Source organism: Oleiphilus sp. HI0043, assembly GCF_001634935.1.
Window position 1 is genome coordinate 1 of record NZ_LWEY01001800.1, and the last position, 41875, is coordinate 41875.

The 41875-nt window shown below is 45.5% G+C and carries 31 protein-coding genes; 13 read left to right on the forward strand and 18 right to left on the reverse strand.

Annotated elements, in window-relative coordinates; all coding sequences use genetic code 11:
- Positions 1 to 159: 159 nt before the first annotated feature.
- Positions 160 to 1551: a DNA recombination protein RmuC gene (locus A3729_RS27600; RefSeq protein WP_068553624.1), complete on the reverse strand. Its 1392-nt coding sequence runs from the start codon at positions 1549 to 1551 to the stop codon at positions 160 to 162.
- Positions 1552 to 1783: 232 nt separating this feature from the next.
- Here A3729_RS27600 and A3729_RS27605 point away from each other — a divergent pair, with 232 nt between their 5' ends.
- Together A3729_RS27605 and A3729_RS27610 are read left to right on the forward strand one after the other, a co-directional pair.
- Positions 1784 to 4516: a DUF1566 domain-containing protein gene (locus A3729_RS27605; RefSeq protein WP_082880475.1), complete on the forward strand. Its 2733-nt coding sequence runs from the start codon at positions 1784 to 1786 to the stop codon at positions 4514 to 4516.
- Positions 4509 to 5033, forward strand: a complete 525-nt coding sequence (locus tag A3729_RS27610) for a DUF1566 domain-containing protein (RefSeq protein WP_068511867.1) — start codon at positions 4509 to 4511, stop codon at positions 5031 to 5033. Before A3729_RS27605 ends, A3729_RS27610 begins: the two co-directional genes overlap by 8 nt.
- A 65-nt stretch (positions 5034 to 5098) precedes the next feature.
- Here A3729_RS27610 and A3729_RS27615 read toward each other — a convergent pair whose 3' ends face one another.
- The 5 genes from A3729_RS27615 to A3729_RS27630 form a co-directional block, all read right to left on the reverse strand.
- Positions 5099 to 7477 carry an ATP-binding protein gene (locus tag A3729_RS27615; RefSeq protein ID WP_068634501.1) on the reverse strand — a complete coding sequence of 793 codons (2379 nt, stop codon included), beginning with the start codon at positions 7475 to 7477 and terminating at the stop codon, positions 5099 to 5101.
- A gap of 45 nt (positions 7478 to 7522) precedes the next feature.
- Positions 7523 to 7663 carry a hypothetical protein gene (locus tag A3729_RS31940; RefSeq protein ID WP_156490449.1) on the reverse strand — a complete coding sequence of 47 codons (141 nt, stop codon included), beginning with the start codon at positions 7661 to 7663 and terminating at the stop codon, positions 7523 to 7525.
- Between the two features lie 12 nt (positions 7664 to 7675).
- A complete protein-coding gene (locus A3729_RS27620) occupies positions 7676 to 7909 on the reverse strand; it encodes a hypothetical protein (RefSeq protein WP_068511862.1) in 234 nt (77 codons plus the stop codon).
- A 76-nt stretch (positions 7910 to 7985) separates the two neighbouring features.
- Complete coding sequence (gene sthA, locus A3729_RS27625) at positions 7986 to 9389, reverse strand: Si-specific NAD(P)(+) transhydrogenase (protein ID WP_068511859.1); 1404 nt, start codon at positions 9387 to 9389, stop codon at positions 7986 to 7988.
- Positions 9386 to 10246 (reverse strand): HDOD domain-containing protein, encoded by an 861-nt coding sequence (locus A3729_RS27630; RefSeq protein ID WP_068553621.1) that lies wholly within the window; start codon positions 10244 to 10246, stop codon positions 9386 to 9388. Before A3729_RS27630 ends, sthA begins: the two co-directional genes overlap by 4 nt.
- A 203-nt stretch (positions 10247 to 10449) precedes the next feature.
- Here A3729_RS27630 and A3729_RS27635 point away from each other — a divergent pair, with 203 nt between their 5' ends.
- Both A3729_RS27635 and A3729_RS27640 read left to right on the forward strand, forming a co-directional pair.
- Positions 10450 to 11553 (forward strand): lipase family protein, encoded by a 1104-nt coding sequence (locus tag A3729_RS27635; RefSeq protein ID WP_068511852.1) that lies wholly within the window; start codon positions 10450 to 10452, stop codon positions 11551 to 11553.
- Positions 11554 to 11647: 94 nt separating this feature from the next.
- Positions 11648 to 13366 (forward strand): GspE/PulE family protein, encoded by a 1719-nt coding sequence (locus A3729_RS27640; protein ID WP_082865379.1) that lies wholly within the window; start codon positions 11648 to 11650, stop codon positions 13364 to 13366.
- A 9-nt stretch (positions 13367 to 13375) separates the two neighbouring features.
- Here the strand turns inward: A3729_RS27640 and A3729_RS27645 are convergent, their stop codons facing one another.
- The 3 genes from A3729_RS27645 to A3729_RS27655 form a co-directional block, all read right to left on the reverse strand.
- Positions 13376 to 14023 (reverse strand): response regulator transcription factor, encoded by a 648-nt coding sequence (locus A3729_RS27645; protein ID WP_068511850.1) that lies wholly within the window; start codon positions 14021 to 14023, stop codon positions 13376 to 13378.
- Positions 14024 to 14160: 137 nt separating this feature from the next.
- Positions 14161 to 16125, reverse strand: a complete 1965-nt coding sequence (acs, locus tag A3729_RS27650) for an acetate--CoA ligase (RefSeq protein ID WP_068554348.1) — start codon at positions 16123 to 16125, stop codon at positions 14161 to 14163.
- Between the two features lie 278 nt (positions 16126 to 16403).
- Positions 16404 to 17309 carry a patatin-like phospholipase family protein gene (locus A3729_RS27655; protein ID WP_068511847.1) on the reverse strand — a complete coding sequence of 302 codons (906 nt, stop codon included), beginning with the start codon at positions 17307 to 17309 and terminating at the stop codon, positions 16404 to 16406.
- Between the two features lie 96 nt (positions 17310 to 17405).
- Between A3729_RS27655 and hypB the strand changes: the two genes are divergently transcribed.
- From hypB to hypE, 5 genes are read left to right on the forward strand one after another with little or no spacing between them, the layout of a single operon-like run.
- The gene (gene hypB, locus A3729_RS27660) at positions 17406 to 18128 is read left to right on the forward strand and encodes a hydrogenase nickel incorporation protein HypB (RefSeq protein ID WP_068554351.1); all 723 of its coding nucleotides are present in this window, start codon (positions 17406 to 17408) and stop codon (positions 18126 to 18128) included.
- Positions 18112 to 20469: a carbamoyltransferase HypF gene (gene hypF / locus A3729_RS27665; RefSeq protein WP_068634502.1), complete on the forward strand. Its 2358-nt coding sequence runs from the start codon at positions 18112 to 18114 to the stop codon at positions 20467 to 20469. Before hypB ends, hypF begins: the two co-directional genes overlap by 17 nt.
- Before the next feature lie 14 nt (positions 20470 to 20483).
- Entirely contained in the window at positions 20484 to 20708 is a 225-nt protein-coding gene (locus A3729_RS27670) for a HypC/HybG/HupF family hydrogenase formation chaperone (RefSeq protein ID WP_068511835.1), read from the forward strand.
- Positions 20698 to 21858 (forward strand): hydrogenase formation protein HypD, encoded by a 1161-nt coding sequence (hypD, locus tag A3729_RS27675; protein WP_068634503.1) that lies wholly within the window; start codon positions 20698 to 20700, stop codon positions 21856 to 21858. The genes A3729_RS27670 and hypD overlap by 11 nt, the downstream gene beginning before the upstream one ends.
- Before the next feature lie 14 nt (positions 21859 to 21872).
- Positions 21873 to 22913, forward strand: a complete 1041-nt coding sequence (hypE, locus tag A3729_RS27680; RefSeq protein ID WP_068511830.1) for a hydrogenase expression/formation protein HypE — start codon at positions 21873 to 21875, stop codon at positions 22911 to 22913.
- 567 nt (positions 22914 to 23480) lie between these two features.
- Here the strand turns inward: hypE and A3729_RS27685 are convergent.
- The 8 genes from A3729_RS27685 to guaB form a co-directional block, all read right to left on the reverse strand.
- Positions 23481 to 23771 carry a TfoX/Sxy family protein gene (locus A3729_RS27685; protein ID WP_082865380.1) on the reverse strand — a complete coding sequence of 97 codons (291 nt, stop codon included), beginning with the start codon at positions 23769 to 23771 and terminating at the stop codon, positions 23481 to 23483.
- 4 nt (positions 23772 to 23775) lie between these two features.
- Positions 23776 to 24699, reverse strand: a complete 924-nt coding sequence (locus A3729_RS27690) for an alpha/beta fold hydrolase (protein WP_068511827.1) — start codon at positions 24697 to 24699, stop codon at positions 23776 to 23778.
- Positions 24700 to 24709: 10 nt separating this feature from the next.
- Positions 24710 to 25966, reverse strand: a complete 1257-nt coding sequence (locus tag A3729_RS27695) for a hypothetical protein (RefSeq protein WP_068511824.1) — start codon at positions 25964 to 25966, stop codon at positions 24710 to 24712.
- 9 nt (positions 25967 to 25975) lie between these two features.
- Positions 25976 to 26398 (reverse strand): HIT domain-containing protein, encoded by a 423-nt coding sequence (locus A3729_RS27700; RefSeq protein WP_068511823.1) that lies wholly within the window; start codon positions 26396 to 26398, stop codon positions 25976 to 25978.
- The gene (gene galE, locus A3729_RS27705) at positions 26398 to 27396 is read right to left on the reverse strand and encodes a UDP-glucose 4-epimerase GalE (RefSeq protein ID WP_068511821.1); all 999 of its coding nucleotides are present in this window, start codon (positions 27394 to 27396) and stop codon (positions 26398 to 26400) included. The genes A3729_RS27700 and galE overlap by 1 nt, the downstream gene beginning before the upstream one ends.
- Positions 27397 to 27478: 82 nt before the next feature.
- Positions 27479 to 28009 (reverse strand): tRNA adenosine(34) deaminase TadA, encoded by a 531-nt coding sequence (tadA, locus tag A3729_RS27710; protein WP_068511818.1) that lies wholly within the window; start codon positions 28007 to 28009, stop codon positions 27479 to 27481.
- 10 nt (positions 28010 to 28019) lie between these two features.
- Positions 28020 to 29600: a glutamine-hydrolyzing GMP synthase gene (guaA, locus tag A3729_RS27715; protein ID WP_068511815.1), complete on the reverse strand. Its 1581-nt coding sequence runs from the start codon at positions 29598 to 29600 to the stop codon at positions 28020 to 28022.
- Between the two features lie 91 nt (positions 29601 to 29691).
- Positions 29692 to 31161, reverse strand: a complete 1470-nt coding sequence (gene guaB, locus A3729_RS27720; RefSeq protein ID WP_068511812.1) for an IMP dehydrogenase — start codon at positions 31159 to 31161, stop codon at positions 29692 to 29694.
- Between the two features lie 132 nt (positions 31162 to 31293).
- On the opposite strand from guaB, the gene xseA reads away from it, so the two are divergent.
- Positions 31294 to 32682: an exodeoxyribonuclease VII large subunit gene (gene xseA, locus A3729_RS27725; protein WP_068511810.1), complete on the forward strand. Its 1389-nt coding sequence runs from the start codon at positions 31294 to 31296 to the stop codon at positions 32680 to 32682.
- An 11-nt stretch (positions 32683 to 32693) separates the two neighbouring features.
- On the opposite strand, the gene A3729_RS27730 is transcribed toward xseA, so the two are convergent.
- Entirely contained in the window at positions 32694 to 33701 is a 1008-nt protein-coding gene (locus tag A3729_RS27730; protein WP_068508834.1) for a metal ABC transporter solute-binding protein, Zn/Mn family, read from the reverse strand.
- 156 nt (positions 33702 to 33857) lie between these two features.
- On the opposite strand from A3729_RS27730, the gene A3729_RS27735 reads away from it, so the two are divergent.
- The 3 genes from A3729_RS27735 to A3729_RS27745 form a co-directional block, all read left to right on the forward strand.
- Entirely contained in the window at positions 33858 to 37268 is a 3411-nt protein-coding gene (locus A3729_RS27735) for an Ig-like domain-containing protein (RefSeq protein WP_068511807.1), read from the forward strand.
- 237 nt (positions 37269 to 37505) lie between these two features.
- A complete protein-coding gene (locus A3729_RS27740) occupies positions 37506 to 41183 on the forward strand; it encodes a methyl-accepting chemotaxis protein (RefSeq protein WP_068511804.1) in 3678 nt (1225 codons plus the stop codon).
- 101 nt (positions 41184 to 41284) lie between these two features.
- A partial coding sequence (locus A3729_RS27745) for a class I SAM-dependent methyltransferase (protein WP_197476186.1) occupies positions 41285 to 41875 on the forward strand: 591 nt, incomplete at its 3' end.

Below are 41875 nucleotides of genomic sequence, written 5' to 3' on the forward strand. Positions count from 1 at the left end.
AGCTAATAGTTACTACCGATGACTAAAATATATCCAAATGCACTTTATCAAAAACTAGACAATAGGTCATGGGTGAAAACCGAACTTTTTTCACTTACATGTAAAAAAATTGATCTAAAGCAGATTACTTATTAAACAAACTTCATCTATTTCAGGTTTTTATTTGCTACCTTCAGGCAAACCATCTAACAGAACACGATCCAGGCGCTCTAGTTCGACATCCTTATTTAAAGGTTCCAATTGAGGCATACGCTTATTCGCTTCAATTGACATTTCTTGAAATCGTTCCACTTTCCCATGAAGGCCTTGTTGTCCGACAAGCGATATAAGTACGTTATTATAGTGATTATTCGAGCTAAGCAAGCTGCCACCCAGTTTCTGCAGCCTCTCTGCCACAACACACACATGGTTGTATATCTCACCCGCTTTTTCACTTAAGGCCAATGCATCATTTTGGCTGTTCTGAAGACGCCAGATATTTGAAACGGTTTTTAGTATCGGTAAAAGCGTTGTATGGGAAACTAGAATAATATTTTCGCGATAAGCTTCTTCATAAAGCTCAGGACTATGCTTAAGCCCTTCTATATATGCGGCCTCCAATGGCAAGAACATCAAGACAAAACTTGGGCAGTTAATTCCTTTAAGACGACTGTAGTTTTTCTCTGATAGCTCTTTAACATGCACTCTCAATGCTTGAATATAATTATTCATCGCTAATTCGCGTTGAGCTTCTGTTTCAGCCGAAATAGCAGATTCATACGCCACCAATGAGGCCTTACTATCGATAATCAAATGCTGATTGTCTGGCAGGTCTATTAAAAAATCTAAAAAATACGCTCGCCCTTTGTCATCTTTAAGGTGAACCTGCGTCCGATAATGCTGATCTTTTACTAATCCGGCGACCTGTAAACTTCTTTCTAGTTGCACCTCGCCCCAATTACCCAAGGTTTTCTTATCGCCTTTGAGTGCAGTCGTCAGGTTCTGGGCATCCTGAGACATCTGCGCATTAAGGTTTCGCAGAATCTCCAACTCCTTCTTTAGACTACCAGCCGATTCATGATTTTCCTTCTGGATACCGTCTACCCGATGACGGAACTCGGTAATTTGTTCTCTAAAAGGTTTTAGCACGCCTTCGATAGACAACTGGTTATCCTTGGTAATGCGTTTTCCCTTTTCGTCAAAGATGCGGTTCGCCAAATTCTCAAACTCTGACTGAAGTGATTTTTTCTGAGACTCAAATTGCTCTCTCTGTTGAATCATTGCGCGATCACGCTCTTCAATAACCGCCTCTAGACGGGCATTATTTCGATTCAAGTCAACCACCTGAAGCCTGGACGACTGAAGCTCGTCATGTAAGTTTAAACACTGTTCACCTTGAGCCTCTAAACGTTCCAGCAAAAGAGCCTTATCACTTTCTAGAGCTGAGTATCTGCTCTGTTCATCACTTAGCTTTCCAAGGTATAGCTTTCGAAAATAAGCCAGACCACCTATAACAATAAAGGATAAACAAGCGATAAATAACTCTAGGTTCGCCAGTAAGTGCTGTTCCATTTAGTTAGCCTTAGATAAGTGAAAACATTTGCCGCTACGTCGGCAAAAAGAAGTCTGTACGGTATCCCAAAAACCATACTATCAGAGTCTGAGAGACCAATAATCATTGCTATTCAATAGATTATAGAAGACACCATAAATTTTGGCCCATTTAATGCTTCCCTAGCTGGTAATCGCGCTAAAACCTTAGACAGCGCTTTGAATATACCTTTGACACTTTAGTATAGCTGCCATGAAAATTTTTCTACAACGATGCTGGATAGTGCCGCTAGTTCTATTACTCAGTGCCTGTAATGGAGGCTCGTCTGGCAAATCTTCGCCCCAAAATCATCAACCTGTAGCCAATGCAGGTGAAGACATGACGGTCACCGAAAAACAATTAGTGACCTTAGACGGTTCTGCCAGCCATGACCCAGACGAAGACGATATAAACTACAAGTGGATTCAGGTTGACGGTCCCTTCGTGGAACTCAGCTCAGACGAAGATGACTCACCGAGCTTTATTGCCCCTGACGGAAGTACAACCCTGCGCTACCAGCTACACATTAGCGACGGGATCAACTCATCTGTCCCTGATACCGTCACGGTAACTGTACTAGAACAAGCTGACAACAACACCCACTCTAATCCTGATAGCAGTTCTGACCCTGACACCGGCTCTGACCCTGACAGCGGCTCTGACCCTGACAGCGGCTCTGACCCTGACAGCGGTTCTGATCCTGACAGCGGCTCTGACCCTGACAACGGTTCTGATCCTGACAGCGACTCTGACCCTGACAACGGTTCTGACCCTGACAACGGTTCTGACCCTGACAACGGTTCTGACCCACAGACCTCAAATACACAGCCTATCGCCCATGCAGGTGATGACCAAAACGCTAACGGGAACAGCTTGGTCACGCTGGACAGTTCTCAAAGTCTTGATTCTGATGGCGACACGCTAAGTTATTTATGGACTCAAGTTAGCGGCCCAAGCATAACACTCAATGATACAAGCATCGCTTTTCCCAGCTTTGTTGCACCCAATATTGACGCTAACTACGTCTTTTCCTTGCATGTTAACGATGGTCTTGAAAGCTCCGAAACTGATGAGGTGAGTATTACAGTCACTGCAATCAATACTAATCAACCCCCTATGGCCGATGCGGGCCCTGACCAACAAGCAAACGGGAATGACATTGTCGTCGTTAGCGGCGCAAATAGCACCGACCCGGAAGGAAGCAGCCTGAGCTATACCTGGCAACAGGTTTCCGGCCCTGTGGTTACAGTTCTAGATTCAGAGCAAGCTCAAGCTTCATTCATAGCACCGGAAAATGGTGGCGAAATTGAGCTTAGCCTAACCGTCAATGACGGCGAGTTAAACTCTGTAAGCGATAGCATTATTATTTCTGTTCAAGCTATCAGCACTGCATTGGTCGCTCACGCAGGCGCTGACCAAACAGTCAGAAGCAATACATTGGTTTCACTAGATGCCAGTGAAAGTACTCATAGTGAGCACCTGAGTTTAAGTTACGCCTGGCGTCAGACAGGTGGCCCAAGCGTCATTCTAAGCTCGGTGTCAGAACTACAACCACAATTCCAGGCACCTGAAACTGATTCGACTAGCACCCTTATCCTGACTTTCTCATTGGTAGTCAGTGATGGCGAAGCAAATTCTGCGGCTGACGAAGTGGTAATCAGTGTCAGCAATGCCAATTCGGCACCTTTCGCCAATGCGGGCCTATCTCAAAGCACTGAAGGCGGAGATTCTGTAACACTGGATGGAAGCCAAAGCAACGACCCCGAAAATGACACGCTCACTTACGAGTGGTCACAAACTGCAGGGCCAGACGTTGAACTGAATGATAACACCTTGGTCTCACCCAGCTTCGTGGCGCCAACGGAGGGTGGAGAATTGCAGTTTTCACTTATTGTCAATGACGGTGAACTATCTTCGGAAATCTCATTCACGAATATTTCAGTGATGCCTGCAAACAATCCTCCTATCGCCAACGCCGGTGTCGACCGATATGTTGGCAGTCTCTCTATTGTGGCACTAAAGGGCAGCCGAAGCCTCGACCCTGAAGACGACCCCTTAAGTTATAGCTGGCTTCAAATAAGCGGCCCTGAAGTAAGTTTAAGTGATGAGACAGATGCTAACCCGGTATTTGAAGCTCACACTGATGGAAGATTGGTATTTTCATTAGTGGTTAACGATGGCCAACTCGATTCAGAACCGGACCTGGTTAATGTCGTGGTCGGCCCAATACCGGCGACTAATATTCGCGTAAATGGAACCGGTATTACCTGGGGAGCAAGCTACCCTAGCGGCAATAACCTAGACTGTTCCGGCGAAGCCATCGACCAACAGGATTGTTCCTTAGGTCGGGAGCTAACACATAACGATGATAGTGATGGTCGTGCTGGCTTCAGCTTTATAAAGTTCGATGAGGATGGCGTTGAAACGGATAGTTCAGATGCTGAATGGAGCTGCGTTCAAGACTCTGTCACAGGCTTAATGTGGGAAGTAAAAAGTGAAGGCAACGAAACACCAGGAGACGAAGGTTTAAATGACGCCGATGATCGTTACAGTTGGTACAATACTGACGCAAGCTCAAACGGTGGTTCGGAAGGTTTTGCAGATAGCAGAGGAGAGCAATGTTTTGCCTATAACGAAGACGAACCGGCTAGCTACTGCAACACCGAAGCCTTTGTTAACCGTATGAATGAAGCCGGCTGGTGTGGCTATGCCGACTGGCGACTACCTAATCGCAAAGAGCTGCTCAGTATCGTTGATTACGGTAATGCTAAACCCATGCTCGATACTGATTACTTCCCTTCCAATGCAGCCTTAACCTGGACATCTAGCCCTTTTGCACTCGGTACAAGCAGTGCCTGGGGAGTAAATTTTTCTCATGGTAACTCTTATAGCCTCGATAAACGCAATGTAAACCAGGTACGACTAGTAAGAGGTGGTTATGAATAAATATATTTGCTTAGGGCTTCTAACACACTCTTTGCTTTCACTTCCTGTCCTGGCACAGGAATGTAGTAGCGATACCATTGCCGAAACGACGCCTGCAACACAATTTGTTATTCACGGAGACGGCACCATTACCGATACCAGCACGGCACTAATGTGGAAACAATGCTTGGAAGGTTTAAGTGGCACTCAGTGTAATACCGGCATTCTCAACGAGCAGAACTGGTCAGGAGCTCTTCAGATCCCTCGTAATATAAACGCGACAGGAGGTTTTGCAGGCTACGCCGATTGGCGCCTTCCCAACCAGGCAGAGTTAGCCTCTCTGCTAGAAGACCAATGCGTTGAGCCAAGTATTAATGCGACGGTTTTCCCCAATACTGCCAACAAGTTTCTCTGGAGTGCGTCACCTGACTACAACAATGATACGGCCACATGGTTCGTGGACTTCAAACATGGCGCAACAGGTACCATCACCAGAGAGCAGGCTTGGCCAATTCGTTTAGTTCGAAGCGTTCAATAGTTTAATCTAATGGAATGAGGAACGATCACGCGATCAAAGCTAAGGGCAGCTGCCAACAGCCTTGCTTAAACCGTGTATTTAGATATTGTCTCAAGCAAGACCGCATTATCAAAAGGTTTACCAACAAAGGAAGTAAAACCTTGATTCAAATACTGTTCGGTTTGTTCAGGAAGAACATTTGCTGTAAGAGCAATAATGGGTAAATCTTGCCTTCGTAATTGTTCCCGAATAATCTGACAGGCTTGCTCGCCATCCATAATAGGCATTTGAATATCCATTAAGATCAAGTCGATATCTTTCGCCTCAACACTGGCAACAGCGTCTTCACCATTATCCGCTATCTCAACCTGATAACCCGCTTTCTTAAGAATTTCTTCAGCGATCATTTGGTTAATTTTATTATCTTCAACCAAAAGCACGCATACATCAGCAGGCGCCTTAACTTTTCTCAACAATCTTTCTGTCTCTTTGCCGAGTACTGTTTTCACCTCAAGCTTTGCTTCCTTAACAACAGGAAGATCCAAGGTAAATTCAAAAGTAGAGCCACTGCCCACTTGGCTTTCGACCTTTAACTCTCCTCCCAGCAAATCCACCAATCTCTTGCTGATAGATAACCCCAGACCTGTCCCGCCATATTTCCGGGTCGTAGAGGCATCTTCCTGCTTGAAAGGCATAAACAAGTCTTTCGTATCGTGAATACCAATGCCGGTATCACTCACCGAAAACCGAACACCGCACCGACCTTCACTTTCATCCAATTTAGCATCACAGCTAAGCGCTAAAGTCACCTCACCCTCTTCGGTAAACTTGACTGCGTTGCCGCATAGATTCAATAAGACTTGCGATAAACGAAGCTCATCCGTTCTAACATAAACGGGTAAAGCCTCATCCAAGACTACCTTAAAGGCGATTCCTTGCTGATCAGCAGCAGGTAACATTAGAGACTCAATATTTCTAGCCAGCTCACTCAATTCAAGCTCTACTTCCTCCAACTCAATCATATTCGATTCGATCCTATTGAAGTCGAGAATTTCATTGAGAATCTTCAGTAGCATTTCTGAAGATTGCATGACTTTTTCCAAGTAGTCTCTCTGCTTGTCATCTAAATCAGTTTCGAGGCACAGTGAAGTCAGGCCAATAATTCCATTCATAGGCGTCCGTACTTCATGAGACATATTGGAAAGGAATGTAGTCTTCGCCATGTTTGCCTGTTCAGCTTCTTTAAGCGCACTTTCCAAATCTTCAGTTCTCTGTAAAACCTTACCCTCCAGGCCTTTATTAAGTTCAATCACCTCTTGTTCTCTCGCGACCACATCAGAAATATCTGTATTCGATCCAATAATTCTCAGGGTTCTTTTCTTGTCATCGCGAACAGCCATACTGCGTGACAAAATTGTGACCAACGAGCCATCTTTTTTCAGCATTCGGAAACGGCACTGACTGGTGTCAGCCTTTCCCTTGATAAGGTCAGAAAAGAGCGTATTTATTTGATGACGATCTTCAGGGTGAACGTGTTTCTGAAAGGCCTTCGTATCATTTTCAAGCTCATCATCCTGATAGCCAATAATCGCCTTCCAACGAGGCGATAGATACAGAGAATTAGCCAATATATCCCAATCCCAAATACCGTCATTCGAGCCCTGCACAATAAGTGAAAATAGCTCTTTGCTATCGCGTATTTTCTTCCGCTGCGTATCGACGGTATCGTAAAGAGAAAAAATTGCTTTCGATAAAACCTGGAGCTCTTCTGTATTAGTAACAATGCTTCTATCGACTGACTCACCAGCAGCCAAACGGGAGATCTTGTCGAGAAGCTGAGCAACAGGCTGGGAAAAATACTTTACCAAGAAAAATCCGGCGGCAATAATTAGAATAAATGCCGAAAACAAAATAACGAAAGTGTTCTCTAAGGTTTTTCTAACAGGCGCTAACATCAAGTGGTCTTCAAGCGCGACACCGATGCTATATCGACTACCAGGAATAGGCTGGTGAGCCTCCCCTCCTAGATCAAGCGCCCTCATTCCGGCATTCCCCGTGATCATCTCGTTACCAAGAGCGTTTAATTTAGGGTTATGTTCATTTAGGATAGAGTACTTACTGACGGCCTTTTCACCCTGCTCATTTAAGACAAAGTCGCCTTGATCATCACGTAATAGTTGAATGATCTTATTTTCGTCCCAGTGATACCAGTAAGTTCCGTCATTCGCAACCAGCATCACCTTGGCACTTCCCTGGACACCAGAAAAACTTTCTTTAACCAAGGTTTGAACCCGATCATGGATATATTCCCAGGGAATACTCAGCCCCAACATCCCCCTTACTATCTTACCTTTATCCTGAATAGGAGCCGCAATAACAATCTGCTTAACCCCCGTCGTAAAGGAGATCATCGGGTTAGAAATATAGGCTTCAGGCGAATCAGGATCTTCAGGGTGAATACTCACCTGCCAATAGTCGCGAGAGCGAATATTTTTAGGCTTCGAGTCTGGTTATTTATCATCAAAGGTTCGAATCCCTCCTTGTAGCAGATTCGCACCAGAAGTGTTATAGAAATGTCCGTTGGGTAAACCAATAATGAACTTCTCAAACTTAGGTTTCAGGAAGGTCAATTCACGCTTTAGATAAGGCATGAAGGTTTCGAACTAAAGGCCAGAAAGCTCTGCAGAACGAGCGTATTCCTGCACCAATGACTCACCATGGTCAAACTCAAACTGAAGACCATTAGCAACGAGCATTAAGCTCTTCTGCGCAATTTCTACGGTAGACTCAGTAACTTGTGCCTTGCTGTGAAGGTAGGTTTGAAAGGATATCACCAGCGAAGGCAATAAGCCGACAACTAATAGAGTAAGTAGAAGCTGATCTCGAAACTTGTACATGTGACACTTTCCTTACCTGCTCTAAAACAACTCAATTGAAGACGGGTAACTTCCTTTCAAACATTGTGCTCACGTCCTAATACTTATCACTGTGCTGTGAGCGCTTGCCTATCACTGCTAAGGCTGCAACTCGGTATGCTTCGGCTAGTGTCGGGAAGTTAAATATGCTCTCGACAAAGATATCGACATCAGCATTTGAAAGCATTGCCATCTGACCAATGTGAATAAGCTCGGTTGCACCTTCGCCAACGATCTGAACACCGAGAATCTTTTCGCCCTGAGGGTCACATATGATCTTCAGCATACCATCACGTATTCCATTAATCTGACCACGAGAGATCTCTTCAAAATTGGCTTTACCAATCACAATACCGTCACCATGCTCTTTCTTAGCTTGCTGCTCAGTCATCCCAACAGCCGAGAGTTCAGGAATTCCATAGATACCCGAGGGGATCATCTTACTCATTGGACCCACTTCAATTCCTAAAGCATTACAACTCGCTCGTCGTCCCTGCTCCATTGACGCCGAGGCCAATGATGGCGGGCCAATGACATCGCCTGCCGCATAAATATGCGGGACTTGGGTTTGCAACATATCATCAACCGATATATTGCCAAACTCATTTAACTCCAAACCAGCATTGGCAATCTGCAGGTCCTTCACATTTGCTACGCGGCCAGCGGCACAAAGAAGCTTCGCAGATCTAACAATAGTCCCGTCATCGCATCGCGTGATGACTTCAGATAAGCCATCCCACTCAACAGTTTCAACGTTCTTCTCACCTAACCATGTGCCACCCATTTCCTGAAATGAGTCGACAAACTTGGAGGTTAAGTCACCATCCATAAAGCCCAAAGGCAAAGGATACCGGTCAATCATTGTTACCTTAACGCCAAGCGCCTGGAAGATAGAGGCATATTCACTAGCGATAACACCACCACCGAGAACAGTGAGGCTCTTTGGCAAATACAACATTGTTAGGATTGAGTCAGAATCAAAAATATTTTCATGATCGACAGGGATATTATCTGGCTTACGAGGGATCGAGCCGGAAGCAATAACAAAGCTACTGGCTTCAATTTGTTCAGCTTCGCCGCGCACTTTTGTTACCTCGATAACATTCGGCGATACAAACTTGGCCCGGCCGTGAATACGTTCGATATTATTGCGTTCAATCTGATTTACCATAAAACCGTCGTGCGCTTTCAATACCCGATTCAAGCGGTCGATCAGTGTCGACATCTCGGTATCTTCAGCTAATTCAAACTGACATAAGGCCGCATTCTCTCGCATCTTTTTAACACGTAAGGCGTTCTCACGAAGCGTCTTGCTGGGGATCGTTCCTCTGTGTACACATGCACCACCCAACCATTGATCCCGCTCTATAAGAGCGACACTCTTACCACCTTTGGCTGCCTGTACCGCTGCTTTTTGCCCTGCAGGACCACTACCAATAATCACTACATCAACTTGTCTCATGAACGAATTGCCTCCAGACCACTCTTCACGATGTCGTGTCTTTCCTTCAAAAGCTCCAATTCATCTTCATATAAATTCAGATCTGCAAATACGGTATCTTGCAAAGCTGTATCTATCGCAGCTTCTTCACCCGATAACATTGCTTGAGCTAACTTAGCAGCACCATTAGTCACCATCGCTTGGTCACGATTGCTTTGGGCATTTTGATAGTCAGCATAGTAATGAACAGATTCCTGAACGATTGCGGGCATTTTCCATTTTCTGACCACGACTTCGCCATATTTCACATGATAAGCAGATTCGATTACCCCTACTTCATCTAATGAAATAGATACGTCATGCCATTCCGAGTAGTCAAAGATGGTCTGAAGGATAACCGGTTTGCCAATGCTATGAAGCAAACCGCATAGAAAGGCGGCTTCGACATTTTTCTTGGCAACTCGCGCAACCTCTTTTCCCCAAAAGGCTGTACATAAAGCATGGTCCCATATTTCATTAATACGGTTTTCGTATGTGGGCGCTTTAAATATTTTCGTATTAAGAGAAGCTGCCAAAGCAATTTCTGTAATCAGAGACAGACCGAGCCTTGCCACAGCTTGTTGCAGAGAAACCATTGAGGCGTTGGGTGTATATGCGGCTGAATTAGCAATGCGCATCACATGGCCAGCCAAGGCCTGGTCACTTTGTATGAGTTTGGCCAACTGTGCGGCATCAGAATCTGGATCATTCGATAAAGCTAAAACCTGGTTTGCCACATCCGGCAGCATCGGCACTTCGATTTTGTTATCGCTTAGATTATCAATATATTTCGCAATAGCTTGCGCTTTTGGGCTTAAATCTGAAATCGGGCTGCTCACACAACTACTCCACTGATTATTGTTTTTATTTAGTGTAGACCAGCGTTGGTGGGATAGCAGGGATATTGGGAAATAACGAAGGATGTAACAGCTTTGTGTAATTAGTGAACAATTGCAATAGCTGAGCCTAATTCCTTGAGATTATAACTAGCTCGCCTATTATACGCGCTCATTCAAACAACCGTTTCAATTCCAGGAGCTCTATGAAGAAGTTTAGTATCTTGTCGTTGCTACTTTCTTTGCCCATTATTCTACCCTTCAGCTTGGCTTTATCTTTTTCAGCCTATGCGGATATTTCCCGTTCAGCCTTTATTGAACAACTCGACTCCGCCAATTGCACACAAGTCCCTCCCGAAATATACCTGGATACCCAAAAAGCTCATTTCGATTTCGCCAACGCTCTAAGTCTCTCCTGGATTTCACTTACGACGCTAGGAGAGAATTCTATTTCCGCTGAAGAGTTTGAACAACAATGGCAGCTACGCAACTTAGAGATCATCGACAACCCAGAGACCAACCTGCGTATATTGCTTGCTGATTATAAAGATACAATGCTCATTACCTATAGATACACGGATAGTAACAAGGAGTGGCTTTACAATTCCGATGGGACTTCAGACGATTTTGAACATAGCTTTACACTAGGTGAAAAAACGCATCACGGCTTCTCTCAAGTATTAAGCTCAGAGTGGGCATCGCTATTGGCAAGCGTTAGAGCACGAAAGGGTCAAAGCAACAAACTATGGGTATTTGGCCATAGCTTAGCCGGCGCACTGGCGCAACTAAGTGCAGCAGGCTTCGAGCAAGAAGGTATTCACGTTGATCAGGTCTACCTGTCAGGCTCGCCCAAAGTTGGTAGCCCTAAGTGGGTTGAAAAAGCTCAAGTTCTTCTCGCTAACCGAGTGCATAGAGTGGTGTATGAACAAGACCTTATTGCCCGCTTACCGGTAAATCAACAGGCACTGAACGAGTTTAAGTCGATATCCAGCATTGCTCCAGACTTTATCGCGAATTCGATGAACGAAGCAAACAGCCTGATGAACTTCGATACCCTAGGTAGGCAGATCTCACTCGACCACTATGCTAACTATGTTGAGTGGAACGAAAGTGACTCTGTTTCATTGGAACAAATATACTGGTTGAACCTAGCAGATGATCTTTCAATTGCTAAACATGCTTCCTTAAGCCCACTTGATCAGATAAATAATATGACAAGTGTCATTTCAGCTAATACAGAAGACCATTCACAACTAAAAGATGATGGCTACTTCTGTGCAATGATAGCCGCGCTGGAAAATGAACACTAAAGTGACTCGGCTCAAGCCAAAGTGCTTTGAATACACATTTGCGGCGATCTTCTACTAAACTAATAAGGATATAATTAGTTTTGGAGCCTATTTCTTGATTGCAAATCGTGAACAGCTTGTAGAGTCACTTGAAAAAAGTAAAAGCTATCAACACCAGCATCTTGGGCAGATATTACTGCAAACCGGCATTATCACGTCAAAACAGTTAAGCACCGCCCTGCATAAACAAATTGCTGAGGGCAAGAAAGAAATGCTAGGGCATATATTGCAGCGCTTGGGCTACGCTAGCGACCACCAGGTTCGCAATGCACTTTCCTGCTGTCTGGAGATACCTTTTATTCAGCTCGCCGGGTTTGACGTTGATGAACATGCGTTGCAACTAGTTCCTGCCGAGTTTGCCAGAGCACATGCTGTTATTCCCCTCATGGCTCACAAAGATCGCTTAGTCGTGGCGATGGAAGACCCGTCTGATAACGAAACCATCAACCTACTGCATTTTTTATCTGAACAAGTCATCGAGCCGGTATTGAGTACCGCAAGTGATATAGAGTACGCAATTTCTCAATATTATGGCTCAACCGATATTGATGATGTTCTAAAGGATATGCCCAGCACCAGCTTGAGCAATAGCTGGGAAGCTCAACAAGCTATAAAGCTCGCATCAGATAAACCAACCGTTAAGCTAATACATAATTTGATCGCCGATGCGGTAACCCGCAGAGCATCAGACATACATATCAGGCCCAAAGAAAAAAGCGTTGATATTCTCTACCGTATTGATGGCAGTCTGCTAAAAATACGCAACTTTGATATTAAAATGTTGCCTGCCGCTGTTGCCCGTATCAAGATTATCTCAGGAATGAATATCGCTGAGCATCGTTTGCCTCAAGATGGTCGGACCAAAATCACTAGCAAAGATAAATCGATTGATTTGCGCGTATCGATCATGCCGACTATTCATGGAGAAAGCGTAGTAATCCGTCTCCTCGATACTTCGACCAGTATCAATAATATCGATGCCATAGGATTCAATGAAAAAGACTCGGAACTGTTTACCCAACTCGTTAACAAAAGCAGTGGCCTGATTTTAGTGACCGGCCCTACTGGCTCCGGAAAAAGCACCACACTTTATGCGGCACTCGAATCCATCAAACAACGTGAAATCAATATCATCACCGTTGAAGATCCGGTTGAATTCCATATCGATGATATTCTGCAAATCCAGGTCAACAATGCCATAGATTATAGCTTTGCACGTGCACTCAAAAATATTCTTCGCCACGACCCAGACGCCATTATGATCGGTGAAATACGAGATGAAGAAACAGCTAAAATGGCAGTAGAAAGCTCACTTACAGGGCATTTGGTGTTATCAACCTTACATACCAACAGTGCCGCTTCGACCATTACCCGTCTACTTGAAATCGGCGTACAAGCCTATCTCCTAAATGCAACGCTACTAGCGGTACTGGCTCAAAGACTTGTTAAACGGAATTGTCCTCACTGCCTGGAAGAAGAGCAGGTATCCCCTATTGTACGGAAAGCTTTGGGTCTGAGTGAGGATGAAGTATTCTATCAGGGCGCTGGTTGTGATAACTGCCATATGACAGGCCATAAAGGCCGTGTTGCAGTATATGAACTGTTGACACTATCACCCGATATTCGAGACATGATCAAGCCAAAAGTAAGTGCGACAGATATCGAAAAAGCCGCAATCGAAAATGGCATGACGCCTCTTACTGATCATGCACTGCATATTGCCCGACAACAGCAAACCTCATTGTCAGAAGTGTATCGGGTAAGACTGGGATAACCTCAAACCTTACTCAGACGCCTCATCCAAAGACAACTTGCTCAAGACAATGACTGCTTGTGTACGGTTACTCACGCCTAATTTTTTAAATATCGCCGTAATGTGCGCCTTCACAGTTGCTTCAGTCACACCTATTTCATATCCAATTTGCTTGTTCAGCCAGCCTTCCCTCAGGAAGCAAAGTACTTTGTACTGTTGAGGGGTCAATGAAGCAATCTTGGTAGCCAGGTCCATCTCTTCTTCATCGATTCGCCTTAGGCGGCTGCGCACTTCTTCAGGCACCCACTTCTCACCCTCAGTCACGCACTGCAATGCTTCATAGATAGTTTTTGGCGACGCTGATTTAGGAATATAAGCGCTTGCACCATGACCAATTGAGCGACTTATCGTCTCGGCATCTTCACGAGCAGACACGACAGCAACCGGAATTGAAGGAAATTTCTCACGTACTGTCACCAAGCCAAATAGGTCTTGGCTGCCGGGCATATGCAGATCAAGTAGTAAAAGGTCTAGCTCCGGGTCTTCAGCAATGGCTGCCAGAGTCGTCTCCAGGTCAGACGATTCAGTGATCGTAACGTTTTCAAAGTGGGCGTTAATAATTTCTAACAAGGCACTGCGAAAAAGTGGATGATCATCTGCGATATGAAAATGGTACATAAGTTCTCCGAACAGGATTGAATGTCTGTTCAATGTTTATTATTAGAATACGTTCCTTGGAGAACAGCATAGCCTGACTGGTCATAATTTTCGAGGGGTAGATAATGCCTTTCATCTCCCCTCGAGCAACCCTATAGTTATGAGTCAGTGCGGTTCAAACGACCCTCGATCAGCACATCAACTACTGAAGGGTCGTTCAGCGTTGAGGTATCCCCCAAGTTGCCAAAGTCATCTGCAGCAATTTTGCGAAGGATCCTGCGCATGATCTTGCCAGATCGCGTCTTGGGTAAGGCATCGACCCACTGAATCAGCTCGGGTGTCGCAACCGGCCCCATTTCAACTCTCACATGCTGCTTCAGTAACTCTGTTGCATTGGCTGCAAGCTCAACACCGTCCATCGGCGTCACGTAAACATAAATCGCTTCGCCTTTGATATCATGTGGATAACCAACAACAGCTGCTTCCGCCACATCAGGATGAGACACCAAAGCACTCTCTAATTCAGCGGTTCCTAAGCGATGACCTGAAACATTCAAGACATCATCAACACGCCCGGTAATCCAGAAATAGCCATCAGCATCTCGCTTGGCACCGTCGCCTGTAAAGTACATATTGTCATGAGTTGAAAAATAGGTTTCGATAAACCGTGCGTGATCATTCCAGATGGTACGAGCCTGCCCCGGCCAGGAGTCCATAATAACCAAATGACCACTCGTTTCACCTTGGAGAATATCACTATTGGTATCTACCAACTCTGCTTGTATACCAAATAGTGGATGACAGGCAGACCCCGGTTTAGATTCTGTTGCATAGGGTAAAGGCGTCATCATCTGACCACCCGTTTCAGTTTGCCACCATGTATCAACAACCGGACATTTGCTATGGCCATACTCAGTATAATACCAACGCCATACCTCCGGGTTAATCGGCTCCCCTACGGTACCAAGAATTCTCAGTGAATCACGTTTACTAGACCCAGTCGCTTCGTCCGCTTTAGCCATTAAGGTACGAATAGCCGTCGGCGCTGTATAGAAAACTGTCACCTTGTGCTGATCAATTACTTCACCAAAGCGCCCCATACTCGGATAATTGGGAACGCCTTCATACATGAGCGTTGTGGCACCATTCGCCAAGGGTCCATAAACGATGTAACTATGGCCGGTAATCCAGCCAACATCTGCCGAGCACCAGAACACATCACCTTCTTTATGGTCGAATGTGTAGTAGTAGGTCGACGTCACATAAGTCAAATATCCACCACTGGAATGCTGTAAACCTTTTGGTTTACCGGTAGAACCAGAGGTATAAAGAATGAACAATGGATCTTCAGCATTTACCGGAACGGCTGTATGCTTGTCAGCTTGCTCAGCCACCAAGCGACGATAGTCAACGTCCCAGTTATGACGAGTTGAACCTGTGTTATGGGTTGTTTCAACAACCAGTACATTTTTGACAGTATTACGTTTGGATATCTCCAGCGCGTCGTCCACACTTGACTTAAGCGGGATAGATTTCCCACCACGCACACCCTCTGTCGCCGTAATCACGACTTTTGCCTCACAATCATCCAGGCGATCTGCTAAAGCTGTTGCCGAAAAACCACCAAATACCACTGAATGAATGGCACCAATACGAGCACACGCCAGCATCGCATACGATGCCTCGGGAATCATAGGCATATACAGTACGACACGGTCACCTTTACCTACTCCCATAGATTCCAGGCCATTAGCCAACTGACACACCTCTCGATGTAAGTCTCGATAGGTAATTGTCTTGCTGTGGCCCGGTTCATCGGCTTCCCAAATTATGGCTGCCTGGTCTGCTCGCGTTTCTAAATGCCTGTCTACACAGTTGTAACAAACATTCAGCTCTCCATCTTCATACCATGAAATATGTAAGTCATCTTTTGCAAATGAGACATCTTTGACTTTGGTGAAGGGTTTATCCCAATACAAGCGCTCAGCTTCTTTTCGCCAGTAGTCTTCATTCTTCTCTATCGACATTTGATACAGGCTCTGATAGCCAACTTTATCGATGTTTGGCACAAAATCACTGGTTGAATTAGAGGTAGTGTAGTTATTCTGGGCAGCTAAGCTCATGACAGGCTCCTTGAAGTCTATGTTACCGAGTAAGTAGATATAACTCTTATTGTCAACATATTCTGGCCGCCGCCAATTAGACCTTGGTCGAGCACTAGACTATGGTCTAAAGCTCTCTGGACAATAAACTAAAGAAATAGCACAACCGACTTCAGTGTTTGTTTCATCAATTGAACAAACAACCCAGACTAGTGATAATGTTCACCCATCAAATGACACTCGCAATAAACTCATACCACAGCTCTCAATTCCACGGTATTTTCGCTCTCATATAAGCATTAGTCTACTTTAGAAAGAATCTTCTTTCTCCGCCTGGTCAAATAGCTTTTGAAGTTCAGAATGATAGGCACCTTGAGAGGAATAATCACTTTCAGGACCTCGCTAAGAAAATATAAAAGCCGTATTTTCCGATACCAGAACAAGCGTGATATCTTCTTTGCGGTGAAGTCGTATCCATATTGGAATACCGGCGCAAACTGTTCGTGGTTACCAAACCGACTATATTTAGCCAAGTCAAATGACAAGACCAAATCAGCCCTCTTCAACTGCTCCTTGGTACGCTGATCAATTGCGATATCGATAGCATTCCCCATTATAGCGACCATATCTTTAGGTTCTTGATAGCGACTCACGCCATTCAAATCAACAGCGATAGTAATACCCGCACCCATCTGTTCAAGTGCTGAAACGGGTACGTTTTCAGTGATACCCCCATCAACCAACGACCTACCTTCAATTTCTACCGGCACAAAAATCCCTGGCACTGCCGCTGACGCACACACCGCATCGGCCAAGTTCCCTGATCTTAATATGACCTTCTCACCGGTATGAATATCGGTAGTACAAATCGCCAAAGGAATACGAGCATCCTGTATATCCACATTACCGATATCTTGCAAAATCATCTCGTGAATGGTTTTGGTGGTGAAGATACCTTTGCGTTGAATCGACAAACCGACCATCGAGCTGAAACTCATATCCTCGCCCACTTTCTTGATCTCGTCTATCGACTTACCGAAGGCATAGTAGCTCGCGACTAAAGCCCCAATACTGGTGCCGGAAATATAATCGATCTCTACATTTCGCTCTTCCAGTACCTGCAGCACGCCAATGTGAGCAATACCCTTTGCTGCGCCGCCGCCCAACGCAAGCCCGATACTCTGATTAAAAGGGTTCCATTTCATAAATTAAGTTTCTTATATTTGACCTGAGGCAATTCTAACCAGAGCGAGTTTCATTTACTATGATGTTTATCAGCTTACTAACAAGAATCGATATCCATGTGCACAACCTGCGGCTGCTCTACTCCCTCTCACTCTCATCAACATGAGCATGAGCACGACACTGACTCTAGGCTGATTGAGGTCGAACAAGACCTGCTTGCCAAGAATGATAGCTATGCGGAAAAGAATAGAGCCCTGCTTGCCTCAAATAAAGTGCTCGCTTTAAACTTGGTTTCAAGTCCAGGCTCCGGGAAAACATCCCTACTCACCGCTACGATCGAGCCCCTTAAGGGAAACAAAAGAGTCTGTGTTATTGAAGGCGACCAGCAAACAGATAATGACGCGCAGAGAATCATCGACAGCGGTGCCAAGGCAATTCAAATCAATACTGGAAAAGGCTGCCACCTCGATGCTCATGCGGTTGGACATGCCATGAAAAAGCTTGAGCTGGCAGAGCACGATATTCTTTTTATCGAAAACGTCGGCAACCTCGTTTGCCCCGCTGCTTTCGACTTAGGAGAACATAGCAAGGTCGTGGTCTTATCGGTCACGGAAGGCGAAGATAAACCGCTTAAATACCCTGACATGTTTAAAGCTTCTTCACTTATGCTAATCAATAAGTCTGACCTCCTTCCTTATGTCGATTTTGATGTCGATAAAAGCATCGAATATGCGCGTCGTATCAACCCGGATATTAAGTTTATCGTTCTATCCGCCAAAACAGGCGACGGGATGGAAGAGTGGTTAAGCTGGCTCAATCAACATGCACCAACAAGATAGTGACTCGGCAAGTATTCGCCTGAAAGTAAGCGGGCGAGTACAAGGCCTTGGCTTTCGGCCTTTTGTTTATCGGCTCGCTCACTCGCTTTCACTGACTGGTTCAGTACGAAATTCCTCCTCGGGCCTTGAAATTGTATTAACCGGGCAACAAGCCCAGCTTGATGAATTCCGTAATCAGCTTCTAGCAACAAAGCCCTCTGCGGCTCAGATGGAGAGTATTGAGCTTGAGCGTATTAGCCCTCAAATCTCAGCCACTAGCTTTTCAATCATAGAGTCAGAAACTGATTCCAATAGCCTATCATTATCGACAAATGCACCAGAAGTATCCCCTGACCTGGCACTGTGTTCCTCTTGTCTAGATGAACTATTTGACACAAATAACCGTCGTTACCTTCACCCTTTTATAAGCTGCACTCAATGTGGACCACGCTACAGCATTATTGCCGATCTGCCCTACGACCGAGACAACACCAGTATGGCAAAGTTCGACATGTGTAGTACCTGTCAGCACGAATATTCCACTCCCTCAAATGCCAAACGCTTCCACTCGCAAACCAATGCCTGCAATGACTGTGGACCACAATTAGCGCTAGTCGATAAGAAAGGTATTCGTTTGCCTCTAGAACAGAATCAGGCACTAATCGATTTTTGCGCCGAACAATTAAAGCAAGGCGCTATTATTGCTATAAAAAGCATCGGTGGTTTCCACTTAATTTGCGATGCCAAAAATTCTGAGAGTATTAAGCGGCTAAGAAAAGTTAAGCAACGCCCTGATAAACCCTTTGCCCTCATGGCCTTGAATACGCCTTCACTTGAGCCCATAGTCGAGCTAGACAGAGCAAGCCTTCACGAGCTGAATTCTTCTCACGCACCGATTGTACTTCTGCCTAAGAAAAGAACTTTAAAGCCTGACTCTAAGCAAGAAGAGGAAGATTGGCTCGCACCGAACCTAAGTGACTTGGGCTGCATGTTGCCTTATACCCCGCTTCATTATCTAATTTTTCATGCCCTGCTTGGCAGGCCAAAAGGAATAAATTGGCTTGAAGAAGCACAAAACTATCAACTACTCGTGACCAGCGCCAACCTTCCTGATGAACCCATAGTTTATGACAACGACAAGTGCATCGAGCAACTTGCCTCATTAGCTGACTTCGCCTTGCTAAACGACCGTGATATTCTCGCGCCGTCTGATGACTCAGTCATTCAGGCAGGTGAACCCAAAGCACTAATCAGACGCTCTCGCGGGATCGTTCCCACCTCGATAGCTTTGTTAGATAAGCAAGCTCACTCTCTTGCTTGTGGGGCCCATTTAAAGAATACCTTCTGCTTAACTCAAGGCGATAAAGCCTATATATCGCCCTATCATGGCGAGTTAGACAAGCCAGAGAACTTCCGCCGTTTCCAGGCTAACATCGCCCATTATCAACACCTTTTTGGCAATAGGATTGATCAATACTGCGCAGACCTTCACCCAGATTATGTAAGTACTCACTTCGCTGAAAAGAACTCGCAGAAAAGCAACTCGCCCCTAATAAAAGTTCAACACCATCACGCTCACCTGACATCCTTACTCGCAGAACAAACAGGCCAAGCAAAACTACCCGCGCTTGCTTTAATACTCGATGGAAATGGCCTGGGAGACGATAATCAAGCCTGGGGTGGTGAGCTATTCTATGTAGACTCGAAGCAGATAGAACGTATCGGACACCTTGAGAAAATAGCGATTCCTGGTGGCGATATCGCCACACGGGAAATCTGGCGAATTGGTGCAAATCTATTGGCAAAAACAAGTAGGGAACAGGCATTCGAAGCTTACGCAGATAGCCTCAAGAATGAGCTCACTAGTCATTTCATTCTGAATGGAACGCACCATTTTACGAGCAGTGCAGGCAGGTGGTTCGATGCAGCCGCCTCAATAATCGGCGTTCGCCAAGAGTGTACTTATGAAGGGCAAGCCGCTGCAGAGTTGGAGTCTTTGGCTCGATCAGCCTCCAGGGACCACGTTCAATCTCTTGTCAAAATCGATGAGAAAAACCAACTCTTACTTAGCCCGCTTCTTCCTTATTTAAGCGCTATGGAGAATAAACCTCAGGCTGCATACTTGTTCCATCGCGAGTTAGTCGATGGTCTCGTTCGTTGGTTAGAGAAATCAAGCAAACAGCGCCAGACTAAAGCGGTCTATTGCTCAGGAGGTTGCTTCCAAAATCGGCTTCTCAGAGAATCGCTTAACGAACACTTAACTTCACAGGGATTTAAGGTATATTTCCCTATCAAGCTGCCCGCCAACGACGGTGGCATCGCTCTGGGTCAAGCTTACTTGAGCCATTGGCAAAATAACTAAGGACTCTCAGCACCATGTGCCTTGCACTTCCGGTAAAAATTGAAACACTTCTCGATGATGAACAAGCGATCGTTGAGCTAAGCGGTGTGAAGACCAAGATTTCGACGGCACTAGTCGAAGATGTCCATGTCGGCGACTATGTTATTTTACATGTTGGTTATGCGCTCAATAAGCTGGATGAAGAAGAGGCCAAACGAACACTAGCGCTCTTTGCACAAGGAGAGACTGATGAGCGCTAAAACAAAAGCCTCACCAGAGTTAAAGTACATCAGCGAGTTCCGACAAGGTTCGCTGGCCAAGAAACTAAGCCAAAGCATAACCAATGAAGTACAGAGTGATAAACGCTATCGCTTAATGGAATTTTGTGGTGGGCACACGCATACCATTTTTCGCTATGGTATCCCTGACTTACTTCCTGAAAATATCGACTTGCTCCATGGGCCCGGCTGCCCTGTTTGTGTCCTGCCCATTAGCGCGATCGATAATGCTATCTCGCTCGCACTGCAGCCAAATACGATTCTCTGCTCTTATGGTGATATGTTGCGCGTACCCGGCAGCAAAACAATGAGCTTGTTAAAAGCACGCGCCCAAGGAGCTGATGTGCGCATGCTCTACTCGCCGCTCGAAGCACTAACACTGGCTCAAGATAACCCTGGCAAGGATATCGTATTCTTTGCTGTTGGCTTCGAAACGACAACGCCTCCTACAGTTGCTATGCTCGACGCCGCTGTCAAAGCCAATATTAAAAACCTATTTATCTACTGCAACCACGTACTGACACCTCCGGCAATCACCGGTATTCTAGAGCCAGCTAAACAAGCTGGAACTAGAGTACTTGATGGTTTAATTGGCCCTGGCCACGTAAGCGTTATCACTGGTGAACGCCCTTATCTTGAACTTGCCAAACATTACCAGACAGCCATTACCATTTCCGGCTTTGAACCCTTGGACATCCTTCAGTCTATTTTAATGCTTGTTCGCCAAATTAACCGAAACACCTGCCAGGTTGAAAACCAATATACGCGCGCAGTAAGCTTTGAGGGAAACCAGAAAGCACAGGCACTGACCAAGAAGTACCTAGACCTTCGACAGAGTTTCGAATGGCGAGGCCTCGGAGAAATGCCTGACAGCGCTTTAAAGCTGCGAGAGGAATATCAACAATTTGATGCCGAGTATATCTATAAGGATACGTTCGCAAAAAACGGCAATGACATCGCATCTGACAACAAAGCCTGTGAATGCCCTGCCGTTTTGACGGGGCAAAAAAAACCCTACGAATGCAAACTATTTAACAAGCCCTGCACCCCTGAAAACCCGCTTGGCTCATGCATGGTATCATCTGAAGGCGCGTGCGCAGCTTACTATCGCTATCAACCCAACACCCAGTAGACAGAGCCCCGCCAATGACTAACAAAACCTCAAGCACACTGGATTTCAAGGATGGGTTCATCGAGATGGCTCATGGAAGTGGTGGCCGAGCGTCAGCCACGTTAATTGATGAACTCTTTTTGCCAGCTTTCGATAATAGCTACCTACAAGAAAAGTCTGATCAAGCAACACTTTCACTACCACAGTCTCGCATTACCATGGCCACCGACAGCCATGTCATCTCCCCTTTATTTTTCCCTGGCGGGAATATCGGTAGTTTAGCGGTGCACGGCACAGTCAATGACGTCTGCATGTCAGGTGCCCAGCCCCTCTACCTAAGTGTTGGCTTTATTCTAGAAGAAGGCTTCCCGCTTTCTGAACTAAAACGCATTGTCGACTCTATGGCTGAGGCAGCCCAAGAGGCTGGGGTTAAAATCGTTACCGGTGATACGAAAGTGGTAGAGCAAGGCCATGGTGACGGTGTTTACATCAACACCACAGGAATAGGCGCATTGCCTGAAGACATCAACTTATCACCTGTGAATATAAAGGCTGGTGACAAAGTCATTATCAGCGGAACCCTGGGAGATCACGGCACCTGCATTATGTCTCAAAGGCAAGGTATGAACTTTTCATCCGCTCTAAAGTCTGATTCACAAGCGCTGAATGATCTGGTTGAAAGCATGCTGGAAGCTGCCCCCGCTATTCGCTGTATGCGCGACCCAACCCGAGGTGGACTCGCTGCGGTTTTACACGAACTATGCCAAGGCAGAGCTTTAGGTATTAGCCTGGAAGAGGCAAACCTTCCTATTAAACCTGAAGTCGCCGCAACGGCTGAACTACTAGGCTTAGATCCACTGCATATTGCCAACGAAGGTAAACTTGTTGCAATCTGCCCAGCTGAGCAGACGAAACAACTGCTGCAAGTGATGAAACAACACCCTAAAGGTCGAGATGCTGAAATCATTGGCGAACTAATCAAAGATGAAAACGAGCTGATTCAACTCACTACAAACTTTGGCGGTAAACGCCTGATTGAGTGGCGTTACGCTGACCAATTACCGAGAATTTGCTAGGTAACAGTTCACAACTCAAAAAAGATCTTGTTAATCAAATGTTACACATCGCAAAACTTTTGCTACAGACCCAAGGCATCACCTGTCATATGATTACATCATCGAAGTACGGAACAGCGATTCAGGCCCACGGTTTCGGAAACAGATTTCATGATTTTCTTTGACCCGACTCTTTAGTCGGGTTTTTTATTGGCTGCGATTTATTGCTTTGATGGTTATGTGTGACAAAGTAGTGCCAAAAGCTGACGTTTCTATATCAATAGGGTGCGCCGTGCGCACCAGCGGAGTTTGATCGTCTCCTCCGTAGGCATAGGATCCACCTCTCGCTTGATCAACCTCGTGCTAGCCCTCATGCGAGCCGTGGAAGGCTCTGCCTACAGGCCTGGGGGAATTGGTTTGGCCACCCCTATTTATGTTTGTTTGAGCCACGGAGTTCAGAGGTGCGCATGGCGCACCCTATTAGAGTTGTCAGAGTCTTAAATGCAGACTTTAACGTAGCTCAAGAAGTTCACTTCTTTCTTCTTTAACAAATGCTTTTTAATGAATAACCATAAGGCTCTAACTTGCTTAAGTCGTAGTATCTTGAGAAAACATCCTCTCCAGCTCTTGGCAACCATCTAACTCGCTAAGCAAATAAGACTTCTCTCGCCGGGCCACGTCTAGCCAATGTTCACCTTTAACAGCACCAACTAAAGCGTACAGAAAATTTAGGCTGACTTTATCATTCGAGGCTTTAAGCTTGAGAAATGCTTCAATGGGACCAATCCGATTTAACTCTTCTACAGAACAGACGCCAACAGCAAGCAAGTCCGCTTCGCTTTTTGGACCCAAGCCTTTTAGATCTCTTAAACGCATCATAAACCTACAAACTAAATCGTAGTTTTTGTTTGATCTCTTGCGCCGTGCGCTCAGGCTGTTCTTGCATAAAACAGTGCCCACCCGGCATTTCAATAAAATCGTAATTCAAATTTGCTTCGTGAACTTTTGCTTTAGAGCGTTTCACAAAGGGGTAAGTCCGATCACCATAGAGCATGGTCATCGGTGCTTCAATGCGGCGAATCGCTGGCCATAGTCCCTTAGCATAAGCAGAGAAGATAGATGCTTCAATACGAGGCGGGCATTTCAAGCGCATTGAGCCATCGTCACTTTCAATCAATGCATGGTCAATATAAGACTTAAGACACTCATCTTTCCAGCCCTTAAAAGTACCTCGTTGGTATAAGTAATCCCAAACGGCCTGGAAGTTTTCCCAAGACTCTGTTCGAGCCTTGGCTTGTCGAACGAGGGGCATCCGCTTTGACAAACCAAGCGTCTTTAGGCTTGTCGCGGTTCGCGCCATCACTGGAGGCATATAGACAGGGTCCATTAGGATTCCCATATCGAATAATTTCGGCTGCCTAGACATAATCAGTGTCGACATGATGGCACCATAGCTATGCCCCATCGCGATGCGTGGCACCTTGCCCCACATACCTTCAAAATTCGACCATACCTCTGCAAAATACTTGGCACTTCGATTCCAACCTGGGTATTTTCCACCAGCATCACTGTCGCCATGCCCCTGACCATCACTGATAAACAAGTCATAATCAGCTTGAAAGTGCGATAAAAGATTTTCAAAAGTCAGGCCACAGAAGCCATTACCATGAATAAAGTGGATCATAGGCTTACCGCTAGGCTCGGTGTAATGGCCTCTTAAAGTCATGCCTGAACCGGTTTGGTATTCCCAGGGAATCAAACCTGAAATCACACTCTGCTTTCCACTTCTGCTTAAGGTATCTGTCATCAAAACTCTCTTACCGGTCTATCTCGCTTGATAATTCAGGCAGCTCATTAAAACTAACATTCGGGTAGTGACTGTCACGCACTTCGTGAATAAAGCGCAGCGTGACGAAAGCATCAAACCAGATATGAAAAGCGCGTTGAAAGCTTATCGAATCACGTTTTTGGGAAAGATGTTTAAATTGCTTCTCTATCTTCAAATTACAGAGCGCTTGAATCACTGCTGCACTATCGACATCACTCATTGTATCTTTAATCGCTTCAAACAGAAGCTCAGCAGACGAGAAGGACTGTCCTGAATTTGAAATGATACTTAGAAGTTTTTTTAACAGTTTGAAGCACTGTGGATGATAGAAAGTATAAACCTTGTCAGGTTTTTCCATGCGGCTAATTTTTAGCAGCGCAGGTCCGGTGCCAAAGGGAACACGGTGACTAGGACGCCCGGAAATTTCTATCGTGGGAGCTTCCAAGGAATGAATACGCCCAACTTTCGCGAGCTTATTCAATAAATAGAAGTCTTCACCTGCTGAACGTTTCGGGAACCCCCTCACCAGCGCATAAGCGATAGGGCTAACAGCTATCAATGACCCGATTGTGTGGAAGGCATAAGGTGAACCAGCCTGCTGGAGTTGATCAACATAATAACGCAAGGAGTGATCATACAAGCTCATCGCTGTTTCATACCCGAGCTCAGCAATATGTTTGAAGGGGTAAATCGCAGCGGCAGCGCTTGAGTCATCCACTGAGATATTAAAATAGCTCTCAGGTAAACTCACATCCGCATCACTTGAATGCAGCCAATCGGCTAGTTTCCCGGTACTCAAATATTGTTGCTGCACGAGCTTTAGGCCGAGATCCATACCGAGTTTTCTGGCAAGCCCAACTCCCTGCTTTGGTGACAACAGGCGCTCCGCGTGACAATAGCTCATACAATATAGGGTCAGCGTGGAGGAAATATTAGCTCGAAATAGCTCAGACTCTTGCCTAGCCTGCGTTTGCTTTACCAGACTTTCAAGCGCCTCTCGTGTTCGCTGCTGCGCAGCAGCAACTTCAGGCTCATCAACATCCGGTGCATTGAAAACGAAAATCAAAACAGCCGAATGAGCGCTAACTTTATCGATAATCTTTAAGAGTTGAGTGATGGGCTCATCATAAACAGGAATAACCAGCACAGCGTCGAAAGGTCTTTCCAGGGAGCGTTGCAGAGCTTGGATATCAGGCTCTGCATAGGTATCCAGGTATTTGGAAACGGCTGAACTGTCGTACTTCATTGACAATAACTAGTTAGACCAGTCTTTATCAATAATACGCTTAAGCTTGAGCAAGGTAGCCTGGCGTTCATCTGTGCTATAAGACTGAGCAGGCAATTTACCCCAAATTGGCGCTGGCCATGTCGGGTCACCTTCAAAACGCACAACATGATGAATATGTAGCTGTTTTACAACGTTCCCCAAGGCGGCAATATTAAGCTTATCACCCGAGAATAGCTGCATTAGGTTTTGCCCAAGATACATCGACTCAAGATCTAACTGCTGACGTTGCTCATCACTTAAGTGATACAACTCCGTTGCATCACCCACGCGAGGAACAAGAATAAGCCATGGATACTGAACATCATTCATCAATAAGACTTCGCACAATGGCCAAGACGCTATGTGAATCGTATCGTTTTCCAGGCGTGAGTCGAGTTTGAAGTCTGCCATTAAGCGCCTGCACTCTCAGCTTTTTGTTTCTGCCACTTAGCTTCCCAATCCAAAGCAGACTTAACGATCACACCTAAGTCATCATGATCTGGCTCCCAGCCTAGTACTGCTTTGATTTTGGCATTATTTGCCATCAGCGCATCAGGATCACCTGCTCTGCGGTCGACATTTTCAACCGGAAAGTCTTGCCCTGACTTTTCCTTAACCGTATCGATTACTTCACTGACCGTAAAGCCACGGCCATAACCACAGTTTAGGATTTGCGATTCACCGCCTTTCGCCATGTAATCGAGCGCCATAACATGCGCTTTAGCCAAATCATCAACATGGATGTAATCGCGGATACAGGTACCATCACGTGTTTCATAATCCGTACCAAAGATCACCATACCATCGCGCTCACCTGTTACACATTCACAAGCGACCTTGATCAGATGAGTCGCTTCGGGGGTTGCCTGCCCCAAACGGCTGGTAATGTCAGCACCGGCAACGTTAAAGTAACGCAAAATCACATGATTCAAATCGCTGGCTGCCGACAGGTCACGAATCATTTGCTCGCTCATCATTTTCGATGCGCCGTAAGGGTTGATTGGCGCTAGTGGCATATCTTCGCTAATTACTTTCTCTTCCGGCATACCATAAACAGCCGCCGTTGACGAAAATACCATGTAAGGCGTTTTATACTTTTCAATAATAGTCAGTAAATTCAGGGTATTACGAGTATTGTTACTGTAGTACTTAAGTGGATTTACGACTGACTCGGGCACCACAATGTTCGCGGCAAAATGTAAGACTGCTTCAAACTTGTGCTTGGCAAAAACCTGATCAAGTTTTTCAACATCAGCAATATCACCAACAACAAGCTCACCATAGGTCACCGCCCACTCATAGCCGGTCGATAAGTTATCGTAAACCACTATGTCATGGCCTGCTTCACCCAACTGTTTTACAACATGGCTACCAATATAGCCCGCACCACCCGTTACAAGTACTTTCATTCTTTCTACTTTCCTTTGTTTCTGAATTTATCTATCCAACAGCCTAGCTTGATTATTATAAAAGATTGATATGAAAAAAATATTATTGTGAAGCATTCTGCCGGATCTGTTTTTTCTGTTGGCGGCGAAACGCGAAGAAGTCCCGTATTATCTGACTACATTGTTCCGCCAATATTCCTTCAGCATAGACTATTTCGGTATTCATGGAAGGGTGACTCAATAAGTTATTCTGACTCACTACCGCACCCGCTTTAGGCTCACGAGCGCCAAACACCAAACGATCAATTCGAGCATGAACCAGCATTCCAATACACATCGTGCAAGGCTCTATGGTGACATAAAGTGTCGTACCAGGCAGGCGATAATTTCTTTCGTGTTCTGCTGCTGCCCGAATAGCTCTCACTTCAGCGTGAGCACTCGGGTCACAGCTAGCGATGGGGCGGTTCCAGGCCTCACCTAAAACCTCTTCACCTCTAACCAAGACAGCTCCAACTGGCACTTCACCTTCAGCGCCCGCTTTTTCTGCAAGGTTCAAGGCGCGTCGCATCCAACGCTCATCAATTATGCGTTGCTCCTTACCAGAGTTTTTTGATGCGACCTTATCTTTCGTCATTTCTTACTAATTATTCCCACTCAATCGTCGCTGGCGGCTTAGAGCTGACATCGTATGCGACACGCGAAATATGCTCGATCTCGTTAATAATTCGATTCGATACCGTCTCTAGTAATTCATAAGGCAAGTGCGCCCAACGAGCGGTCATGAAGTCAATTGTTTCAACGGCACGTAACGAAACAACCCATTCATAACGACGACCATCCCCTACAACACCCACCGACTTAACCGGCAAGAAGACAACAAATGCCTGTGATGTTTTGTGATACCAGTCTGCCTTATGAAGTTCTTCCAGGAAGATAGCGTCGGCTTCGCGCAAAACTTCTGCATATTCTTTCTTCACTTCCCCCAAAATACGAACACCTAGGCCAGGCCCTGGGAAGGGGTGGCGATACACCATGTCGTAAGGCAGACCTAGCTCTAAGCCCATCTTACGAACTTCGTCTTTGAATAGCTCGCGTAAAGGTTCAACTAAGTCCATCTTCATATCGTCTGGTAAGCCACCTACGTTGTGGTGAGACTTAATAACATGCGCCTTACCCGTTTTCGCTGCAGCAGATTCGATGACATCCGGGTAAATAGTACCCTGGGCCAAGAAGTCAACGTCTTGAATCTTGGTTGCTTCTTCATCGAAGACTTCAATAAAGGTATTACCAATGATTTTTCGCTTTTTCTCGGGATCAGAAACACCTTCTAACTTACCCAAGAATAAGTCTTCAGCATCAGCACGAATGACTTTGACGCCCATGTTTTCGGCGAACATCTCCATCACCATGTCGCCTTCGTTCTTACGTAACAAGCCGTTATCGACAAAAACACAGGTTAACTGATCACCAATGGCTTTATGCAATAGCGCCGCAACCACTGAAGAATCAACACCTCCAGATAGACCTAGCAAGACCTTCTTATCACCCACTTGGGCACGAACTCGTTCAATCTGATCTTCAATAATCTTTGCTGGCGTCCAAAGTGATTCACAACCACAAATATCTTTTACAAAGTGACTTAAAATACGCTCACCCTGCAGGGTATGCGTTACTTCAGGGTGGAACTGGATACCAAAGAAATTCTTCTCTGCACAGTACATACCAGCAATAGGGCAAGATTCAGTTGAGGCCATCAACTCAAAACCTTCAGGCATCGCAGTAACTTTATCACCGTGGCTCATCCATACATCTAATAAGCGGTTTGCACCTTCAATGTGATCTGCAATATCTTTGAACAAAGCACTATCACCTTCAGATTTAATCTGGGCATAACCAAACTCTCGTACATCAGAGCTTTCAACCTTGCCGCCTAATTGTTCGGCCATAGTCTGCATGCCATAACAGATCCCTAAAACCGGCACACCCAAGCTATAAACAACTTCTGGTGCACGTGGAGAACCAGGCTCAGGCACAGACTCAGGCCCCCCCGCTAAGACAATACCCGTCGGCTTGTATTCACGGATCTCGGCTTCGTCCATATCCCAGGCACGAATCTCTGAGAAAACGCCCAGTTCACGCACTCGACGTGCGATTAACTGAGTGTACTGTGAACCAAAATCTAAAATTAGAATACGCTGTGCGTGAATATCTTGACGGTCTGTCATGGGATTAAATCAACCTCTTAGAAAGACAAAACGGGGCTCTACTAGAAGATGCCCCGCATAATATAAATAAAACTTAAAAAGTACTTAAAGCCTAGCCAACACGATAGTTAGGTGCTTCCTTGGTGATGGTCACATCGTGAACGTGGCTTTCTTTCATGCCCGCTGCGGTAATCTTGGTAAACTGCGGTACCGTGCGCATCGTTTCAATATCGCCACTACCTGTGTAGCCCATGCTAGAACGAAGCCCACCCATTAACTGGTGAATGATTGCAGTCATCGGCCCCTTACACGCTACACGACCTTCAATACCTTCAGGTACTAACTTGTCGACGCCAGATTTAATGTCCTGGAAGTAGCGATCACTAGAGCCTTGAGACTGGCCCATTGCTCCTAAAGAACCCATTCCCCGATAAGCCTTATAGCTTCGACCTTGGAATAATTCGATTTCACCAGGGGCTTCATCAGTACCGGCTAGCAAACTACCGATCATAATACTGTTTGCGCCAGCTACAATCGCTTTTGCAATATCACCAGAGAAACGGATACCACCATCAGCGATAACAGGCACATCAAGCTCTTTCAAAGCTGCACTAACATTAGCCACCGCAGAAACCTGAGGAACACCAATACCAGCCACAATTCGTGTCGTACAAATTGAGCCCGGGCCAATTCCGACTTTAACCGCATCTGCACCTGCTTCAGCCAATGCTATCGCCGCTTCAGCTGTTGCGATGTTACCACCAACCACTTGCACCTGCGGGTAGTTTTCTTTTACCCAGCGAACACGGTCAATAACGCCTTTAGAGTGTCCGTGTGCCGTATCGACAACAATCACGTCAACACCTGCCTGCACCAATGCATCAACGCGCTCTTCAGTGCCAGCACCCGTACCCACAGCAGCACCAACTCTGAGCTGTCCTGCTTCATCTTTACAAGCATTTGGATAGTCTTGCGACTTTTGGATATCTTTAACCGTTACAAGGCCGGTTAGTTCGAAACTATCGTTAACCACTAATACTTTTTCGATTCTGTGCTTATGCAGCAACTCGCGAATTTCGTCTGAAGTAGCGCCTTCTTTTACGGTCACCAGCTTATCTTTAGGTGTCATGATACTTGAGACTTTAGTATCCAAACTGCCTTCAAAGCGGATGTCACGGCCAGTGACAATACCGACCAAGTCTTTACCGTCAACAACCGGTAAACCTGAAATTTTGTTAGCTGCCGTCAGCTCTAACACTTCTCGTACCGTCATATTTGAAGCAACGGTAATAGGGTCTTTCACTACACCACTTTCAAATTTCTTAACAGCACGAACGGTTGCCGCCTGCTGCTCAGCGGTCATGTTTTTGTGAATGATACCAATGCCACCTTCCTGCGCCATGGCAATTGCCAAAGGAGCTTCAGTCACCGTATCCATCGCGGCAGATACCAGAGGAACATTCAAGGTGATGCCTTTCGTCAGGCGAGTTTTAAGAGAAACTTCGTTAGGAAGAACTTCGGAATAACCAGGAATCAAGAGAACGTCATCAAACGTCAGTGCGTCATGTGCGATCCGCAACATATGGGCCAACCTTTATGTCCAGATAAAACGCGGAATTATAATGCTTGAGGGGCTCTCCTTACAAGCATAATTGTAAATACCGCCAAAGCATTTTAAACTCGCCTCAACTTATCACCCAAATATGACATCGCAATGACTTACGCAGACTTCCCTTCCGACCCCAGTATTCCTGAGCATACACCTGCTAAACCCAAGGCACTGAGTGTCAGCGAACTTAACCGTCAAGTTAAACGAATGCTTGAAGTCAGCTACGCTCAAACCTGGGTAAGCGGAGAGATTACCGGGCTCTCAAGACCGCGCTCCGGCCATTGGTATTTCACGCTAAAAGACGACAAGGCCCAAATCCGCTGCGCCATGTTTAAAGGCTATAACCAACGCTTAAAGTTTATCCCCAAGGAAGGTGACCAGATAATTGTTCGAGCCAAAGTGAGCTTGTACGAAGGTCGCGGCGATTACCAACTTATCGTTGAAGGCATGGAACCGGCGGGTATTGGGCAACTACAAGCCGCTTTTGAAGCACTAAAGCTTAAACTGGCTGGCGAAGGACTGTTTGACCAGCAGCATAAAAAATCTATACCACAAATCCCCAAAAAAGCAGCCGTGATAACCTCTCAAAGCGGTGCCGTCATTCATGACATCATTTCAGTGACGCAGCGTCGCTTCCCTGCACTAGAGATCATTTTGCTACCCGTTCAGGTTCAAGGGGAAGGCTCAGCACAACAAATTGCCGACGCTATCGCTTACTGCAACAGCCACAACCTTGCAGATGTGTTAATTGCTGGGCGAGGAGGCGGGTCTCTAGAGGATTTATGGAGTTTTAATGAAGAAGTCGTCGCACGTGCTATTTTTGACAGCGAACTACCTATCATTAGCGCCGTTGGTCATGAAGTAGACTTTACGATTGCCGACCTGGTAGCAGACTACCGGGCACCAACGCCATCAGCAGCCGCAGAACACATTACGCCCGACCAATACGAATTAATGCAAAACCTGGATCAACAACAACGGCGCCTGGAGTTTTTGATCAACAATCGATTCAAACAACTCAGCCAAAGCATCGATGCCTTACAAAAACGACTAAGACATCCTGGCGATGCCCTTCAAGAAAAGGGTTTACGCCTTGAAGAACTTCAAGAGCGCATTAAACGGGCACTATCAAACACTATTGAAAATAAATCTGGAAGTCTGAATATACTTCAGCACCGCTTACTCAGATATAACCCTCAAGCGAAGCTTGAACAAAGCGCAGCAACACTAAACAACGCTTACGACAAACTAGTACAAGCGCAGCATGCAAACCTGGAACAACAGCAACACAGACTGGCGATTCTAGCCCAGACACTGCACACGGCAAGCCCTCTTGCAACCTTAGGGCGCGGCTATGCCATATTAAAGTCCGATAAACAGAAAGTTCAAACCCAGTGCAGCGACTTCAAGGCGGGAGACAAAATCAGTGCCACACTAAAAGATGGGATTGTCCATTGTACCGTCGACCAAAGTGTTCCAGAACTGGACTTATAACTCAGCCCAGCTTACTTCAAGGCTTGATAAATTTTCGCTAGATTGTACTGCATCATATCGAGATAGCTTGGCGCTAGCTCATGAGATAAGGCGCCCGAGATCAGTTCACCTCCAAAATTGACTCCCGTTTCCATTTGCACAACTTTGATAAGGCGATTGTCAGCGACATTTTCCTCGAAAATCGCCTTGACGCCAGAGCTCCGAACCTGACGAACTACTTGTGCAATTTGTGCTGCAGAAGCCTCTCCTCCCGTACTGATGCCTTGCAAGCTCCGCATTTTCAAACCATAATCTCGAGCCAAATAAGCAAAGGCATTGTGAGGAACAACCATTTGTCGTTGAGACGCAGGCAGAGCCAAAAACTTCTTCTCGTAAGCTTGGTTAAGCAAGTCTAATTCTTCAATATATGCCTGTGCATTCGTTTCATATTCTCCGGCATGCGGAGGGTCAACCTTCGCTAAGGCATTGGTGATATTGCGAATATATACTTTTGCAGCCTGCAAGCTATGCCAGGCATGCGGGTCAACCCTTCCAACCATCTTGGAAATATCATCATTTTCATCAAGAGAAGCGCTACTATGCTTATGCTCTTCTTCGCCATGATGACCATGACTATGTCGACGCAAATCCTTTCGCTCTCTGATCAAACGAACATTTTCTGTCGCTATCACAGTCAGGCCATTAAAATCTGCTGCTGCAACCAAGCGCGCTAACCACCCTTCAAAGCCCAAGCCATTCATTAACAACAAGTCAGCTTTAGATAAATGCTTAACATTTTGAGGTGAAGGGCGGTAAACATGTGCATCTTCCCCCCAGTCTACCAAGGTAGATACGGATACATGATCTCCTCCCACCGCCTTAGCCATATCAGCCAAAACACTGAAGGTCGCTACTAACTGTAAACTGGCTCCCGCACCGCTCTCTTCCCGTTCAGCCATTACATTCATTGAAAGGCATAGCAAAAATATCGAGAGCAAAGCTCTACGACTGCTAGACTTGTACCTAATGTTACTTTGCATACTTAACCTCAATAGGGTTTCTGTTGAAATTTTGCCGGTTAGGAAAACAGTTATATGAAGCTGTTTTATAGAATTTCACTTTCTGTTGACAAAATGGAACATACTTCCTGTAGAAAAATCTCTAAACTGCGCGCATATTAAGAGGATCACTATTCAATGTTCAACGTTTTTTCAATAAATAGCGCATCTAAAGTACTGACATATTTTTTAATATCACTATTACTTAGCGCTTGCAGCGGCGGTAGCAGCTCAGGAAAACAGACCAATAATACGCCTTCACTTCAGAGTCTCTCATTATCAACACCACCAACAACAATGATATCTGGCGAAACCTTTCAAGCCAGTGTGACCGGTTTATACACCGACGACTCAAGTTTTGACTTAAGTAGCGACGCTGGCTGGAGCTCTAGTGACACGAATATCCTGACAGTGTCAGACAGTGGCCTGATTACGGCAATCAATGCTGGTAGTACTACGATTACAGCGGCTTTTTCTGGAGAATCAGCCAGTTTCAGCATAAACGTAATTGCTTTAAGCAGCATTGCGATGAGCATCATTCCCGACGATCTTGAGGTCGGCGACAGTGTGCAATTAAGTGCTAACGGAACCTACACCGATTCATCAAGCGAAGACATCAGTAACGATGTTATCTGGGCCTCTAGTAATAACACTGCTATCAGCATAAGTGCCACAGGCCTGTTATCGGTAAACACCGCTGGCAGTGCAACGATCTCTATCGAACACAATGATTTGCTAGATCAACAAGACGTGGAGGTTGTCGTTCTTTATAGTGTTAGCATTACCACCTTGCCTTCCGACATCGAAGTCGGCAGCATCCAGCAGCTGGTAGCAAACGCGCACTACTCAAATAGTACAACAAGTATTATCACCTCAGCCGCTAACTGGAGTTCCTCTGATCCGAGCATTTTGCATATCTCCAACGAAGGCTTACTTACCGCACTAGCACCTGGTGACGCAACCATTACAGCCAGTTATGAGGGTGAGCACGCTTCAAGTACGTCTACTGCATACACATTGAGTTCACTTAGCATAACACCCGCCGCGTTGACACTGGCAATTGCTTCATCTCACACTCTCACGGCAACCGGAATTTATACGAACAACACCACAAGCGACCTTAGTCCTGAGACTTCTTGGCAATCGAGCAATAACAACATCGCCACAGTCGATGAAAATGGCTTGGTAGTCGCTGTCAGCGCTGGCAATACCAATGTCACAGCAAGTATTGGCGACATCAACACAAGTCTGGAGCTAACGGTTTCTCCTGCTACATTGCATTCTATTTCAATTGATTTACCCGACACTCTAATTGCCGGACTCACTACTGCTTTATCAGCGACTGGCACCTATTCCGATGGCAGCACCCAAAACATTACCGCTGAAGTAACATGGCAAACTAGCGATATCAGCCTTGCCAGTATCGATAATGAGCTTATTACCGCCATTCAAAGTGGGGAGGTGCAAGTCAGCGCTATTAAAGGCTCTACAACTGGGTTAAAAAACATTGTTATCAGCCCGGCTCAAATCGACAGTCTGGTTTTGACCCCGCCATTGATCACACTAGCGAAAGGAACTCAAAGCGAGGTAAACGTCACCGCCATTTTTACTGATCAAAGCCACCAAGATGTTACTAGCCAAGTCAATTGGAGCGCTGACTCTCCTGAAATAATCTCAATTGAAGCGGGCTCATCACTTGTTAGCGGACTGGATATCGGCAGCTCAAGCCTGAGTGCTGAGCTAGATGGCCATAATGCTGCCAGTACGGTTACGGTAAGCAATGCAGTACTAAGCAATATAAGTATTCTTCCTATTAACAGCTCCCTACCAAAGGGGCTAAGCCAAAGTTTCAGTGCTCAAGGAACATACAGTGACGGCTCAGTTCAGGACATCACCGAACAGGTAACCTGGACATCGAGCGACTCGGCAATAGGCTCTATTTCAAACGCTGCGCTATCTGAAGGTTTAGTCAATGGACTAGAACTGGGATTCGTAAACATTTCCGCCACCCTGGATGATATTAGTATATCGACTAGTCTAAGCATTCAAGACGCCGTATTAACCGCAATTGAAGTTCAGCCAGGAAATATCAGCCTAGCTAACGGGCTTCAAATACAAGCCATTGCTTTAGGCTCCTATTCTGATGGAGAACAAATTGATATCAGTAAAGAGGCCAACTGGAACACAAGCTCTAGTACTGTTGCAAGCGTAGAAAGCCCTAGCGCTCCGGTTATCAGCGCTAATGCAGAAGGCGAAGCCCTGATCTCTGCCGAACTAGAAGGAATCAGTGGTATTAGTTTAGTGACAGTAACAAGTGCGACACTTCAATCAATATCACTGACGAGCGATAACACAAGTATTCCGGCTGGGTTTACAGAACAAGTCAAAGCAAGTGGCTTATATACCGATGCATCGACTAAAGACATCACCCACCTCGTCACCTGGCAAAGCGAAGACAATCAACTTATTACTGTCGACAATAATGTAGATAGCCCAGGACTAATTCGTACCGTTGCCCCCGGTAGTACACGTGTCAGCGCCAGCTTTGAAGGCCTATCGTCCAGCGCAACCTTCACAGTGACGGACGCAATACTAAGTTCTATTGCTATTACCAGCCCTGCTAGCGCGATAAACGTTAACGATGAACTGCAACTGAGTGCCATTGCAGACTACTCCGATAACAGCAGCAAAGATCTCACCCAAGAAGTAAGCTGGATAATCAGTGACAATGATGTTGTATCTATCGAGACGGCATCGAATGACTACTTTTCTAATCAAAGCGGTTTGCTAAAAGCTCTGTCAGCCGGCACCAGCGATATATCTGCCCAGTTACTAAACAGCTCAGGAGAACTTATAAGCTCTAACACTCTGAGCCTCACAATCTCGGAAGACCCTAACGCTACTAAAGCGATATCACTGTCACTGACTCCAAACGTTATTCTAAACAACGGTATTGATAGCTCTATTGTGTCCGCGACTTTAAGCCCTAACTCGGCTAGCGGAGCAATTCCAGATAACACTGAAGTGAGTTTTAGTATCACTGATAATGGCACCACACATATCGAAACGGCTTATACCAGTAATGGCGTCGCTCAAATTACCCTAAGCTCTGAGAATATTGGTCTGATATCAATTGAGGCTTCGAGCAATCAAATTCATAGTTCGTCAGCAATATACAGTACAAATGATTTCAGAAATGTCATCGTAAGCTACGCAGAAGCAGAAGTATTATATGATGCAGAAAACGAGGTCTTAAAATCTGGCAGCACTTTACTAACACTTGTCCGAAACCTATCAAATCGCGACTTCGATCTACCATTAATTGCTGTTATGACTGGCAATCCAGACCCTCAAATACATTTACCTGAATCACCTTTTGACACATCCCTTCTAACAGGAGATCAAGTTTTATCGGGAGGAGAAACAAACGCATTTGGCTACGCCCTATCTGAAGACGTCAGCGGCAGCATTTTTTATATCCTTTATGCATTAAGTGACGACACAACAAATACAGATTTTATAAGCGGTTCTGTATTCAGCTTCCAGTAAACGCCCCTCCCGACAAGAAACGAACCACTCACCACGAGTCTGGTTCGTTTCTCGCCCAGCAACTAATCCAGCGCAGTTTTCGCACCAATACAGTGCCGAACTTCCCCTCCTAAATATTAAGCACTTTTTCTTAAATGGCCTATGCTGAAATAGATTGCGGCTGACAAGTAGTTGCGTCTTCACCACACTAAAAATGTCAGTAACGACGAACTAAAATAGCAATAATAGGAAACAACCATGTCCATCTCTCGAAAAGTTCTCCTCGGATCACTTTCAGTGTCCGTTGTTTCGGTACTATTAACCGCTCTGATTACAGCAGGTGTTGGATTTAATATTGCCGAAAGCGTTATTGAAAACGAAGCACGGAAAGCGCTCATCACACAGCGAGAATCCCAGAAGGACTTTATTCACAGCTACCTACAGACTATCAAACATGAGCTTAAAGCTTTCTCTGCAAGCCATAGTGTCGTCGACTCAGCTGAAGGCTTCATCGCTAGCTATGATGATTTTCCTAAAACCGTCAGTAGCAACGAAATATCTGACAAGTTAGAAGATTATTACACCGGGCAATTTGGTGCCACCTATGCCGAGAGCAATCCAGGCTCTTCATTATCTCCCGGCAATTTACTTAACAGCATTAGCGATAAAGCCCGTTTAATGCAATATCACTTCATTGCAGACAACGCTAACCCCTTAGGTCAAAAAGATGCCTTAGACTCACTCGACTTTAGCTCCGATTACAATGAGGTACACAAAGAGTATCACCCGGAGTTTAGAAAGCACCTTAACGAATTCCAATATTACGACATCTTTTTGATCGATATTGACTCAGGCGAGATTATTTACTCCGTTTTCAAAGAGCTCGATTACGCCACCTCTTTACTTACCGGGCCTTATAAAAATAGTGACTTAGCTAAAGTCTATAAAGAAGCTGCCAACGCAAGTGACCCTGACCACATAGCCTTTACTTCTTTTCAGTCTTATACGCCATCTTATGAAGCTCCTGCCTCCTTTATGGCAAGCCCTGTGGTAAATAAACAAGGTGAGAAAATCGCCGTTTTGGCTTTTCAAATGCCTATCGATGAGCTGAACCGAATCATGACCCATAACGAACAATGGGAAAAGTCTGGTATGGGCTATTCAGGCGAAACTTACCTGGTTTCTCAAGAATTCAAAGCTCAGAGCAAGAGCCGCTTCTTGGTTGAAGACAAAGAGAACTTCTTAAGCGCGCTTAAAGAGAGTGGCGTAAACGAGAAGACGCTTAAGCAAATTGATCTTAAAAACACCAACATTGGCTTCCAAGAAATCCGTACTCCCGGTGTAGAGAAAGCCTTACGGGGCGAAAGTGGCTTTGATATCTTTCCAGACTACCGAGGCGAAGAAGTTCTCTCTGCTTATGGTCCTCTAGAGTTTGAAGGTAGCCGATTCGCACTGCTATCAGAAGTCGACTACGCTGAAGCGCATGCTTTTGCAGGGGATATGATTCGCTCCTTTGCCATATCGGTATTCATTATTGCTGCCATTATTCTGTCTATCGTTGCTTATATCGCTTGGGCATTTTCCAAATCTCTTTCTACTCGCCTCAATACCGCTGTCGAAGTTTCCAATGCCGTTGCCAAAGGCGAAAGAGTTCATATCGAACAAAGCTCTCAGCAAGATGAAATCAGCGACCTAATGAGCGCTCTAGATCGCATGCAAACAGAATTGATTGGCGAATTCGAGCGCCGAGCAGAAGAAACCAGCCGTGTGACTAGCGCCCTGAAAGTTGCCAATACCAACCTGATGATGGCAGATAATGACCTTAACATCATCTACCTCAATAATGCGGTCGAAAAAATGTTTAAGGATGCTGAGTCAGACCTTCGCAAAGACTTACCTAAGTTCTCTGCCGATAACTTGATGGGTGTAAATATTGATGTTTTCCACAAGAATCCGGCTCATCAAAGACAGTTACTAGCCAGCTTAACGCAAAGCTATGAAAGTACTGCCAAAGTCGGTGGCCGCAGCTTCAGAATTGTTGCCAACCCTGTTGAAAGCGAGAACGGCAACCGTTTAGGTACTGTTGTTGAATGGGTAGACGAAACAGAGATGCTCGCCAAGCAAGCGCAGGAAAGACAAGAGGCTGCTGAAAATGTACGCCTGAAACAAGCTCTTGATAACGTAAGTGCTAACGTAATGGTTGCAGACGCCGAGCGAAACATCGTCTATATGAATGATGCCGTACTTGAAACACTTAAAATCGCGGAAGAAGATATTCAACAAGTACTTCCACAGTTTGATGCCAACAATTTACTTGGGCAATCAATTGATATCTTCCATAAAAACCCAAGCCATCAGAAAGAGCTACTAGAGAATCTAAGCGCTCAACACAAAGCCAATATTCAAGTTGGTCGACGCCATATGGAGCTATCAGTCAACCCGGTTAAGACCGAGTCCGGTGACCGTGTCGGTACAGTTGTTGAATGGAAGGATAACACTGAAGCATTGATAAAACGTGAGAATGAGTTACGCGTAGCAAACGAGAATGCTCGCTTAAAAGAAGCATTGGAGAATGTCAGCGCCAATGTGATGGTCGCCGATTATGATCGTACCATTGTCTATATGAACCCTGCGGTCATCAAAACACTCAAAAATGCAGAAGCGGCAATTAAATCAGCCCTACCCAACTTCGATACCGATAACTTATTGGGCCAGAGTATTGACCAATTCCATAAGAACCCGAACCATCAAATCAATGTGCTTGATAACTTGAGCGGCGAACACCAGGCTCATATCGAAGTCGGTGGCCGCCACATGGAGTTGCGCGTTAATGCCGTTGCGAATGAAGCTAAAGAGCGCATCGGAACAGTCGTTGAATGGTTCGACCGTACCAATGAGGTCATGATTCAGCAAGAAGTTGATAACATCGTAAACGCTGCAAGAGCTGGTGACTTGTCTCAGCGAATCGCTATAGCCGGTAAGGAAGGCTTCTTCAAGCAATTGAGTACAGGACTAAATGACGTACTCGATAATACCGACACCTTCATTTCTGATATGAGCAAGCTCTTTGAAGAAATGGCTGAAGGTAATTTGAGTCAGGCACTCTCTACTAATTACCAGGGTGATTTTGAGAATATCGCTAACAATGCTAATGCCACGCTTAGCAAATTGAGTTCTGTTCTAAGTGAAATCATGGGCATATCAAGCTCTGTAAATGAGTCCGCTAATGAGATCTCACAAGGCAGCGTCGACCTAAGCAACCGAACAGAAAGCCAGGCCAGCTCTCTGGAAGAAACCGCTGCCAGCATGGAAGAAATTACCAGTACGGTGAAAGAAAGCGAGAAGAACTCAGACGATGCAAACTACGAAGCTAACGATGCTCGTGTGAAAGCCGAGTCAGGCGGACAAGTTGTTAATCAGGCGGTTGAGGCGATGAAAGAAATTTCTGAATCCAGCAACAAGATTAATGACATTATCGGCGTCATTGATGAGATAGCTTTCCAAACTAACTTATTGGCACTTAACGCAGCTGTGGAAGCCGCAAGGGCAGGTGAACACGGACGTGGTTTTGCAGTGGTGGCAGGTGAAGTTCGAACCTTGTCCCAACGCTCCGCCAGTGCCGCGAAAGAGATCAAAGACCTTATTCGCGACAGTGTCAATAAAGTCGAGTCAGGCTCAATGTTAGTCAATCAGACAGGTGAAACCTTAAATGGCATCGTCCACTCCGTAGAGCAAGTTGCACGCCGTATAGAAAGCGTCAATGTTGCTGCCAAAGAACAATCTAACGGAATTGGACAGATCAACCAGGCCATTTCGCAAATGGATGAGATGACACAACAAAACGCAGCCTTGGTTGAAGAAACTGCCGCTGCGTCAAGGTCTATGAGTGACCAGGCGAGTAAGATGCAACAATTGGTTCGTTTCTTCAGAACCTAGTCTGTCTGTGGCATAATTCGCAGCCTAAACCGAAAGGGGAGTCATTTGACTCCCCTTTTTTTGCACCAAAGTCTCAAACCTAGATAAAAACGAACCACTATATGTCAGCACAAACGAACGATATTCTTCAACAAGAACTACTTAGCAATCTATCTCGCTACCAAGATAGAGCGGCTCGCGTTTTCCATGGCAGAGGTAAATACTTTGAAGCGCTAAGCAGTCTGAATATTGAGTGGTACCCGCCCTATTTATTTGTGCAAAACTTTTCAGAAAGTCTTAGTGATGATATCGCCGCAAGTCTCAAAAAAGTATTTGACAACAATCTGTATATTTCAGCGATCATCATACAAACACGCAGTTGGCCTGAGTTAGAAACATCTATTCTCTACCAACGAAGCGAGTGTGAACTCCCGATTGAGCATACCGCTAAACTGAGCGACAAGCTTAAAAGCCATGTGAGCCTAGGAAAAAACCGAAACACCGGCGTGTTCCTGGATATGCGTGCAGGTTGGCAATGGGTTGAAGAAAATGCACAGGACAAGTCTGTGTTGAACCTGTTCTCTTATACCAGCATATTTTCCTTGTTTGCCCTAGAAGGTGGCGCCAAGAAAGTTATTAATATGGATATGTCTGCTGGCGCACTCCGAACAGCTCAGCGTAATCATAATCTCAACGGAATCAGTCAGGGTAAA

Excerpts from the sequence above, each read along its gene's own strand:
- A3729_RS27600 (WP_068553624.1), bottom strand. The coding sequence starts at position 1,551 with ATGGAACAGCACTTACTGGCGAACCTAGAGTTATTTATCGCTTGTTTA.
- A3729_RS27605 (WP_082880475.1), top strand. The coding sequence starts at position 1,784 with ATGAAAATTTTTCTACAACGATGCTGGATAGTGCCGCTAGTTCTATTA.
- A3729_RS27610 (WP_068511867.1), top strand. The coding sequence starts at position 4,509 with ATGAATAAATATATTTGCTTAGGGCTTCTAACACACTCTTTGCTTTCA.
- A3729_RS31940 (WP_156490449.1), bottom strand. The coding sequence starts at position 7,663 with ATGCCTTATCTAAAGCGTGAATTGACCTTCCTGAAACCTAAGTTTGAG.
- A3729_RS27620 (WP_068511862.1), bottom strand. The coding sequence starts at position 7,909 with ATGTACAAGTTTCGAGATCAGCTTCTACTTACTCTATTAGTTGTCGGC.
- sthA (WP_068511859.1), bottom strand. The coding sequence starts at position 9,389 with ATGAGACAAGTTGATGTAGTGATTATTGGTAGTGGTCCTGCAGGGCAA.
- A3729_RS27635 (WP_068511852.1), top strand. The coding sequence starts at position 10,450 with ATGAAGAAGTTTAGTATCTTGTCGTTGCTACTTTCTTTGCCCATTATT.
- A3729_RS27645 (WP_068511850.1), bottom strand. The coding sequence starts at position 14,023 with ATGTACCATTTTCATATCGCAGATGATCATCCACTTTTTCGCAGTGCC.
- acs (WP_068554348.1), bottom strand. The coding sequence starts at position 16,125 with ATGAGCTTAGCTGCCCAGAATAACTACACTACCTCTAATTCAACCAGT.
- A3729_RS27655 (WP_068511847.1), bottom strand. The coding sequence starts at position 17,309 with ATGAAATGGAACCCTTTTAATCAGAGTATCGGGCTTGCGTTGGGCGGC.
- hypB (WP_068554351.1), top strand. The coding sequence starts at position 17,406 with ATGTGCACAACCTGCGGCTGCTCTACTCCCTCTCACTCTCATCAACAT.
- hypF (WP_068634502.1), top strand. The coding sequence starts at position 18,112 with ATGCACCAACAAGATAGTGACTCGGCAAGTATTCGCCTGAAAGTAAGC.
- A3729_RS27670 (WP_068511835.1), top strand. The coding sequence starts at position 20,484 with ATGTGCCTTGCACTTCCGGTAAAAATTGAAACACTTCTCGATGATGAA.
- hypD (WP_068634503.1), top strand. The coding sequence starts at position 20,698 with ATGAGCGCTAAAACAAAAGCCTCACCAGAGTTAAAGTACATCAGCGAG.
- hypE (WP_068511830.1), top strand. The coding sequence starts at position 21,873 with ATGACTAACAAAACCTCAAGCACACTGGATTTCAAGGATGGGTTCATC.
- A3729_RS27685 (WP_082865380.1), bottom strand. The coding sequence starts at position 23,771 with ATGATGCGTTTAAGAGATCTAAAAGGCTTGGGTCCAAAAAGCGAAGCG.
- A3729_RS27690 (WP_068511827.1), bottom strand. The coding sequence starts at position 24,699 with ATGACAGATACCTTAAGCAGAAGTGGAAAGCAGAGTGTGATTTCAGGT.
- A3729_RS27695 (WP_068511824.1), bottom strand. The coding sequence starts at position 25,966 with ATGAAGTACGACAGTTCAGCCGTTTCCAAATACCTGGATACCTATGCA.
- A3729_RS27700 (WP_068511823.1), bottom strand. The coding sequence starts at position 26,398 with ATGGCAGACTTCAAACTCGACTCACGCCTGGAAAACGATACGATTCAC.
- galE (WP_068511821.1), bottom strand. The coding sequence starts at position 27,396 with ATGAAAGTACTTGTAACGGGTGGTGCGGGCTATATTGGTAGCCATGTT.
- tadA (WP_068511818.1), bottom strand. The coding sequence starts at position 28,009 with ATGACGAAAGATAAGGTCGCATCAAAAAACTCTGGTAAGGAGCAACGC.
- guaA (WP_068511815.1), bottom strand. The coding sequence starts at position 29,600 with ATGACAGACCGTCAAGATATTCACGCACAGCGTATTCTAATTTTAGAT.
- guaB (WP_068511812.1), bottom strand. The coding sequence starts at position 31,161 with ATGTTGCGGATCGCACATGACGCACTGACGTTTGATGACGTTCTCTTG.
- xseA (WP_068511810.1), top strand. The coding sequence starts at position 31,294 with ATGACTTACGCAGACTTCCCTTCCGACCCCAGTATTCCTGAGCATACA.
- A3729_RS27730 (WP_068508834.1), bottom strand. The coding sequence starts at position 33,701 with ATGCAAAGTAACATTAGGTACAAGTCTAGCAGTCGTAGAGCTTTGCTC.
- A3729_RS27735 (WP_068511807.1), top strand. The coding sequence starts at position 33,858 with ATGTTCAACGTTTTTTCAATAAATAGCGCATCTAAAGTACTGACATAT.
- A3729_RS27740 (WP_068511804.1), top strand. The coding sequence starts at position 37,506 with ATGTCCATCTCTCGAAAAGTTCTCCTCGGATCACTTTCAGTGTCCGTT.